Genomic DNA, 43,457 nt, shown 5'->3' with positions numbered 1-43,457 from the left:
GCTGCCACCCGAAATCCCTCAAAAGCAGGGGGGGGGGGTAACTTCTTAGTGCTTCTCTCTACCCACACCCTACGTTACGTGTCGGCAGGCCGCGTAACCATTTCCCTTACCTTCTATTATTGCACATTTGGCAAGTGGTAGAACTGAGAACTTGCTTTGCCGAATGGCCCTGCTTGTGCTTTACTGAAGGTAACAACTAAACAGGTACTAAAAATGCAGAAGAACTTGTCGAGCAGTAAAGGCTTCGCTCATATTGCGATATTGGTAATTGCAGTATTGGCAGTAATTGCCGGAAGTGGCGTATATGTTTACAAGCACAACCACGATAAGCAGCAATCGAGCAAGGCATCTTCGAGAGCTACCGATACCACCAAGGATACTGGCACTTCAGGCTCAAAGGCGACGCCAACTGACCCGTATGCAGGATGGAAGACTGCGACCCTAAGCTCGCCACAACTTAGCTTCCGGTACCCTGTTGACTGGACAATTACCACTTCGACAGATGGTGAAAATATCGAGGTGAAGACATCTGCAACCGGCGGTCATTACTTCGACCTGAGCCTGATTGCTGGCAAAGCCGCAGACGTGAACCTTAACTTTCTTGGGACAGCTCCAGGCACGACGCTTTCTGGCTTTACCGTGGACGGACGCGCGATGTATGCAGTTGCGCAAACCGCTGGGACCGACGGTGCTGTGACAGGGATTGGCTTGGCGACAACGACCGGCAGCGCAAGCACGAGCTTCGGTGTTATTGACTCCCAGAAAGCCCATAACGTCACAATGGTGGCAGCTCTTACGCCAACCAATCAGACCACCAGTGACAATGGTGCTGAATACAGTCTTGACGCCTATAAAGCGGAGCCTCTCTACTCCGATATCCTCAAAGTATTCGAGTCTCTGAATGGTACGCTCCCTCAGTAAAGAGCGAGCATTTAGTCGCCCCGCCAGCCTTGCACCGAACAAAATGCAAAAGTGTGCTTGCTATTACATGTACCTGCATGTAAGCTGATTTCATAAGTAAATTTAGGACGCTTGCATGAGAATGGGACGTACAGGCTTTGGGAAGACCAAGGCTTTAATTTCAGTAGGGTTTGTAATTGTAACTATCGCTAGCGGTGTCGCATACCACTTCCATGGAAGCGCAGAAGCCGAGGCGACTTCAGTCACGAGTCAGCACTTAGCTATACATGAGTGGGGAGTGAACCTCCCGATAGCAAGCAACATCAACGATGCATACTACGCGGTGAGCACGAGCACACGTGACCCATTAACCGGAGAACCGAACACGGTGTGGGTCGGTCTTTCGTCGCTGAGCAATAAAGGTTGCGATGCAACACGATTCAGTACCACGGGAGAAGGAAGCCCAGTGGGTGCAATTATTAGGGTTCTTCCAACGGATACCGACCCAGTAACAGGGACCGCGTATACCCAAAAATACCCCGGTGGGGCAACAGTTGGAGGGTATTACTATGTCTACATCCCCTGGAAGTCAGCAGTAAACTGCGCCTCGCAGAGCACGATTACTGGCATCAACACTTCTTTCGAGAACGCCTCAAAGGGCGTAGCCAAGCCTCAAAACTGAGTCTCAAACCGTAACTGCTAAGTATACATAAAGGTCAAGGTGATGCTGATTTCAAAAATTGCTTCAATCAAAGTCCGTCCGTTCGTGATGGCACTTCTAACAATAACTGTTTCGTTCGCGCCCACACTAGCCCTTACAGGTGCGGCGTATGCGAGCATATCCAACACTCGCGTCGACGCAGTGGGCACGGTAGAGCTCAATGGCATGGGCTGGCTCAATGGAGACGGTGTTGACATATATTCCAACGGGAGCAGCGCCGCTAACGAAAACGGAAACAACTACGTCAACGGGGTTCTCTCAGGCACTAAGTGGCAATGTGTAGAGATGGTAAACCGGCTCTACTTAACAAAGGGCTGGACGAGCGCAACATGGCATGGCAACGGCAACACGCTCATTAATAACGTCCCGTCCGGATTGAGCGCAGAAAACAATGGCTCGATTTCAAAGCTGGATGCGGGTGATGTGATTACGCTTAATGATGGCGGGTACGGCCATGCCGCTATCATCAACTCTGTCAGCAGCAGCATACAGATTGTCAACCAAAACACCGTTGCCGTCTACAGCTCGGCAAGCATATCAAGCGGTGCACTTGCCAGTAGTAATGCAACTCTGAGTATGACTGGCTGGCCCGGCTACGCAATACAGGGCGTCATCCATCACCCCGGTTCGACTGGTTCGGGGTCCGGGCCATCTCTCCCATCTGGCGCAAGCCCTATCGAGAATGGCGGCTTCAACGTAGACAGCTCGCACTGGTCACCTAATGGAACCCTGGGGTATCAGCAGACCGGTAGCGCCGCCCCCACACTGCCTTATGAGGGCACAGGTTTCGAGCTCATCCAAGCACTTAACTCTGGCGATGGCCTTTCAGAAACCAACTCGAAGACCATTAGCGCCGGCGATACCTATTGTGCGTCCGCTGAGGTAGTTACAGCCGGAGCGAACACAGGCGGCGGCGGAACTCTTGCCCTATGGATGACTGGCGGTTCCACCAACGAAGTCTCGACCAAGGACTTTAGTTCACTCCCGAACGCCAACGGTTGGCAAGAGGTCAAGACATGTGTCACGGCAACGACAGCACACTCATATATCAAGGTGCAATTCTATCCAACAGCAGGAGGGCCGACCATCGGCGTTGATGCTGTGGACGTGCACCAAACCCTGAGCGCCAATGGTGGGTTCAACGGCGGTACAGGATATTGGAACCTCGCTACTGGCACTAGCTTCACTACCTATGCGGCTGCGGACAACGTAGGCACGAACCCGTACGAAGGTGGTCGCTTCGGAGCCACTAACACCAATACTTCGGGCGGCAGCATCTACCAAGACTTACCACGAACCATTAACGCTGGCGACACTTTCTGTGCCGAAGTCGAAGTAAACACCGTCGGCAACACCAGCGGTGCCAGCGGCATGTTGGCGATTCACCTCACAGGCACGAACACAACTGAGACTTCGACAGATCAGTTTGCTGGGCTACCCGGTGGCAATTCGTGGACGCCCGTAAAAACTTGCGTGACCGCAACGGCAGTGCACAGCAATGTTCGTGTGCAGCTCTTCCCATCGGTTGGGAGTCCTACCGTTGGCGTTGATGCGCTCGACGTTCACAGCTCCATCATCGAGAATGGCGGCTTCAACGTAGACAGCTCGCACTGGTCGGTGAGCGGCAGTCCTGCATACATGCAATACAGCAACTATAGTTCCACCTTGCCAGCCGAAGGCTCAGGATTTGAGGTTGTACAAGCATCAGGCACCGGTGACAGCTTGTATGAGTCGCGTGGCTATGCGATTGGCGCTGGCGACACATACTGCGTGGATGCCAGCGTTATCACGCCCGGCTATGGAAGTGGCGCGTCGGGCACTCTAGCCATTTGGTTGTTGGGAGCAAACGGCACCGACAAGTCAACTTACTCGTTTAGCAATCTACCTGGCGGTAACTCTTGGCAGCACATCAAGGCTTGTGTGATGGCTAGTGTCGCTGAGTCAAACGGTACCATTCGTGCTCAGATATATCCGACTCCTGGTGGTGCGCCAGTCGGCGTTGACGCGATTGACGTTCATTAGACCCTTAACCGACGAACCAGAAAAGGCCCCGAAATGGGGTCTTTTCTGGTTCGTCGGGGAGATCAGGGCGTCTCTTTGTCGGGCTCGGCTTGGTCTTGCGGAGCGCTCAGCCCCCGCACCAGCTCGGCAGGATCGACCTGCAAGGCGTCGGCAATCTTGAGGATGTTGTGCAGCGAGACGTTGCGCTGTCCTCGCTCCACCTGGCCGATGAACGTCCAATGGATGCCACTGTCGTCGGCAAGTCCCTCTTGGCTCTTGCCGAGCTCGTTGCGCCGGCTACGGACCCGGGCACCGAAGGTTGCTGCTGCGTCTGAGATGGGCTGCTTTGGCATGTCGTGCCCTAGCTCATATGTCCCAAGCCTCAACATCCAGAGACGATATATCCCAACTATCTGTGTCCCATGACTATGCGTCCTATAGGCTGGCCGTGCAGCACCCCGGACAGCGGAGGAGGTGACAGGTATGTACGCACGTACGAGCGGCGGAAGCGGCGGCGCCAAGCGCTGACGTCGGCACCTGAGCAACGCGAGAGACCCCGAGCCCGGGCGGTGGGCCCGGGGTCTTTTGTTGTACAACCATTGCGCTGACCTGCAAGTTTGTTACAATTGATCTTGTATGTCGAGCCCGTTACAACGCCTCTACCGCACCCGACTTGTTCTCATCGCTGTGCTTGCCTCACTGGCCGGCATTGTTGTGGTTCTGCTCGGGCACTGGCTCCAGGCGCACCACGTTGGCAACTGGCTCTCTGACGACTTGGTGCCCAATGCTGGCTTAGCTCTCTTCACGACTGGCCTCATCGCCATCTTCTTCGAGTACGTCAACAACGTGGACGCCGAGGAGCGAGGGACGGAGCGCCTGCGGTCAGTAGTAGAGGAGTCTGCGCCCGTCATCCGTGACTCGGTGGTGGAGGGCTTTGCGTTCGCTCCGGACTCCCTGACTGCTGTGTCATCACCCGAGACCCTTGATCGGATTGTTGAAAACACCTTGGCCATACGGCTTGGGGACAAGGAGCTTGCCGCCGATGCTTCTCGCGATCTGAGGCAGCAGATCATTGGTGCTCGTCAACGGTGGTATGACGCACGTGCTTCGGTAGCTCTAGCGCCGTGGACTGAAGGACCGGATACGGGGCGTGAAGCGATGTTCGTCGCAACGATTCGTTGGGAGTACAGTTTCACGCCTTCAAACCCGGTGTTCCGATTCTCCTGTGTCTCTGATCTTGAGTCCTACCGGGATTTGCTAAGTGATCCAACATCGGCCGCGGAGTGGTACTTTCCGACCGTCGGAAAGCTGAACGCTGCGTCGCCCGAGGTATTTGAGTTAGTCGAACTGACCGTTGACGGAAAGCCCCAGAAGGTACGACGCGGCGTCCGCAAGGAAGGACAGTCTTATACCGTAAATCTAGGCGATGTGGTTGTTGAGCGCAGCCAACGGGTACGGATTGCCTATACATATCGCGTGCTGATGCAGCGACATGGACACCTCCTTCACCTTGACCTAGCACAGCCCACTAAGGATTTTAGCGCTGAAATTTCGTATGGCGACTGCGGAATTTGGCGAATGAACGTTGTGGACTATCTGTCCGGCCCTAGGCAGCCACGAGTGGCTGAACTGGCCGCCTCTGATCCCTCGCCAAGTGTTCAAATCTCGTATCCTGGCTGGACATTCCCGAAGGGTGGAGTTGTGTGCTCGTGGGTTCTTGAGGACGAGCTAGCACCAGCCGACCGCCCAAAGAAAAGCGGTTTACAGAAGCCGTAAGGCAGCGTATACCTGTGAGGCATGATCGCTCTCAGCCCTCAAGATGTCCTTGAACTCCCTGTCGACGAACTTGCGCTGCACGTTCTTGAAGACATGGTGCGGACCAACACGTGGAACTCGTACAACTACTGCCTGAGCTACACGACGGACGAGAAGTATCGGGCCATGGGCACCCACCCGGCGAGGGCTGTAGCCGAAGCAGCGCAATGGCTGTTGTCGCATGGGATGCTCGCAAGCAAACCCGGTGATAGTAATCCGCAATCTATTTTCGTAACCCGCCGCGGGCGCGAAGCTGTTGAGCAGGGTATTGCTACGGTGCGCAGTGTGAACAGGCTGCAAGACAACCTGCACCCGCTCATTGAAGCCAAAGCACGGCGACAGTTCCTCATCGGTGAGTACGAGAACGCCATCTTCGTCTCTATGAAGGCCGTCGAGGTTCGTGTGCGACAGCTGGCCGGCTTCGGCGACGATGTGTTCGGTACCGACCTCATGACGAAGGCTTTTCGGCAGGGTGGGCCGCTCGCCGACCCGGTGGCTCCTGCTGGCGAAGTCGTCGGGACCATGATGTTCTTCCAAGGCGCGTACGCCGTGCTGCGCAACCCTTCGGGACACCGAGAAGTTTCCTTCGATGACGTCACCGAGGCGTCTGAGGCCGTCATGACTGCCAGCCTGCTCATGCGGATGCTGGACAAGATTGAGCGTCGGCTGAACCCGTGAACGAAGTACGTTCAGCGGCGGCGGCATTTCGCCAAGCGATCCTTGCTTGCCCGGACACAGGGCTTATTTCGCTGCGTGACTTTCCGCATGGCTCCTGTGGTGATGCGTCGCCGCTGCTCGGTCAGTTCCTACGTGATCAAGGGTTCGGGGTGTGGGAGTACGTTGCGGGAGAGCGCGGCAGTGACCAGCACACCCACGCTTGGCTGGAGCAAGGCGGCTGGCTGCTGGACATCACTGCTGACCAGTTTCCGGGTGTCCGTGAGTCGGTCGTTTTGACACAAGACCGCTCGTGGCACGCGCAGTTCCGCCAGACTGAGCGGCGAGCGGCGAGCATCGACATGTGGGACGAGCACACGACCCGTGACCTCACCGAGGCGTACGAGATGATCGTGGCCGAGTACGAACGAAGGCGATAGAAGCACCTGTGTCTATATAGCCTTCGCTAGTAGGTCATCAAAGAATTTTCGCAGCATATCCTCTGCGCCTTCGGTGTTAAGTTCGTATCCGCCGAACCGATAGACCTCATACCCTCTGAGACGCAGTCGGCGGTCCTCTGCAACCATTTCGGAGTATAGACGAGGAGATGCCTCGTTGCCGTTGGCATAGTGTTGTTTGCCGTCAACTTCAAGCACGACTCTCACGCCATTCGGCAGGAGAAGCAAGAAGTCCATACGTTCACGGGCCAAGACACTTGGGGCACCGTCGCGCTGTCTTTTCGTTAGCGGGTCGTAGTGCAAGTAGACTTGTGGAATCAATGCGGGAAGTTCCCGTGCATTTCCCAGGGAGTACCGCTCACTATAGGTCCGGAACAGTAGACGCTCTACGGGATTGTCCTTGACCGAATCACTAAGCCTGCTCCATAGATCACGGGCAACATCTGAATCGCCCATGTCGGCGAAGTCATTTTTGGTGCGCCACCAGTCAGCGAGTGCTCCCCAACTGAGACCAGCTTGGCTCAGCGGCCGGTCGTAGAAGAGGCAGTACTCGGCGTATTTCGTGACCTCGATGATGTTGTTGATTGCGTCTCGAACGACGATTTGAGGTTTATATCCAGTTGAGGCGAAGATAAGGTTTTTGAGCTCCCCGTCAACACCGCGAACTGATCTGACACTCGCCCGCTCATCTTCTAGTTCCTCCAGCTTCCCTAGAATAGGAGTGAATAGTTCATTCACGTAGCCGCGGCGAGCGGCCCATCCGCCGCCGCCACTCATCCCTTGGCTGCTCCAGTAGCCGCGGAACCCCGTGAAGTTACGGAAAGGGGGAGAGAATTCGATATCCTGTCGCTTTAGTAGTACGCGAAGTGTTCGTAGGAGTAAGCTGCTTTGCTCGTCATCCAGTTTGTTACTGCTATCCGTGCCGTACGCTTCAAGCTCCTCTGATGCGAGCTGTGTGAGTGCATAGGCGGCTTCTAGGTCGTCTACTTGGTCGACAGGCCCTTGCCTGAGTTTATTGACGAGCTCGGCATTGAATACCTCGCTTATGCGAGCCTGTACGTTCCAGGGGTCGGCGCCATCCCAAAATGGGTTGTCTTCGGTTTCAAAGAAGTCGCTCGGTTGCATATCTTAATTCTACAGAGAGTGACGAAGGTTGAACAGACCGCCTATCTAGTCCGCTAGTGCAGTCAGCAGTTGACGTAGTGCCGCTTCCGCCTGCTGGGGCACGACCCCGTTGCCGAGCGCGTGGAGTTCACCACTTCGTGGCAGCCCCAACCCGGTGATGTAGTGGACCGGCAAACCCATGAGCCACTCGACGAACGGTGCGGCAAGGCGCTGCTGCCCGCGTGTTCCCAACTCGACAGGAGGAGGAGCCGCGCGACCGGTCACGGCCTCCCATCGTCTGACGGCTGGCTCGTACGGCCCCCACTCGAAAGCGCCAGGCGTACCACCAAATCGTTGAGCGCCAACCCTGTGTGCTTCGGCGTCAGTCGAGCCCCCGACGCATCCCGAGCTCGGGGTGTGGGCAACAGCGTCACTTTTCCCCATGTTCCCTCGGGGGGGGGGGGCAATTACTAGCAAATCCCCAAGCCTGACTTGGTGACGACTCGCCTTGCGTGCTGCTGCCGGTTGGCTGCTCTTCATGTCGCCCGTGTTGGGCGTTGGCAGTAGCGAGGAGACTTTGACCCGCTTCGTTGTACGCGAGGATGAACACGCGCTCTCGGCGGTGGGCCGCGCCAACGTCAGCGGCGCGAAGGCTCGTCCAGCGTGCGTCATACCCGATGCCGGCCAAGTCTCCGAGTACGCGGTTGAGCCCCCGTCGGCGGAGCGCGCTGACGTTCTCCAAGACGATGAGCTTGGGCTGTAGAACGCGAATGCCCTTGGCGATGGTGAGCCAGAGTCCACTACGCGACCCCTGCACAATGCACAATGCCGGCCCCACGACCGGCGAAACTGATGTCTTGGCACGGAAAACCCGCGCACACAAGGTCTACGGGCTCCACCTCGTGCCATCTAATGCGACTGATGTTTCCGAGGTTTGGCACCCCGGGATGGTGCGCCGCTAAGAGCCTTGTCATGTGGCGGTCGTTGTCGGCTACCCATTTGAGGGTGCCGCCAAAGACTTTCTGCACGGCCATGTCGAGCCCGCCGTATCCCGTGCAGAGCGAGCCGATACTTAGAGTCTGGTTACGCTGCTTGTTCATATTTCACCTCCTTTGAATTAGAGCCAGTTTTGACGGCAACGCTGACGGCAACGATGCCCACCAGCCACCGTCTTCTGTGGCTATCAATGGCTTTGTTTACTTCGGTCGTGCGTCGCCGAATGCCGCAATGGATGGGCCTGAAGAGCCTTGTGTCCCCAGTTCGAGTCTGGGAGGAGCCACCAGAGAGAACTTCACCAAATCGGTGGAGTTTTTTCTTGTTTGACGGCAGTTTTTGACGGCAACGCGCTTCGTCGCCCGTTGCGTAGGAGCGGAAGAATAGTGCTTGCTCGACTTTCGCTAGCGCGTTGCGCTTGCTGTCCATGTCTATGTGTTCATAGATGCCTGTGGTTCGCACGTCGCCATGTCCGAGTATGGCTTGGATATCTCGATCGTGTACCTGTAGGTTCTTCTGCGTTGTCGCGTTGCTGTGTCGTAATCCGTGTATGGTGATACGTCGTAGGCCATTTTGCTCACAGATTCGCAGGAATGATCGGTAGAGATTGCGTGATTCGATCGGGCGTCCCGTCTTTGTAGTGAAGACGAGTTCCTCATCTGAGTCTGATCCTTGCCAGGAGGGGTGAGCGGCTAAACGAGCTGCGTCTTGCTCTTTTCGGCGTCTTTCTAATACCTCTCGGGCCACCGGTTGTAACGGTGCATCTCTGCGGCTTGAGTCAGTTTTGAGTTCTGCTAATTGAAGTTTGCCGTTGATGCGCTGCACCTGTTGTCTGATGCGCAGTACGCCTTGCGCAAAGTCCACGTCGCGCCACCTAATTCCTAGAACCTCACCCCGGCGCAGCCCATAGAGAGTCAGCAAAACGAATGCTGGGTAGAGAGGATCTGTGCGTGCGGCTTCGAGGAACCTGACAGTTTCTGCGGGTGTCCAGTGCTGCGCTTCGCTTGGTTTGTACTGAGGCATCTCTACCAAGCGGGCAACGTTGCGGACTATGATTTCCTTTCGCATGGCGTGCGTTAAGGCGGCGCTGAGCACCTTGCGTACCTGATGGATAGTGGCATTCGTTTTTCCAGCAACTTGTAACTGGTCAAGAAAGTCTTGGACTATCTGAACTGAAATTTGATCGAGACGATAGTTGCCCATGCCTGGTTTAAGATGAAGGCGAACAATGCTCTCGTGTCGTCTGTAGGTGAGGGGGCGACGCTTAGCGCGTTCAAGCCAATAATCAAGATACTCGCCGAGTTTCCATGTCCTGTCCGGCAGGCGTATGCCTTTGTGCGCCCTGGCCTGTTCTTCAATGAGCTTTTGTCGCGCTTCGTCTTTCGTTGCCCCATAGAAGCGTCGCCGCTTCCGTTGTCCGCTTACGGTTTGGAAGTAGGCCGCAGCTTCCCAGCGCCCATCTTTGCGTTGGTAGTACGTGCCTTCGCCGTTCGAGCGGCCCATTACTGCGCTCCATCGGCCCGCAGGCTCTCGATGAGTTCGCGTACGGCCTCAAGTGGCACGAGCCGACGCCGGCCAATTTGTATGGTGGCGAGACGTCGCGTATGGATGAAGTGCGTATAGAGCGTGGTCTTGTTGACCCGTAACATCTCGGCTGCTTCCCGCATGTTCAGCAGGCGCGGCCCGTCGCTCTCGGTATCCCGAGGCGGAGCAAGAGCCCGGAAGTACATCCGGGGGTTGAATGTGCCGAAGGCGTTTGGCTGTAGTGCTTCTGCAAGCATGGTTACCCTCCTTTTAGTTGTTACTTGGAGGGGTGAGGCAATGCCTCACCCCTTGTCCGGTCACGGCTTACATGGCCAGACAAGGGGTGACGGGTGCTGTTACGCGGTTGTGGGTCGGTGCTTCCGCAGGATGCGTTTCACGCTGCTCTCAGAGATGTCGTAGCGCTCAGCAAGCACGCGCTTGGTGGTGCCGTCCTCTTGGAAGGAGCGCACCAGCTCGGCTACGGCTTCATCGTCCATGCGATCAGTCAGGCGCCGATCTGTCTTGGGTGGCGCGTCGGATCGGACGCTGACCCGCTCAGGGATGCCGACCGCCTCAAGCGCTCGTGCTTGACCCAGCAGCTCCGAGGCGTTGACCAGCCTCTTTAGAAGGTCCGAGCGATTGGAGTAAGAGCCAACAAGGTCCACACAGCAACAAGATCCCGTCCGATCGTCAGATCGGGCGGGATCTTTGTGTTCCCGGCCGACAGGTCGGCCCTCCCGGCAGGTATGGCTGCCCCTACCCCCGCCCCACCCCCTGGACCCCTGTCCCCCAACTGCCCCGCCTCCTACGGTGATCCGCATGCGTACTGTGTGGCAGGCCCTGGTGAGGCCCGGTTTTCTGTGGTCGGTGTGGCCCTGGCGGGCCGTGCTGTATCTCGGGAGCGGAGTCGCGGCCGGGGCCGTCGTGCTGGTGCTGTTGCTGGCCGGGGTGGTCGGTGGGGGTGTGCTGGCCGTTGTCCTGGTGGGGATACCGCTGCTCGTGCTGACCGCGCTCGCCGGGATACCCGTCGCCGTGGCCGAGCGGTACCGGCTGCGGCTCGTCGACCGGGAGCCGGTGCCGGGCCCGCACCGGGTGCCGGACCGGCCGGGGCTGCGCGGCTGGCTGGCGACGCGGCTGCGGGAGCAGGCGACCTGGCGGGAGTTGGCGTACACGCTGCTGTTCGCGCTGCTGCTGTGGCCGCTCGACGCGTTCGCGCTCGTGGTCGGGCTCGGCGGTCCGCTGGCCATGCTGGGCACGCCCGCGCTGATGGGGGACGGCGAGGTGAAGGTGCTCAAGCTGTGGACGGTCACCACCTGGCCGTCCGCCGCCGGGGTCGCCGTCCTCGGGCTCGTGCTGCTGGCGCCCGGGCTCTACGCCCTCGGGGCCGTCGCCGGGGCGCGCGCCGGGCTGACGCGACTACTGCTGGAGCCGGGCCACCAGGACTTGGGGCTTCGGGTCGTCGAACTCGCCCGCTCCCGGCTGCGGTTGGTGGACGCCTTCGAGGCCGAGCGCCGCCGCATCGAGCGCGACCTGCACGACGGCGCCCAACAACGGCTCGTCGCCCTCACCGTGACCCTCGGTCTCGCCCGCCTCGACGCCCCGCCCGGCCCCCTCGCCGACCAGCTCGCCAAGGCCCACGACGAGGCCGGACACGCCCTCGCCGAACTCCGCGAACTGATCCACGGCATCCACCCCCGCGTCCTCGTCGACTACGGCCTCGCAGCCGCCGTCGCCGACGCCGCCGACCGCGGTGCCGTACCCGTGGACCTCGAACTCGACCTGCCCGGACGGCTGTCGCCCGCCGTCGAGGCCACCGCCTACTTCGTCGTCTGCGAGGCCCTCGCCAACATCGACCGGCACAGCGGCGCCACCCGGGCCGGGGTGCGGGGCGGACACCGGGACGGGCGGCTGGTGCTGGAGGTGTACGACGACGGGTGCGGGGGCGCGGACGCCGGGCGGGGGAGCGGGCTGACCGGGCTCGGGGACCGGGTGTCAGTGCTGGATGGTTCACTTCAGGTGTCGAGTCCGGTGGGCGGTCCGACGGTCCTGCGGGTGGACATTCCGTGCGCGGACATCCCGTGCATGGGCATTCCAGGCGCCGACATTTCCTGCGGTGCGGACGGGGAGCGGGGGGAGTGATGGTCGAGGGGGAGCGGCCGGCGCTGCGCGTCGTGCTGGCCGAGGACAGTGTGCTGCTGCGGGACGGGATCGTCGCGCTGCTCGCCCGGTTCGGGCACAAGGTGGTGGCCGCGGTCGGGGACGCGGACGCCCTGCTGGCCGCCGTCGCCGAGCACCCGCCGGACATCGTGGTGACGGACGTGCGGATGCCACCGGGCTTCCAGGACGAGGGCCTGCACGCGGCGATACGGTTGCGCGCGGAGCGCCCGGGACTGCCGGTGCTGGTGCTCAGCCAGTACGTGCAGCGCGCCTACGCCGCCGAACTCCTCGACTCCGGGGACGGCACCGGCGTCGGCTATCTCCTCAAGGACCGCGTCGGCCAGGTCGAGGAGTTCGTGGACGCGCTGAACGAGGTCGCGGCCGGCGGCACGGTCGTCGACCCGGAGGTCGTACGGCAGTTGCTGCGCCGGCGCCGTGATCCGCTGGCCCGGCTGACCCCGCGGGAGCGGGAGGTGCTGGGGCTGGTCGCGCAGGGCCGGTCCAACGGCGCGATAGCCCGCGAGCTGGTGGTCACCGAGGCCGCCGTCGGCAAGCACATAGGCAGCATCCTCGCCAAGCTGGACCTGCCGCCGGCGGACGACGCGCACCGCAGGGTGCTGGCCGTGCTCACCTACCTGAGGAGCTGACCGGCGCGGCGCCCTCGGTCACGGTGCCTGCCTTCGCACGGTCACAGTGCCTTCGCGAAGCACCGGCTGTCGTCGAAGAGGCGGTAGTAGCCGAACTTCACGCACGGCTCGTAGCCGCTGGACGTGTAGAGGGCGATGGCCTCGGGCTGCTTGGTGCCGGTCTCCAGGACCATGCGGACGCGGCCGGCGGCGCGGGCGTTCTCCTCCAGGGCGGCCAGCATGCGGCGGGCCAGACCCCGGCCGCGCGCCTGCTCGATCACGAACATCCGCTTCAGCTCGGCGTCGCCGTCCTCGTTGCCCTCGCTGTCGGCGTCCTGGGCGCGCCAGCCGCCGGTGGCGACGGGTCTGTCGTCCTCGTCGTACGCGATCAGGTACACGCCGTTGGGTGGTTCGAAGTCCGGTGGGGCGAGCGGGGTGGAGTCGCCGCCGTCGCCGTAGCGGACGTGGTATTCCGCCTGGACCTCGTCGTTCAGCTTCACGGCGTCGGGGTGGTCGAAGGGAACCGTACGAATATTCATGCCGAAAATCGTATACCTACTCGTAAGGGGATCCGGGCGGATCCGGACTGCGTCCAGTGTGCCGGTATCGTGCCGGGGTGCTCACTGTGACCTCTGCAAATGTGAACGGACTGCGGGCCGCCGCGAAGAAGGGCTTCGTGGAGTGGCTCGCCGGGACCTCCGCCGATGTGCTCTGCCTGCAGGAGGTGCGAGCCGAGCCGCAGCAGCTGCCCGAGCACGTCCGCACCCCCGAGGGCTGGCACGTCGTGCACGCGCCGGCCGCCGCCAAGGGCCGCGCGGGCGTCTCCCTCTACACCCGTCGCGAGCCCGACCGCATCCAGGTCGGCTTCGGATCGGCCGAGTTCGACGACAGCGGCCGCTACGTCGAGGCCGACCTCCCCGGCGTCACGGTCGCGAGCCTCTACCTGCCCTCCGGCGAGGTCGGCACCGAGCGGCAGGACGAGAAGATCCGCTTCATGGACGAGTTCCTCGCCTACCTCAAGGACCTGCGCGAGCGGTCCGCCGCCGACGGTCGCGAGGTCGTCGTCTGCGGCGACTGGAACATCGCCCACCAGCAGGCCGACCTCAAGAACTGGCGCGCCAACCAGAAGAACTCCGGCTTCCTGCCTGAGGAACGCGAGTGGCTGAGCCGGGTCTTCGACGCGGCGGACGGGGCGTACGTCGACGTCGTACGGGCGCTGCATCCGGACGTGGAGGGGCCGTACTCGTGGTGGTCGTACCGGGGGCGGGCTTTCGACAACGACAGCGGATGGCGTATCGACTATCACGTGACGACGCCGGGGCTCGCCGCCAAGGCGGTCAAGGGGTATGTCGAGCGGGCGGCCACGCATGACGAGCGGTGGTCGGACCACGCGCCGGTGACGGTCGTCTACGACCTCTGAGGGCCAGGGCCAGGACCCTGGTCGCGACCGGCTTGCAGTCGCCGGTCCATGGCCATCGACAGTTCCGCCTCCACCACGCTCTTCGCCAGTGGCCGCAGTCGTTGCAGGTCCTCCGTCGTGCCGCCCTGGGCGAGGACCAGGTCGGCGAAGAGGGCGGCGAGGGACTCCGTGTGGGCGCGGACGCGGCGGCCCGCGTCGAGGACGTCGGCGAGGGGGATGCCCTCGCGGACCAGGGCGGCGGTGACGTCGAGGAGGCGGCGGCTGATGTGGACGATCTCGCTGCCGTCGGTGCCGAGGTAGCCGAGTTCGAGCGAGGCGGCGAAGTTCTCCGGGGTGGCCTGGTCGCCGAAGTAGTCGGCGAGGGCCTCCGGGGTGAGCCGGACCGGGGTCTCCTCGGTGGGGGCGCCGAGGCCCAGCAGTTCGCCGACGTTGCGCCCGTGGTCGAAGGCCTCGGCGAGTTCCGCGATGCCGTTGAGGGTGTGGCCGCGCTCCAGGAGCGCCGAGATCGTGCGCAGGCGGGCGAGGTGGGTCTCGTCGTACCAGGCGATACGGCCCTCCCGGCGGGGCGGGGGGATGAGTTTGCGTTCGCGGTAGAAGCGCAGGGTGCGCACCGTGATGCCGGCCCGCTCGGCCAGTTCCTCCATGCGGTACTCGCGCTTCTGGTCTGCCTTCTCCGCCACGCACGCACCCTACGTCGTACACCCAGGTACCCGCGGCGGCGGCCGCTGATGTAAACGTCCTCGTACCGCCCCCTACCCATGAGTACGGAGCTGCTCTACGCTCCGATTGCGCCAGTGTTCACTGGCGCGGTTGCACGGTCGTATGGGAGGGCACGGGATGACCGAACACGAGCATGTGCGGGTGGCGGTGATCGGGTCCGGGTTCGGCGGGCTGGGGGCCGCGGTGCGGCTGCGGCGGGAGGGCGTCACCGACTTCGTCGTCCTGGAGCGAGCCGACAGCGTCGGCGGGACCTGGCGGGACAACAGCTACCCCGGGTGCGCCTGCGACGTACCGTCCCATCTGTACTCGTTCTCCTTCGCGCCCAACCCCGACTGGCCCCGCACCTTCTCCGGGCAGGAGCACATCCGCGGCTACCTGGAGCACGTCACGGACGTCTTCCGGCTCCGCCCGCACATCCGCTTCAACTCCGAAGTGAAGATGATGACTTGGGACGCGGAGCGGCTGCGGTGGGACATCGAGACCAGTAGTGGTTCCTACTCGGCCGACCTCGTCGTCTCCGCGACCGGGCCCCTCTCCGACCCGAAGATCCCGGACATCCCGGGGCTCGACTCCTTCCCCGGCAAGGTCTTCCACTCCGCCCGCTGGGACCACGACTACGACCTGCGCGGCAAGCGCGTCGCCATGGTCGGCACGGGCGCCTCCGCGATCCAGATCGTGCCGTCGATCCAGCCCGAGGTGGAGCGTCTCACCGTCTTCCAGCGGACCCCGCCCTGGGTGATGCCCCGCGTCGACCGTGCCATCAGCGGTGCCGAACGCGCCCTGCACCGCGCGCTGCCCTTCACCACCCAGGCCCGCCGCGGACTCCTGTGGGGATTGCGGGAGTTGCAGGTCCAGGCGTTCACCAAGCGGCCCAACGAGCTGGGAATGATCGAGCAGTTGGCCAAGCGCAACATGGCCCGCTCCATCAAGGACCCGGCCCTGCGCGCCAAGCTCACCCCCGACTACCGCATCGGCTGCAAACGCATCCTGCTCTCCAGCGCCTACTATCCGGCCCTCGCCCAGCCCGATGTCGATGTCGTGACGAGCGGGTTGAGCGAGGTGCGCGGCTCGACCGTGGTCGGTGCCGACGGCAGTACGGCCGAGGTCGACGCGATCGTCTTCGGCACCGGCTTCCACGTCACGGACATGCCGATCGCCGACCGGGTCGTCGGCGTGGGCGGGCGGACGCTGGCCGAGGCCTGGCAGGACGGAATGCGGGCGCTGCGCGGCGCCTCGGCGGCCGGGTTCCCCAACTGGATGACCATCATCGGGCCCAACACCGGCCTCGGGAACTCCTCCATGATCCTGATGATCGAGTCCCAGCTGAACTACATGGCCGACTACGTACGGCAGTTGGACGTCCTCGGCGGACGTGTCGCCCTCGACGCCCGGCCCGCCGCCGTGGACGTCTGGAACCGGCGTGTGCAGGAACGCATGAAGCGGACCGTGTGGAACACCGGCGGCTGCACCAGTTGGTACCTCGACGCGAACGGCCGCAACACCACCGTCTGGCCCGGCACGACGACGGAGTTCCGCACGGCCACGCGGCGCGTGGACCTCGCGGAGTACGAGGTCGTGCGGGCGCCCGCGGAGAAGAAGGCGGAGAAGTCGGAGGTGGTGGACGCATGAGCCGTCTCCTGCACGTCACGTCCGGGCCGTACGCCCCGCCCGTCCCCGTCCGTGAGCCGACCGTCACCTCGGCCGACGGCTCCCGGCTGCATGTCGAGGTGCACGGCCCCGAGGGCGCGCCGGCCGTCGTCCTCGTCCACGGGTGGTCCTGCTCCACGGCCTTCTGGGCCGCGCAGACAAGGGACTTGGCGGTCGACCACCGGGTCGTCGTCTACGACCAGCGGGGCCACGGGCGCAGCCCGGCCGCCCTCGCCTACGGCACCGACGCGCTCGCCGACGACCTGGAAGCCGTACTCGAAGCGACCCTCACCCCCGGTGAGAAGGCCGTGATCGTGGGGCACTCCATGGGCGGGATGACCGTGCTGGCGGCGGCCGGGCGGGCCCGGCTCCGGGAGCACGCGGTGGCCGTGCTGCTGTGCAGTACGGGCAGTTCGCGGCTGGTCGACGAGTCGCGCGTGGTGCCGATGCGGGCCGGGCGGACCCGGTCCTGGCTGACCAGGAAGGTCCTCGGCAGTCGGGCACCGCTCGGGCCGGTCACGCCCGTCGCGCGCCGGATCCTGAAGTACGCGACGATGGGACCCGGTTCCGCGCCGCACATGGTCGAGGCGTGCGCGCGGATCGTGCACGCGTGTCCGAGGACGGTGCGGTACGCGTGGTCGCAGGTCCTCGACTCCCTCGATCTCGACCACGGGGTACGGGAGTTGGCGGTGCCCACGGCGGTCGTCGTCGGTACGGCGGACCGGTTGACGCCGCCGGTGCACACGCGGGCGCTGGTCGCCGCGCTGCCGCAGTGCGTCGGGAGCACCGAGCTGACGGGGCTCGGGCACATGACACCCATCGAGGCGCCGGAGCTGGTCAGCGGGAAGATCCGCGAACTGGCCGCCACCTACATCGAGTTGGACCCGAGCGATCAGATCAAGGAGGGCGCATGAGCAACAAGGTGAGCCTGGAGGGTCAGGTCGCGGTCGTGACCGGGGCCGCGCGCGGCGTCGGCGAACTGCTCGCCCGCAAGCTGTCCGCGCGTGGCGCGAAGGTGGCGCTGGTCGGGCTGGAGCCGGACGCGCTGAAGCAGGTCGCCGAGCGGCTGCACACCGAGAGCGGCCACTGGTACGCGGACGTGACGGATCACGAGGCCATGGCGCGGGTCGCCGCCGAGGTCAAGGAGCGGTTCGGGAAGGTCGACATCGTCGTCGCCAACGCCGGTGTCGCCAGCGGCGGGCCCTTCGTCGACTCCGATCCGGTCGCGTGGCGGCGGGTGATCGAGGTCAATCTGATCGGGTCCGCGGTGACCGCGCGGGCGTTCCTTCCGGTGCTGATGGAGAGCCGCGGGTATCTGCTGCAGATCGCCTCGCTGGCCGCGATCACGCCCGCGCCGATGATGACCGCGTACTGCGCGTCCAAGGCGGGCGTCGAGGCGTACGCGCACAGTCTGCGTGCCGAGGTCGGCTACAAGGGCGTACGGGTCGGGGTCGGGTATCTGTCGTGGACCGACACGGACATGGTGCGCGGGGCCGATCAGGACGACGTCATGCGGGAGTTGAGGCAGCGGCTGCCGTGGCCGGCCAACAAGACGTATCCGCTGGGGCCGGCCGTGGACCGGATCGTCGCCGGGATCGAACGGCGGGCGAGTCATGTGTACGGGCAGGGGTGGCTGCGGGGGACGCAGGGCGTGCGGGGGTACCTGCCGGGGATCATCGGGGCGGTGGGGCAGCGGGAGATGCGGCGGTTCGGATCTCGGTTGGAAGGGATGCGTTCCGGGCTTGTCGGGGCGGGTGGAGCCGCTGATGAGGAGGCTCGCGCTACGGAACGTAGCTGACCGAAATGCGAAGTGTGTCCGCCCGTGTGAATCTGGTCGAGGCCCGGTCAAGGGCCGTTTCCCCCCACTACGGGAGTGAACCCACATGGGTATGAAGGACCAGTTCCAGGACAAGGCGAAGGACCTCGCGGACAAGGCCAAGGACAAGATGGGCCAGGGTCAGGGCGAGGGCGAGGAGCGCGAGCGCGGGCAGCGGGGCGCTCAGCGGGACGAGGTCTCTGAGCGCATGCAGCGTGAAGAGGACCGTATGGACCAGGACTACGACGTTTAGTCGTTGTCCGATTGCGTGGGGCGCCCTGGGTTTTTGGGGCGTCCCACGTTTCGTTGTCGGGTGCGGGTTCGGTGGGGGCTGGGCGCGCAGTTCCCCGCGCCCCTAGGCGGGTGCAGTCAGCGCTTCTCAAGAACGTGGGGGCAACTTCGGTCTGCTTCTGTCCGGTACGGCCGAGTGGTCGGGCGGTGTTGCCGCGGGATGGATCGCCAGCAGATCCAGTGCCAGCCTGATCGCGTCGTCCAACTGGGCGTGGCGGCCCTCTGCCCAGTCCAACGGCGTGCGGAGGATCTCCAAGTCCGGGGTCACGCCCCGGTTTTCCACCGACCAGCCATACGCGTCGAACCAGGCCGCGTTCATGGGGACCGTGATCACCGTGCCGTCGCCGAGTTGGTGGCGGCCGGTCATGCCGACCACTCCGCCCCAGGTGCGTTGGCCTACGACCGGGCCGAGTTTGAGGAGTTTGAAGGCCGCTGTGATCATGTCGCCGTCCGACGACGTTGCCTCGTCCGCCAGGGCAACCACCGGGCCCCTGGGGGCATTTGACGCGTACGACACCGGTTGGGCGTTGCGGGTGAGGTCCCAGCCGAGGATGGTGCGGGTGAGTTTCTCGACGACCAGTTCGCTGATGTGGCCGCCCGCGTTGCCGCGTACGTCGACGATGAGGGCGGGGCGGGAGACTTCGAGGCGCAGGTCGCGGTTGAACTGGGCCCAGCCGGAGCCGCCCATGTCGGGGATGTGGAGGTAGCCGCAGTGGCCGCCGCTCAACTCCCGTACCACCGCCCGGCGTTTGGCCACCCAGTCCTGGTAGCGGAGGGGGCGTTCGTCGATCAGGGGGACGACCGCTGCACGGCGGGCCCTGCCCTCGCCTTCCGCCGGGGTGAACGTCAGCTCCACCGTCGTGCCGCCCGCGCCCGCCAACAGGGGGTAGGGGCCGGTGAGTTGGTCGACCGGGCGGCCGTCCACGTGGGTCAGGACCGCGCCCTCGCGGATGCCGGTGCCGGCCAGCGGGGAGCGGGCCTTGGAGTCGGAGGACTCGCCGGGGAGGATGCGGGCCACCGTCCAACCGTCCTCCCTGCGGACCAGGTTGGCGCCCAGCAGGCCCTGGCGGCGCTGGTAGTGGGGCGGGCCCTCGTTGCGGCGGGACGCGGTGACGTAGGCGTGCGAGGTGCCCAACTCGCCCAGGACTTCGCGGAGCAGGTCGGCGAAGTCGTCGGGGGTCGCGACGCGTTCCACCAACGGGCGGTACTGGGCCAGGACGCCGTTCCAGTCGATGCCGCACATCTGCGGGTCCCAGTAGTAGGCGCGGATCAGGCGGCCGGCCTCCTCGTAGGACTGGCGCCATTCGGCGGGCGGGTCGACCTCGTGCAGGATGCGGCGCAGGTCGATCCAGACGGTCGAGTCGCCGTCGCCCGACTCCGTCGAGGGGACCGCTCGTAGTTCGTCCTCGTCGACCACCACCAGCCGTGAGCCGTCGCCGCTCACCGCGAACCAGTCGAGGTGGTCGACGAGTTCGGACTTCTTCGCCTTGCTGATGTTGAAGTGTTCGAGGGTCGGCCGGCCGCTGGTGTCGTCCGGATTGGCGAAGGTCTCGCCCAGCGCGCCCGAGATCGGCCAGCGCAGCCAGACCAGTCCGCCGCCGGAAACCGGGTACAGCGCCGAGTACTTGGAGGCCGAGACGGGGAACGGCGTGACCCTGCTCTCCAGGCCCTCCACCTCCACCGTCACCGCGCCGTCCGCGCCCTCGTCGTCCTCAGCCGCGTCGAGTCCGCCGGCGGCCGGGCGGCCCTCCGGGGTCAGCGCGAAGGGGGAGGGGGTGGCCGAGGAGAGGGGGACGAGGTAGGGGCGGCAGCCGAGCGGGAAGGACAGGTCGCCGGTGTGGACGTCGTAGACCGGGTCGAAGCCGCGCCAGGAGAGGAAGGCGAGGTAGCGGCCGTCCCGGGTGAAGACCGGATTCTCGTCCTCGAAGCGGCCGTTGGTGACGTCGACGATCAGGCGGTCCTTTATGCGGGCCATCTTGATCTGGCGCAGCGAGCGGCCGATGCCCGGGTGGGACCAGGTCAGCCAGCTGCCGTCGGGGGAGAAGGCGAGGTCCCGTACCGGACCGTTGATCGAGCAGATCAGCTCCGTCACCTCGCCGTTGGAGTCCTCGGTCGCGTCCAGGAGCAACAACCGACCGTCATGCGCCGCGATCGCGAGGCGTTCGCCCGCCGTGTCCGACACCAACTCCAGTACGCGGCCCACCTCGCCGGAGGCCAGGCGGCGGGGGGCGCGGTCGCCGGTGGCGCGGGGGAGGTAGGCGATCTCGATCGCGTCCTCGCCGTCCGCGTCGGTGACGTAGGCGACCTGTCCGCCGCTGCCGAGCATCTCGGGGAGGCGGACCCGTACGCCGGGCGTATCGGTGATGGTGCGGGCGGGCCCGTCGCGGTGGGTCAGCCAGTACAGACTTCCCCGTACGACCACGGCGCTCGCCCGGCCCGTCTCGTCGACCGAGATGCCGTCGACGTGCTGGGCGGCCGGGACCTGGTACCTACGGCGGCCCGCGCGCGGGCCGCCGAGGCGGACGTCGAGCTTGCGCGGGAGCGAGGCCGGAGACAGGTCGTCGACGATCCACAGGTCGCCGGCGCACTGGTACACGACGCGGGTGCCGTCGCTGGCCGCGTGCCGGGCGTAGAAGGCGTCGTGGTCGGTGTGGCGGCGCAGGTCGGAGCCGTCGTAGGCGCAGGAGTAGAGGTTGCCGATGCCCTCGTGGTCGGAGAGGAAGGCGATGCGGCCGTCGACGAACATCGGGGAGTGGAGGTGGCCTTCGAGGTCGGCGAGGAGGCGGCGGCCGTGCAGCCAGAGGCGGCCCATGGCGCCGCCGCGGTAGCGCTTCCAGGCGGCGGGTTCGTGGGGTGGGGTGCCGGTGAGGAGGAGGGTCCGGCGTTCGCCGTCGATGTCGGCGAGCTGGATGTCGGAGACCGGGCCCCAGGGGAGCCGGCCGCCGGGGTCGCCGTCGGTGGGGACCTTGTGGGCCCAGGTGAAGTAGGAGAACGGCTCGCCGTGCGAGGCCACCGCGAGGATGTCGCCCTCGGGAGTCCAGCCGCAGACCTGGGTGTCGGCGCTGCCCCAGTAGGTGAGTCTGCGGCCGGGTCCGCCGTCGACCGGGACGAGGTGGATCTCCGGGACCAGGCTCCGCCAGGTCGTGTACGCGAGGTGGCGGCCGTCGGGGGAGAAGCGGGGGTGGCCGACCTTGGTGCGGTCGACGGTGAGGCGCCAGGCGCGGCCCCCGCCGTCGAGCGGGGCCAGCCAGAGGTCGTCCTCGGCGACAAAGCTCAGCAGGTCTCCGTTGAGGTGCGGCAGGCGCAGATAGCTCACGTCCCTATGCTTTTCCGCGGGACGGACCGGAGCAACTTGTGAAAAATCACCGAGGTGACTCCGTGGGTGACCCAGCACACGTACGAAACGGTTTCGTTTCGTAGAGGGGTGCGCTACATTCGTCATGTACGAAACCGTGTCGTTCGGAGCTGGAAGGTGAGTCGCATGACTGAAGTCGCAACGGCGCGTCGCAGTCGCATCACACCCGAGCGCGAGGCCGAGCTGTATGCGGCCGTGCTCGACCTGCTCCGTGAAGTCGGCTACGACGCCCTCACCATGGACGCCGTCGCCGCCCGCACCCGCTCCAGCAAGGCGACCCTCTACCGCCAGTGGGGCGGCAAGGCCGAGCTGGTGGCCAAAGCGGTGCGGCACAACAAGCCGGGCCGGCCCACCGACGTCGACACCGGAACGCTCCGGGGCGACATGCACGCCATGGTGGCCCGCGAGGACGACTGCCGGATCGAGCAGAACTCCGCGCTGATGCGGGGTCTGGCCATGGCGACGCACAACAACCCGGACCTGCTGCAGGCCTTCCGGGAACTGCTCGTCGAACCGGAGATGGAAGAGTTCCGCATCGTCATGCAGCGCGCCGTCGACCGGGGTGAGATCCGTGCGGACTGCCCCGCGCTGAAGTTCGTGGTGCACATGATGATCGGCGCCTTCGCCACCCGCACGGTGATCGAGGACCTGCCGCCGACCAAGGCCTATCTGACCTCGTACATCGACGCCGTCGTGCTCCCCGCGCTCGGCGCACCCACCGCCTGAAAGACCCACAGCACGCCCACCTGACGTAACCGCTCACGTCGTCGGGCCGATCAGCCGTGTCCCCAACCGGCCGGTCACCCCTGCCCCGAAGAACCCCACGACCTGACCGGGAGTACGCCCTCGTGGCCACGTTCCTCTACAAAGTCGGCCGTCTCGCCTTCAGGCGACGGCACTACGTCGCCCTCCTCTGGATAGCGCTGCTGACCCTCGCCGGAGTCGGCGCGGCCAGCGCGCCCGCAGCCGGATCCACCTCCTTCTCCGTGCCGGGCACCGAGGCCCAGAAGGCCTTCGACCTGCTGGAACAGCGCTTCCCCGGGATGAGCGCCGACGGCGCCACCGCCCGGGTCGTCTTCAAGGCCCCGGCCGGCGAGAAGCTGGACTCCGGTGCCAACAAGGCCACGATCGAGAAGACCGTCAAGGACCTCGGCGACGGTTCCGAGGTCGTCTCGGTCGCCGACCCCTTCAAGGGCAAGGCCGTCAGCAAGGACGGCACGATCGCCTACGCGTCCGTGAAGTACAAGGTCTCCGGCATGGAGCTGAAGGACGCCTCCAAGGACGCCCTGAAGGAGACCGCGCAACAGGCACGCGACGCGGGACTGACCGTGGAGGTCGGCGGTGACGCGCTCACCGCGACCCCCGAGACGGGCTCCACGGAGATCATCGGCATCGCGGTGGCGGCGGTGGTCCTGGTCATCACCTTCGGCTCGCTGCTCGCGGCCGGATTCCCGCTGCTCACCGCCCTGATCGGGGTAGGCATCGGCGTCTCGACGATCACGGCCCTGGCCGGCGCCCTCGACCTGGGCACCACCACCTCCACCCTGGCGATGATGATCGGCCTCGCGGTCGGCATCGACTACGCCCTGTTCATCGTCTCCCGCTACCGCGCCGAACTGGCCGAGGGCCGTGACCGCGAGGACGCGGCCGGACGGGCCGTCGGCACGGCGGGCTCGGCGGTCGTCTTCGCGGGCCTGACGGTCGTGATCGCACTCGTCGGCCTCTCCGTGGTCAACATCCCCATGCTGACGAAGATGGGCGTGGCGGCGGCCGGCACGGTCGCGATCGCGGTCCTCATCGCACTCACCATGATCCCGGCCCTGCTCGGCTACGCGGGCCGGAAGATCAAGCCGACCGGCCAGAAGAGCAAGCTCCTGGGCGGCGGACGCGCCACCTCCGCACAGAAGGCGTCCCGCCCGAACATGGGCACCCGCTGGGCGAGCTTCGTCGTACGACGCCCCCTGGCCGTGCTGCTCCTGGGCGTGATCGGACTCGGGGCGGCGGCGATCCCCGCTGCCTCCCTCGAACTGGGCCTCGGCGACGACGGTTCGCAGCCCACCTCCACCACCCAGCGCCGGGCCTACGACCTGCTGTCCGACGGCTTCGGCCCCGGCTTCAACGGCCCGCTGATGGTCGTGGTCGACGCGAAGGACAGCAAGACCCCCAAGGCCGACGTCACCACGGTCACCGACAAGATCAAGTCCCTGAAGGACGTCGCCACCGTCACCCCGGCGGCCTTCAACAAGGACGGCGACACCGCGACGATCACCGTCGTTCCGGACTCCAAGCCGTCGTCCGTCACGACCGAGGACCTCGTCCACGGCATCCGGGACGCGGGCACGCAGATCAGGACGGACACCGACTCCACGGTCCTGGTCACCGGCACCACAGCGATGAACATCGACGTCTCGCAGAAGCTGAACGACGCCCTGATCCCGTACCTGATCCTGGTGGTGGGCCTGGCGTTCTTGTTGCTCATCGTGGTCTTCCGCTCGATCCTGGTCCCGCTGAAGGCGGCGCTCGGCTTCCTGCTCTCCGTCATGGCGGCGCTCGGCGCGGTCGTCGCGGTCTTCCAGTGGGGCTGGCTGTCCGGCCTGCTGGGCGTCGAGGAGACCGGCCCCGTGATGTCGATGATGCCGATCTTCATGGTCGGCGTGGTCTTCGGACTGGCCATGGACTACGAGGTGTTCCTCGTGACCCGGATACGCGAGGCCCACGTCCACGGCGAGAAGCCGAGCCAGGCGATCGTCACCGGCTTCCGGCACAGCGCCCGGGTCGTGACGGCGGCGGCCGTCATCATGATCGCCGTGTTCTCCGGCTTCATCAGCTCCAGCGAATCCATGATCAAGATGATCGGCTTCGGCCTCGCGATCGCCGTCTTCTTCGACGCGTTCGTCGTCCGCATGGCGATCGTCCCCGCCGTCCTCGCCCTGCTGGGCAACAAGGCCTGGTGGCTGCCGAAGTGGCTGAACCGGGCACTGCCCAACGTCGACGTCGAGGGCGAAGGCCTGCGCGACCTCGACTCCAAGGACTCGGATCCCGACGAGGACCGGGAGTTGGTCCGGGCCTGAGGCGGCTGCCGCGAGGCACTGAGGCCCCGGACAACTGATCTGCCGCGCCACCGAGTTCGGGTGGCGCGGCAGATCGCGTCGGTGACAGCACGGTCCGGACCGGCCCGATGTCAGTGGGCCGGGCTAGCGTGTTGAGCATGACCACACTCGCGGAACGTCCCCGCACCGCACTTCTGCTGATCGACGTCCAGGTCGCCGTCGTGGCCGACGCGTACGACCGTGACGCGGTCGTCGCCAACATCGCCGCCCTCACCGACCGGGCACGCGAGGAAGACATCCCCGTCATCTGGGTCCAGCACTCCGACGAGAACGTGCCGAAGGGCAGCGAGGGCTGGCAGTTCGTCCCCGAACTGAGCCCCGGCGACCAGGAACCCCAGCTCCACAAGCTCTACCCGGACTCCTTCGACGACACCACCCTGGAGGAGGTACTGGCCGCCGCCCGGGTCGGACGCCTGGTCGTGGCGGGCGCGTCCACTGACGCGTGCATCCGCTCCACGCTCCACAGCGCGTTCACGCGCGGCTACGACGTGACACTCGTCGGCGACGCCCACACCACGAGCGACCTCAGCCAGTGGGGCGCACCGCCGCCGGAGCAGGTCATCGCCCACACGAACCTCTACTGGAAGTACCACACAGGCCCCGGCCGCACGGCCGGAGTCGAGACGACGAAGGACGTCACCCTCACCACCTGACCCCGGCCCAGGGCGAGTTCGTCACATACGTTTCCCGGCGGACAGCCGGGACCTCCGCGCCGCCAGGAACACCAGCGTGCCGCCCGTCACCAGCAGGGCGGCGATGCCCGCGCGCAGCAGGACTCCGTCCGCGCCCGTGGCCGCGAGCCCGCCGCCGGTCGTCGTCCCGCCGCTGGTTCCCGCCCCGGAGCCGGACGGGCTCGCGGTGGCGGTGGCCGTGGCCGACGAGGACGCGGAGGCGGTGGGCGACGGGCTGGACGTCGCCGAGCCGGTCGCCTTCACCGTGATCGCCGCGGTGTCGTTCGACGCGTCGTCGTCACGATTGGGGTACTCGGCGTTCTCCACCGCCCGCACGCTGCCCCGCGCGCCGGGGACGACCCGGTCGATCCGCACCGTGAACTCCTGGGTCACGGAGTCGCCCGGCTTGAAGTCCGTGCTGCTGATGTCGCAGGTGTAGCTCTTCGCGCCGGCCTTGCGCGGTGTGCAGTTCCACAGCGGTCCGGGGTCGCCCTGTTCGCCGGGGGCGGGGATGCCGGTGATGGTGGTGCCGGCGGGCGGGGTCACCACGAACGTGCCGGAATTCTCGGCGTCCATCCACCGGAAGTTCATCCAGCCCGGCCCGTTGTTCCGCACGCCGAGGGTGATGCTCACCGTCTTGCCGACCTTGCCCTCGACCGTGTCACCGAGCGCCTGGTAGTCGGCGTGCTGGGTGGTGGCGAAGGTGCCGTACCCGGAGCCGGTGAATCCGGAGCCGGAGGCGACGGACTTCAGGCCGAGCGGCGCGCCGGTGCCGGTCGCGGGGAAGTCGGACGGGTCGAAGGAGTCGGGCGCGGTGCCGCCGGCCGGCCACGCGATGTAGGTGTTGTAGCCGTACATCGTGTCCTTGGAGGCGGTGTAGCGCAGCGGTACGTCCGTCTCGTAGGCCGCGCCGGCCGCGACCGGGGTGTCGAACCGGCACCAGGCGCCGACGTCGGGCCGTTCCGAGTAGTGGCAGTTGGAGTGGTCACGGGCGAGAGAGACGCCTTCCGAGTCCTGCACCATCAGCATGACGCCCTTGTCGGCAGGGGCTGTGCCGGTGTTGGCGAAGGCCGGGGTGCGCTCGAAGACACCGCCGGGCGCGATGCCCTTCAGCGCCGGGTAGGACCGCGAGACGAGCTTCGGCCCGCCGACCAGGACGTCCGTCTTCCCCGTCACGGTGGTCGCGTCGGAGGCGGTGGCGGTGTAGGTGATGGCACCGGTGTCGCCCGCCTTGGCGGCCGAGGTGGGCTTCAGGAAGAACGGGTCGATCGACTCCTTCCCCGACAACGGACCCACGTCGCACCGCACCTTCAGGGTGCCGGTGCTCACGCAGTCCCCCGTGACCACCATCGTCGCCTTCCCGGCGAGCGACGACGCGTCGACCACGACCGAGACGTCATGGGCGTCCCCGCCCGAGGCGGTGATGCCGAGGCCCAGGTTCGGACCCTCTCCCGTGGTGGGGAGGTAGTAGTTCTCCTGGGCGTCCAGGACGAGCGTCGTTCCGGCGGCATGCGCGGCCGGGATCGCGACCGCGAAAGCGGCGGTCGCGAAAGCGGCAGCAGCCGCTGTCCGCCATGTTCTACGTATCGTCAGCACACAACGTGGACACGCCAAATCACCAGAAGGTTGCCCCCGAGCATCCGTCAGCCGACGAACGGGTTGCGCGTCGAGACGGGAAGACGCTGCGGGGAGCGCGTAGTGGTCCCCAAAAAGTGTGTCACTTTGGGTGGAAACTGACACACTTTTTTGGGACCCCTACCCCACCCCCCTCGCCCTCGGGTCCGCCCACTCAGGGTTGGCCGCTGAGCCGACGCGGAGCGCCCTTTACTCGGTCCGCTCCAGCCCGACACTGGCAAAGAAGCGAGTGGCCCCACGGCAAGAACTCAGTCGCAGGCCCAGTGCACCCCCCGCTAGCGTGCAGTACATGACCACGAACGGCAGCGAAAACACCCAGGACTCCGGCGCCAACCCCCGTTTCGCCGAAGCCTTGCGGGAGTTGGGTCTAGGCAACCTCCTCACCAGCATCCGCCGCTTCCCGGACGCGACCCGCACCGCCGCAGAGGCCGCGGCGGCGATCGGCTGCGAGCTGAGTGAGATCTGCAAGTCCCTGATCTTCGCGGCGGACGGCGTACCGGTACTGGTGCTGATGGACGGAGCATCACGAGTGGACCTGGACCGGGTCCGTGAGGAACTCGGCGCCGACAAGGTCACCCGGGCCAAGGCAGACGTCGTACGCGAGACGACCGGCTACGCCATCGGAGGCGTGCCGCCCTTCGGACACCGTACGAAAACTCGCGTACTCGCCGACCGTTCACTGCTCGCGCACGACGTCGTGTGGGCCGCCGCAGGCAATCCGCACGCCGTGTTTCCCATGGAACCGAAGGAACTTGTCGCGTACGCCGGCGCCATCTTGGTGGACGTGCGCGAGCAGACCCCGTGACCCCACTGGTCGCAGCTGCCGTCCTGCTCGCCGCCGTCACCCACGCCTGCTGGAACGCCCTCGCGCACCAGATCACCGACAAGCTTCTCGGCTTCACACTCATCACGGGCGGCGGAACGGTCATCGGACTGGCCCTCGTGCCGTTCACGGCCTTCCCGAAGGCCGCCGCGTGGCCATACCTCGCGACCTCCGCCCTCATTCATCTCGCCTACACACTCCTCCTGATGAAGTCGTTCCGGCTCGGGGACTTCGGTCAGGCCTATCCGATCGCGCGAGGCACCGCACCCCTCGTCGTCACGGTCTTCGCCGCCGTCTTCGCGCACGAGGTGCCCGACGGCTGGGCGGCGGCCGGCATCGCGCTCTCGTGCACAGGACTGACCGGTGTCGCCCTGTGGGGGATGCGCGGACGGCGCCCCAACTGGGCAGCGATCGGTGCCGCGTTGGCGACGGGGCTGTCGATCGCCGCGTACACCGTCGTGGACGGACTCGGTGTACGCGCCTCGGGATCGTCACTCGGCTACATCGCCTGGCTGATGGCGGCGGAGGGTTGGATGATCCCGGCCTACGCCTTCTCCCTCCGACGCGGTCAACTCCTCTCCGAGCTACGCCCGTTCGCCGCCGTGGGCTTCCTCGGCGCCGCCCTGTCCGTGCTGGCGTACGGACTCGTGCTCTGGGCCCAGACCCGCGCGGAACTCGCCCCCATCGCCGCCCTGCGCGAGTCGTCGGTCAAGTCCTACTCGTGCGGTAATAACTTCGCTGTCCAGGTGGCTTGATGAGGCGATTCCCTCTGCCCCGGCCTCGTCCTGCGCCGTGAGAGCCCAATGGACACCCACCGTTTCTCCGGCGTCAGTTGGCGACGACCTCACCCCAGCGTGAGCCATTGGATGCCCAGGCGGTTGACGTCCAGTGCTTCGTCCTTGGTGATCGGCTCGCGTCCTGTCGCCTTGCGCAGGAAGCGCAGCTGACCCCAACCCAGATGCTCCAGCGCCGCCGTTCCGTCCGGGCCGAGCAGAAGCCCCTGCACCAGATCTGCGGCCTCGGGAGTCAGCCACGGCTCGCGTCCCAGGGCGTCGGCCAGGTCCAGGCCGTGCACGGCGACCTCGACCACGCGCGTCAGCAGGAACTCCGACAGGAGCATGGGGTCGCCGTGCCGGGTGCGCACCACACGCCCCTCGGGTTCGGCCCGGCACAGCCGGTCCACCTGTTGCCAAGTGGCGTTGAAGTCGTCAACGAGCGCGGCACCACTGAGCTGTCCGGCCGCATGATCTTGGGCCAGAGCGATCCGAGCCGCGTTGGTGTCCGGGGTGAAACGGTCGTCGGGCCGGTAGTACTCCGTTGCGGAGACCTCGGCACGGGTCGGCGCCGGCGCGGCCAGCATGCCCGGCAGCCAGGCAATCACCACCCGGACATGAGCCAGCAAGTCGCCCACTTTCCACGGTGCACACCGCGTCGGTAGACGCCACTCGGCCGCCGAGACCCCGGTCATCGCCTGTGCGAGCTGCGTCGCCTCCAGACGAAACGCTTCAACTACTCGCTCCTGATCCATTGGTTGAGACCTGCTCAGTGACGCCGAAGAGAGAACAGGCGCGTCACCACCGCCAGCACCAGCCCGGCCGCGATGAGATACAGACCAAGGCGTTCTTCGTGCACTGCCGGTGACCACACCCGCCAGTCCGACGACGTGTAGGCATCGGCTGCCAGGAAGGATCCGTAGGAAGAGGAGTGCAGAGTGGGGAGCGTGCCGGTCTGGCTGCGTACCCACAGCAGCGTGCCGGTCTGGCTGCGTACCCACAGCAACGCGCCTATGGCTGCACAGGTCGCGGATATTGCGTACAGGGCTGTGGCGTGACGCTGGGTCGGTCTGGTCACGGGTTCTCCCTCGACTTTGTCGTTGTGATGCGTGGATTCTCGCTGCTGGTAGCGGTCACGCCTGAACCGGGCCACCGTGCCGAGCACCCGTGCATACAGACCGACGTCTTGGTGATCTCCATACTTTCGGAACCTGGTCAACCCCTCGGTGACCAGACAGGATTGCCAGGAACATCATGTGAAAACTGGGGGAACAGTGCTGCCACGTTCGATCGGGGCCTTCACGGTCGTAGTCGGCCTCGTCGGCGCGGGCCTGGCGCTGATTCCGTCCGCCGCCCGCGCGGATGGCGGCACGCTGTACGTGAACAACACCTCGACGTCGAACTGCTCCGACAGCGCAGCCGACGCGGGCACGCAGGCCCAGCCCTACTGCTCGCTGCAGACCGCCGTCGACACCGCGCGCCCGGGTGACACGGTCATGGTGGTCAACGGGAACTACGGACCGCTCGATGTGAAGACCTCGGGTACCGCGAGTGCTCCCGTCACCATCACCACCAGCACGAGCAAGGTACTCAGCCAGATCGTCGCGCCCCAGTCGGGCCCCGGCTCGGCGCTCACCTTCGACCACGTGCACGACGTGGCCGTGCACGGCTTCGTCATCGTGGCGAGATCTCAGGCCTCGGGCGTGGCGGTCGAGGGGTCCGACGACGTCACGCTGGACGGGGACCATCTCATGGGCGCCGATTCCCCTCCGCTGGTGGGCATCGACGGGCAGAGCAGCGCGGTCACGCTGAGCCGGGACCAGTTGGACACAGGAGTGAGCGAGGACGCCGTGGACGTCACGGCGGGGGGCTCCGGGATCGTCATCACCGGCAACAAGTTCGCCTACATGAAGAACACGCCCCTGAACGTGGCAGGTGTGCCCGGCACGGTCGTGGTCGGCAACACCTTCACCGACAACGGTGGTTGCAACACCGCGGTATCGCTCACCGGTGCCTCCTCCGGGTCGACGGTCGAGAACAACGCCTTCTTCCTCGGAGCCCCGGGCGGCTGCGCGACCTACGGCACCAGTACGCCGGTGGTGGTGTCCTCCGGATCGACCGGCGCGACCACCTATGACTACAACGTCTTCGAGTCCGAATCCGGCGGCGCGCTCTACAGCTGGGGCGGCCAGACCTATGCCACCGCCGCCGATCTGCAGGCTGCGACCGGCCAGGGCAAGCATGAGCTGTACGTCGCGGTGGCCTCCGGCGCGAACAGCCTGAACGTCACCCCGCTCATCGACTCCGCCGACGCCGCCGCACCGGACGAACTCAGCACCGACTTCAACGGCAAGCCCCGCGTGGACGACCCCCTCGTGGCCGATACCGGCACCGGCGCCGGCTACTACGACCGTGGCGCGGTCGAATACCAGGACCCCTACCAGGTGGCGGCGGCCGTCTCCGTCACCAAGGGTCCGGCCCCGCTGTCCGAGACGGTCACGGCGGACGAGACCAACACCTGGAAGACCGGGATCACCAGCTACACCTTCGACTTCGGGGACGGCAGCACCCCGGTGGTGTCCGCCACCCCCAGCGTCGCCCACGCCTACAGTGCGATCGGCTCCTACACCGTCACGGTCACCGCCACCACGGCCGCCGGGACCTCTGTCGCCGGCAGCAAGAAGGCCTACGTCACCGTCGCCGCCGAAGCTCCGCTGGTGCCCGTCCTGTCGCTCGGACAGGCCCGTTCGTCCAGCAGTCTCACTGTCCGGGCGGACGCCTCCGGGACCACCGACGACTGGAGCATCGCCGACTACGGGGTCGACTACGGAGACGGCACCCCGGCCGCGGACCTCGGCACCAGCGGCTTCGGTGGTCACACCTACGCCAAGCCCGGCACCTACACCGCCACCCTGACCGTCAAGGACGACGGCGGGAACACCGCCACGACCACCCGGCAGGTCACTGTCGGCAGCGCACTCGTACCCTTCGGGCCGACCCGGATCCTGGACACCCGCAACGGCACCGGCGCCGCCAAGGCGAAGGTGGGCCCGGGCGCGGTGCTGCGACTCAAGGTCGCGGGCGTCAACGGCATCCCCGCCACCGGGGTCACCGCGGTCGCCCTCAACCTGACCGGCGTCAACGCCTCCGCCGGCACCGTGATCACCGCCTACCCCGACGGCACCACTCGGCCGACCGCCTCCAACCTGAACCTCGGCCCCGCCCAGGTCACGCCGAACCTGGTCACCGTGCCGGTCGCCCCCGACGGCTACCTCGACCTCTACAACAACGCGGGCAGCATCGACCTGGTGGGTGACGTCGAGGGCTACTACAGCACCACCGCGGCCACCTCGGGCGGGACGGGCTTTGTCCAGGCGAGCGGCCCGACCCGGGTGCTGGACACCCGCACGGGGACCGGCACCGCCAAGGGCAAAGCCGGACCGGGCGGACTGGTCACGCTCACCCTGCCGGCCAGCGGCGCCAGCAACGCCTCCGCCGTTCTGCTCAACGTCACCGAGACCAATGCCACCGCTTCCAGTTGGGTCGCCCTGGAGTCGAACTCCGGCGATGTCCCCACCACTTCCCTACTGGACTTCGCTGCCGGACAGACCAGCGCCAACCTGGTCGTCGCGCCGGTCAGCAACGGGCAGGTCCAGTTCTACAACCGCACGGGCAACGTCGATCTGATCGCCGACGTCGAAGGCTATGTCGTCTCCGATCCGACGACGTCCCCGGGCGCCCCGGGCTCGCCCTACTTCCCGATCTCGCCGACCCGGGTGCTGGACACCCGCAACGGCACCGGCGCGGCCCAGGGCACACTCGGCGCCAAGTCCAAGCTCAGCGTCAAGGTGGCGGGGCACGGCGGCGTCCCGACCGGAGTGAAGGCGGTGCTGGTGAACCTGACCGGCGTCAAGCCCACCACGAGCACCTGGCTCTCGGCCTACGCCGACGGATCAACCCTGCCGGGCAGCTCCACCGTGAACCTCGCCACCGGCGCCACCCGCGCCAACCTGGCCCTGGTCCCGGTCGGTTCCGACGGGTCGATCGACATCTACAACAGCAGCGGCACCGTGAACGTGGTCGCGGACATCGAGGGCTACTACATCGGCTGATCGCCCACTCCGCGACCCGCATGTCCGTCGCCGCGCCGGGTGACGCGTCGGTCGAGTCTTACTCATGCGGTAATAACTTCGCTGCTCAGGGCTGCTGAACCCGGCCCCAGGCCGCAGGTCCGAGTGCGCGTTTGTGAGCCCGTCATACCAGTCGGTCGCCGACCAGGCGGCGTCTGCCAGAGCAAGAGGTGGGGTGGTGGCAAGGGGCGCGACCTGCTGGACTTGGCCCATGGAGACTGCCGCTGCCGACCGTCCGTCGGCCACGTACGACCGCATCGGCATCGGGTACAGCGACATCCGACGGCCTGACCCCCGACTGCATGCTTTGATCGGCCAAGCGCTGGGAGGTGTCCACACCGTCGTCAATGTCGGCGCCGGCACCGGTTCTTATGAGCCGGAGGACACCGACGTGACAGCCGTTGATCCCTCTCAGGTCATGCTCGACCAACACCCTGGGACGAAGAAGGTGAAGGCCGGAGCCGAAGCCCTGCCGTTCGCGGACAGCTCCTTCGATGCGGCCATGGCCATCCTGACCATCCATCACTGGCCTGACCTGCACCGGGGACTTCGCGAACTGCGCCGCGTCGCCCGCAGGCAGGTTGTCTTCACCTGGGATCCGACGCACCAGCCGGAGTTGTGGCTGCTTGAGGAGTATCTGCCGGAGATCCGTGAGATGGACCATGCCCGGTTCACCTCTGTGACCGAGGTCGCCGACGCGCTCGACGCGCGCGCGGTGACGCCCTTTCCCATCCCGCACGACTTCACCGACGGCTTCCAGTGTGCCCACTGGCGCCGACCGGAGTGCTACCTCGACCCGGTCATCCGGCAGGCCAGCTCCACTTTCGCCCAGCTGCCGCCCTCCGTCGTAGAGCCGGCGGTCGCCCGTCTCCGCGCCGACCTCGCCTCCGGCACCTGGCACCGCCGCCACGCCGACCTGCTGGGTCAGCAGAGCATGGACTACGGATACCGCCTGGTCATCGCAGGTGGGTAGAGCAAGTTGCCCGGCAACGCCACGTCGGTCAAGTGCCACTCATGCAGCAATAAGGCCAGGAGACTGGGCGAGGTGGGGTCGTAAAGCTAAGGCCATTGTTACAAACTGTAACGATATGATAACCCTGCGGTGCGAGGGCGCGCTCCTGCTGTATCTAGTACCTAACGCTTTGGGGGGCGATGCATGAATTTTGATCCGGGTACCGCAATTATATCTCTTGTCGTAGCGCCGGTATTGTATTTTGCGCTTCGCCGACTCGGTAAGTTCCTGAAACAGAATACACAAATCGCATTGGAAGCGCTTTTCTTTCACCTGGGAAAGTCATTCCGTAGCTCCTTGGCAATGAGAGTCAGTCTGCGTAAGTATTGCAGAGCCGGGTTGAGTGATCCGCGATACCGATATCTGATCGTACCGGGGCGAGACCAAGTTTCCCTGGAGGCCGATAAAGCTTTCGTCTCGCTCAAGCTTCAGAACGCAGCCGAAGAGCATGTCTATTCTGACGATGTGCGTAAAATGCAAAATATCCCACGAGTCCGGGTCATTGGAGATCCTGGGTCTGGAAAATCATCTCTGGCAAAGAAGATGTTTCGCGATGCATGCCGAGACGCTGCAAAATTTAAGTCAGGACATCGTCTTCCTATCTTAGTCGAACTGAAGCGCTTCTCACCCCCAAAGAGCGCTTCCACTGAAAGATCCCGAGTAAATTGGGCCATTAAATACTTTGAGGAGCGGGTATCCGCTGTTCATGGGTTCGACATGCCGCAACTCTTTGACTCCTACTTGACTGGCAAGGGGATATTCCTTATTCTCGACGGCCTTGATGAGGTCGCAAGCAGCGACTATCTGCGCGTCGCCGAGATGCTCCGTGCCCTTAGTCGGGCCCTGGCAGTCAAAAGCCCCAACAATTCAATTATCCTTACAATGCGCTCGCAATTTCACACGCAAGTAAGTGATCACCTGGAGTCTGAGTTTCCTCTTGTTTTTCACGTCCAACCATTCACCCCGGAAGATATTTACACCTTCCTGTCGCGTTGGCCCCACTATGTCGGGGAAAAGCGTCTTGAAATCCTTAGGGTATACAACGACCTCACGGATCGGCCAACGCTCAGGGAGATGTGTAGTAATCCGCTCGTTCTTGGAATGTATGTAAGTCATGATCAACATGGCGGAAACGACGTTGCTATCGATACTAGAACTTCTTTCTACTCAAAAGTAGTGGAGGAGCTTCTGGTTGCACGGAGAAGCAGGCAGTTGGAGATTCCCGCAAGAAGTCTCCTGCGTGAGCAAAGGGAGTCCATCTTCGGGCCGCTCGCTTTTGAACATCTACTGGACTCAACCCAGGCGGCAAACTCTCTTGATTGGACGCGTGCCGTTGAACTGGTATCCGAAGTCTACGGATGTGATTCTGGCGAAGCCGAGAGGAGGTTCAGAGAACTAGCCAAGGAGACTGGCTTAATCTCGGAGGAACGCACAGGGGAGACCTATAGGTTCATTCATCTTACCTTCTGCGAGTTTTTCGCTGCCAAGGAGGCGGCTGAAGGCAGAGAGGAGGGTTGGCAGGAGCTTATCTCGGTTCATAACTCTTTCTCGCGAAATGCTGATTCCTATGCGATCGCTCGTTTAGGAGAGGTTATTCCATTTGCTCTCGCGCTGCTGACTCGTGCTCGGCGGCCCGACGCGATCAAAGAGATCGCTGCTATTAGCGAGAATCTCATAATTGGCAGATGCTTCCTTGAGACTCAGCTATATGACCAGGAAGTCTGGGATCGATACACTCGTGCTGAATCGGAATTCTTGCGCCGCACACCCTCGAACAAATGGGACGATGAATGGCTTAGGAGACTTCATCTCTTTAATGTTGTCCTGAAAGACGAGGAAGAATGGGCGACCAGTTATGGCAGACAGAAAGGGAACACGCTTGAAGTCCTCTTTAAAGACTTGGTCGGTGACGATCGCCAGCGTTTGATTCAGCTCTTCAGTAGTTATGCAGCCGTTGACGCATCCGCGGCCATGCGATTGGCCAGGTCAACAGGATTGGATCTTGTCACGGAACAGCCTCAAATTGTTCTCAATAACATGCCCTACCCGCCTTTCAGGGCCCACATCCTTGAGGAACTTAAAGCGGATTCCTCGCCATCCGATGAAATCTTTCTAATTTTGGCTGAGGCGAGTCTCCAGAACAAGTCCGTTGCTCTTGACTGCGACAGAGAAGAGTCCATTGATTTTCTGAAAGAAAGAGTTTCCCTCCTGGAGCGTCGGCTACGCTGGTTTCGTAGTGATTCTGTTTTCTGGCGTGCTTTTTATCCATCGTTGTATTTGCATTGCTTGAGCTATTCTGTGGCGCTGGTGAATCGGGGAGGTGATTTCTCGAAATTTCCTACCGTTGTAACGGTGTCTGAGGTTCCCGCGCCGGGGTCGGTAAGCCTGAGATTCCAGTATATTTGGTTTTCGATTCCCGTTATCCCGCCCCTGGCGGCCGCTTTGCTCATCGGGAACTGGAGGTTTAGCGATTTCCTGAATGGGTGGGCTAGCCAAATCCCTTTCCTGTTGCTCGGTCAGTTATTTGCCACCAGTCTGATGGGTATTGGACAGATCCCGATGACTAGGCGGGCGCTGTATGTGGACCTTGTAAATCTCACCCAGATCCCCTTTCGGGTAACTTCTGTGCAAAGAATCGTATTGCCGCGTGCTCTACTGAGGAGGCTTTTGCCCTCTAGGCTTCTTCGCGCCTGCCTGTCCCTTCGTCGCCCCCTGGTTGAGGATCTATTTCGTTCTGAGATGCCACAGAAGCAACCAGCCGCAAAAGTCGATAGGCGCTAGTTCGCCCCCGCCCCCCTCGTGCTGAGGGCATGTCAGTCTGTACCGTCGAAGTGTGTCTGGTGCGCGTTGGGTTGGTCACCCGTGAGCGTGCGCTGGTTGATCGCGTGCGACTAGGGGAGCTGGTACGGGCATGGCGGTTGACGCTGCTCGCACGGAAGAGGGGTTCACGTCGGCGAGGGCTACGCGGGTGATGGTCGCCGCGTGCCAGGCTGCGGGGCTCGACGACAGAGGCGCGGAGTTGATCCGTCTCGGGGAGAACGCGCTGTTTCGGCTGGCCTCTGTGCCGGTGATCGTGCGGGTTGCGCGGGGTGAAGAGTGGTTGCCCAAAGCTCGAACCGAGGTGGCCGTGTCGCAGTGGCTTGCGGGGGAAGGATTCCCGGCGGCGCGGATCGTTGAGGACTTGGAGCAGCCTCTCCTGATCGCTGGCCACCCGGTGACCTTCTGGTACTTGATCGTTGAAGGGGACCGCAAGGCGAAGTACGGGGAGCTGGGCGGGATCCTGCGGGAGTTGCACTCCTTGAATCTGCCTGATGGTCTCGTGCTGCCGTCGTATGATCCCTTCGACAAGCAGGCGTTGCGGCTTGATCGGGCGGTGATCCCGGCCGATGACAAGGTCTTCTTGCGGAAGCGCTGGCGCGAACTGCATGACAAGTACGCCGAGTTGCGGTTCGAGACGCCCAAGGGGCCGGTCCATGGGGATGCCCACGTGCAGAACCTCATGGTGGACGACCAGGGCCACGTGATTCTGATCGACTTTGAGATGTTCTGCTACGACCATCCTGAGTGGGATCTCATGGTTACAGCCGTGGAGCACTACAGCCTGGGGTGGCAGACCGACGAGCAGTACGCCGACTTCGTGGCTTCCTACGGGCGGGACCTGTACGACTGGCCGGGCTACGAGACGCTGCGGGGCATCCAAGAGTTCGGGATGACGACCTGGCTCATGCAGAACGTTCAGGAGGATGAGGAGACCGCGGCCGAGTACCGCCGGCGTATTGCTGGTCTGCGTGACGACGATGGGCCTCGGGACTGGCAGCCCTGGTAGCGGCTACTCGTCGTCCTCGTCTAGGCGATTGAGCGCGTCACGCACCCTCTCGTTGAAGGCGGCCACCGTGGGGTTCGCCGCGTGCACGCTGACTTCGTTCTGGAAGTCGGTCACGTAGCGCTGGAAGCGGTTGGACTGGAGGGAGTCGCCGCCGTCGACTGCGAGGCTCGCGGTGGTGACGGCGGCTTCCAACTCGCCGTTGAGCAGCTGGCTTTGGGCGAGCACCATGCGGCAGAAGCCCAGGGTTCGGGCGTACTTGGGGTCGGTGCTGTCCACGGCGCGCTGGGCCTGGGCGACGGCGTCTCGGCGCATTTTGAGGTCGCGGAAGCAGTGGCAGAGTTCGCCCATGAGTTCCGCTTCGTCGAAGTAGCCGAGCCATGCCGGGTCTTCGGCTGTGTGGGCGCGTTCGAAGTGGCGCTCGGCCTCCTTCATCGCGCGGGCTGCTGCGATCCCGTCGTTCGCGTTGGACAGGGCACGGGCTTCCATGGCCGAGTAGTTCGACATGGCGCGTGGGGTGGCCCGTCCCTTGGCGCTCTCGACTGCGGCGCGGGCCAGCTGAATGGCCTGGGTGTGGTTCCCCAGATAGTTGGCCTGGTGGCTGAGGTTGCCGAGGATGCGGGCGCCGAACATGCGGTCGTCGACGACCTGGGACAGGCGCAGTGTTGAGGTCAGGTAGCGGTGGGCGAGTCGGTGGTTGCCGACGTCGTACGCGGTCCACGCGAGCAACTGGGAGATCTCGGCTGCTGCGCCGAATAACGAGGTGCCGACCTTCTCGCTGTAACTCGCGTTCAGCAGAGGCAACACGTCTTCGCGGAAGTAGTGGCGCAATGCTTTGTGGCCGTGGCCTCCGCCGTACTTGAAGTCGAGTTGCATGAACAGGCCGGCTGCCTCTTTGATCGCGCGGACGTCGCGCATGCCGATGCGTCGGTGATCGGGTCTGTCGGTCTGGATGCCGTCGGGACGCGCGATCATCCATGACAGGACGGCGGAGTTGAGGTCGGCGTCCGCGACGGCCAGTGGGCTCGAAGCGGGAGCGTCGGCGTGCTCGTGGGTGAGTCCGTCGAGCACGGACAGGACGTCGGGAACGGTGCTCGGGTAGCCGACAGGCTCGGGGGCCGTCGACTTGGTGTGGTCGAAGAAGCCGAGATCGCCCGGGGTGATGCGTCGGCGGAGCTTGTTCGAGAGAACGTCTGCCATGAGTGCCGCTGTCTCGGGCCTGATGCCTGCGCCTTCTCGCCAGCGCTTCACGGCGACGTGCGTCGTTCCCAGGGTCATGCCACGTTGGGCGCCCTCGTCTGTCATGCGCTTCGCAAGGCCTTTGTTCGAGACCTTGGCCTCGTCCATGACCGCGATCAACTGCGCGTTTGGCTCTCGGCTCATGCTCCCCTGCCAACCCGAGAATGACGGCGAGTATTCATCGTGTCACAGCAGCCTCACCCTGGGGGTTCATTCCTGAACCCCCTTTGCATTTGCCGGTGTTCACATGAACCCCCAGGTGAACACTGCCGACAGAGTCTCCCGCGCCGTTCACTGGTCGACACAGATCAGCGGGCTACGGGCCCATCGGCGCGCGGGAGGGAACGCGGTGGAAGTGCGACACAGCAGACACCCGGTGAACGCTTCGGCGGAGGGTGCTCCACGCCGGTCCGTGCACGACCCGTCCAACGGTCTCTTCCGGGCGCTCACTCTCTACGCAGAGGACTCCGGCTGCGCCAAGGCTGCGCGCGACACGGTGGGCTCCTACCTCCGAACCTGGGGGTTGGAGCACGCGGTTGTCGACGCTCAGCTCATCGTGTCGGAGCTGGTCGGCAACGTAGTGCACCACGCGGTGCCGGATGACGCCCTGGCCACGCCCGGCGCTTCGCGGAGGATCGACGTATCGCTCATGACGGTGCCCGAGGTACTGGTCATCGGTGTCTCGGATGAGGACTCGGATCCACCTGAGCTGGCGGCTGGTGAGTGGATCTCACCGGAGCTGGCGGGGGACTTCTCAGAGGCCCTGTTGCCGGAGCGAGGGCGCGGGCTGTTGATCGTTCAGCGGCTGGCTGATGCGGTGTGGTGGTCGCCCGGCGTGAAGGGCGGCAAGACCGTGTGGTGTCGCCTCGACCTCGACCGGCTGTGGGCTGAGCACTCGGCCTGACAAGCGCCGGACCAACGCCCCTGTTTGCTCCCTCGCGATCGGGAGCGGGCGGCGATCCGGTTACCGGCCGGAGTTTGACCACTCCGGCCAACCAAAGGGGCGCGGTCTCTCGCACATTCGGGAGGCTCCCCTCCCGAATGAGGGGCCGCGCTTCACATCCCCCATATAGGCCGGGCCACCCACTGCCCTGGTAAGCGAACGGGTGGCCCGGCTGGGAACACGGCGGTTCCCGGTGCCTGATGGTACCGGGGCCGCCGTGCTGCGTTCTGGCCCTGGCCCAAAAGAAGTTGACGATCCGTTACCTAGATCAGGGCAGAGGTGGGCAAGGTGACTGGCTCCGGTGAGGACTGGCCGAACGGCGGTCTGGACGTGGCGGGCTCGGACTTCGGTTTCTGGGTGGCCGGCGTCGACTACATCGCGGGATGGCGCGAGGCGCGCGAGGCTGCCGACCGACTGAACCGGGCGCTCCTGGGCGCGGGCATCGAACTCTCCACCGTTCGGGCTGTGGCCTCAACGAACCAGGATGGTGGTGGTGTGGTCCGCCTGGCGGGGTGGCCCGGTGCCGTGAATCGGCTCGCCGATCTCCTGGAGGCGCTCGCGGACACCGACGGCGGTGCGCGATGAGGTGCCTTTTCGCTGGTGAGCGCGGTACGTGGGTACGTCGTCGGGTGTCGAGACTTTGGGCGGTAGCTGCCATGGGGCGAGTGAACAGGGGGCCTTACGCTCGCCGGCGGATCGGGCAGTCTCTTGGAGCCTGCCCGTGTTTAGCCCGATCGGCCCCCTGTTCTTCGAGGCTCGCCCCATGGGAGCTGCCTAAAGTCTCGGCACCCGGCGACCCCCGGCCCCCAACACCCCTGCCTACGGCGGCCGTTCGACGCGCCGCTTTCTCCGGTGTGCTGCGGTGCGGGGCGTCGGCCGTCCGGACGGGACCGGCGGCCACGCCGCACGCCCGGCCGGGGCGGCCGGGCGCCCCGGCGCGCCGCAGGCGCGCCCTTGAGGAAGTGAAGACTGTTTCGACCGATACCCGTCTGAGGTCAGGTACGGGTGCGTCGGGCGGGCTGCTTGTCGGCGGTGATCCGGTAGGCGAGTTCGGCACGGTCCGCACCGACGCGCAGTTCTTCGAGGACCAGGGGACGGTCATCGGTGCCGTGCGCGGTGCGGGCCACGTGCAGGACAGGGGTCGCGTCGGGGAGCTGGAGGGCGTTGCGCTCGTCGGGCAGCGGCATGTGGGCTCGTACCGTCTCGGTCCACGTCAGCTTGTGGCCGGCCTGGGTGAGGACCCAGTAGATCGCTGCCGGGGGCTTGCACGGCTCCTGTCCGGGCAGCGGGACGGCCTCGGCGACCTCGAACGGGATCAGCGTGCGGTGCATGGCGCGCGTCCCGGTGCCGGGGTCGATCAGCAGGCGGTCACAGCCGAACAGAGCTTCCTCCTCGTCGAGTTGGAGGAGCCGGCCGGTGGCTTTGGTGGTGTGGGTGCGATAGGTGCTGGGCTGTTCGGTCTCCTGCCAGACGTCACCGTTGGGCATCACGAACTTGCCCTCGGTGGTGCGGCTGATGCGGCGCTCGACCGTGAGGACGGGGTTTCCGCTGGAGCGTACGAAGCTGCCCTTGCCGTGCCGGACGTCGATCAGTCCTTCCGCGCGCAGTGCCGAGATGGCGTTGCGGACGGTGGGCCGCGAAACGCCGTAGCGGGCCATCAGCTGGGCTTCGGACGGCAAGAGGGAGTCCGGGGCGAACTCGCCGGACAGGATCGCTTCCCGCATCACGGCAGCGACCTGCTGGTAGAGGGCTCCGGGCCGCTGGATCTCCGACATCTCGGCATCTCCGGGTGAGTTGAGGACATAGGCACGTCGCACGCGCGACATCACTCGTCAGCATAAGCACTTGCACTCTCGCCGTACAGAGCTCCATAGTCGTAACTCGTAAGGACAAGTGACGTCAGCATCAGAGCTGGCGTTCCGACTGGCCAGGGAGGCCACAGAAATGCAGTCCGTTCCCGTGGACACGGTACGGCTGGGCGTACTGCGGTGCGCAGGCGTGCCCGAAGTGAAGTTCAGCAACTCCGAGACGCAGGAGGTGAAGAAGGACCGGGACGGCAACCCGGTCTACTCCGTCGCGGTCACCGTACGACCGGACGGGCGTCGGATCTCCGTCATCGAGATCGCCGTGAGCGGACAGCCCAAGGGCCTCGAAGCGGGCCAGATCGTCAAGGTCACCGGATTGACCGCGTTCATGTGGTCGATGGGCGACCGGCACGGCGTCAGCTTCCGCGCGGACGCGATCACGCCCGCTCACTCAACTGGTGGGCAGGGCAAGGGCGGTGACGCGTGATGGGGCCGACTCTGCTCGCTTTCGCGCTCGCCGTGCTGGCCTGGGTGCTGGTCGTCGGCGACCTGGTACGACGGCACCGTCCGGTCTGGCACTGGTACCTGACCGGCTACCCGGTGACCGTATGCCGGGTCCTGGCGACCTGGCGCAAGGTGGCCATGCTCAACGACCTCGCCGTCTCGCGCCGTCCGCCGCGCGGCCTGCTCGGGGACCTGGTGGTCAAGGGCGATCCGCTGCGCCCGATAACGCCCCGGATCTCCTTTCCCCGTGCCACCCGCATGGGCCTGACCGTGACGGTACGGCTGCACGCGGGCCAGACCCCGATGACGTACATGAAGGCGGCCGACGCACTCGTTCATGCGTGGAGAGTCCACGCGGTGCGGGTCACCTCGCCGGAACGTGGCCTGGTGCTGCTCACGGCGACAGCTGCCGATCCGCTTCAGCGGCCCGGCTTAGCCACCGCTCCGGCCGAACTCCTCTCGGCGCTCATCGGCGTGATGGAGTCCGGCGGGGCCTGGGTGATGAACCTGAGACTGGTGCCGCACTGGCTGATCGCCGGGGCCACCCGCTCGGGCAAGTCCACCCTGCTGGCCCGGCTGATCACACAGCTTGCGGTTCAGCCCGTCGCCCTGGTCGGCATCGACTGCAAGGGCGGCATGGAACTCGGCCTGTTCACCCGGCGGTTGAGCGCGCTGGCCACCTGCCGACGTGAAGCGGTCGCCGTGCTCTCCGCCCTGGTGGTCGACATGCAGGAGCGCATGAGCGTGTGCCGGTCGGCCGGCGTGCGCTCCACCTGGGAACTGCCCG

41 protein-coding genes (1 of these 41 running past the window's edge) are annotated in these 43,457 nt (G+C 65.0%); 26 read left to right on the top strand and 15 right to left on the bottom strand.

Annotated features, from left to right (window positions below; translation table 11 throughout):
* The first annotated feature begins 213 nt into the window (after nt 1-213).
* From ACIBJH_RS04430 to ACIBJH_RS04420, 3 genes are all read left to right on the top strand, one after another.
* Nucleotides 214-921, top strand: coding sequence for a hypothetical protein (locus ACIBJH_RS04430; protein ID WP_399115313.1), 708 nt, complete (start codon nt 214-216; stop codon nt 919-921).
* 115 nt (nt 922-1,036) lie between these two features.
* Nucleotides 1,037-1,582, top strand: coding sequence for a hypothetical protein (locus ACIBJH_RS04425; RefSeq protein WP_399115312.1), 546 nt, complete (start codon nt 1,037-1,039; stop codon nt 1,580-1,582).
* A 42-nt stretch (nt 1,583-1,624) separates the two neighbouring features.
* Nucleotides 1,625-3,643, top strand: coding sequence for a CHAP domain-containing protein (locus ACIBJH_RS04420; protein WP_399115605.1), 2,019 nt, complete (start codon nt 1,625-1,627; stop codon nt 3,641-3,643).
* 62 nt (nt 3,644-3,705) lie between these two features.
* Here ACIBJH_RS04420 and ACIBJH_RS04415 read toward each other — a convergent pair whose 3' ends face one another.
* Nucleotides 3,706-3,975, bottom strand: a complete 270-nt coding sequence (locus ACIBJH_RS04415; protein WP_399115311.1) for a helix-turn-helix domain-containing protein — start codon at nt 3,973-3,975, stop codon at nt 3,706-3,708.
* Between the two features lie 283 nt (nt 3,976-4,258).
* Between ACIBJH_RS04415 and ACIBJH_RS04410 the strand changes: the two genes are divergently transcribed.
* From ACIBJH_RS04410 to ACIBJH_RS04400, 3 genes are read left to right on the top strand one after another with little or no spacing between them, the layout of a single operon-like run.
* Nucleotides 4,259-5,398: a hypothetical protein gene (locus ACIBJH_RS04410; protein WP_399115310.1), complete on the top strand. Its 1,140-nt coding sequence runs from the start codon at nt 4,259-4,261 to the stop codon at nt 5,396-5,398.
* 21 nt (nt 5,399-5,419) lie between these two features.
* A complete protein-coding gene (locus ACIBJH_RS04405; RefSeq protein WP_399115309.1) occupies nt 5,420-6,115 on the top strand; it encodes a TIGR02391 family protein in 696 nt (231 codons plus the stop codon).
* The gene (locus ACIBJH_RS04400) at nt 6,112-6,531 is read left to right on the top strand and encodes a hypothetical protein (RefSeq protein ID WP_399115308.1); all 420 of its coding nucleotides are present in this window, start codon (nt 6,112-6,114) and stop codon (nt 6,529-6,531) included. Before ACIBJH_RS04405 ends, ACIBJH_RS04400 begins: the two co-directional genes overlap by 4 nt.
* A 12-nt stretch (nt 6,532-6,543) precedes the next feature.
* On the opposite strand, the gene ACIBJH_RS04395 is transcribed toward ACIBJH_RS04400, so the two are convergent.
* The 6 genes from ACIBJH_RS04395 to ACIBJH_RS04370 all read right to left on the bottom strand — a co-directional run bounded on the left by ACIBJH_RS04395 (nt 6,544) and on the right by ACIBJH_RS04370 (nt 10,667).
* Nucleotides 6,544-7,674 carry a hypothetical protein gene (locus tag ACIBJH_RS04395; RefSeq protein WP_399115307.1) on the bottom strand — a complete coding sequence of 377 codons (1,131 nt, stop codon included), beginning with the start codon at nt 7,672-7,674 and terminating at the stop codon, nt 6,544-6,546.
* A 409-nt stretch (nt 7,675-8,083) separates the two neighbouring features.
* Nucleotides 8,084-8,470 (bottom strand): DNA cytosine methyltransferase, encoded by a 387-nt coding sequence (locus ACIBJH_RS04390; RefSeq protein ID WP_399115604.1) that lies wholly within the window; start codon nt 8,468-8,470, stop codon nt 8,084-8,086.
* Entirely contained in the window at nt 8,454-8,687 is a 234-nt protein-coding gene (locus tag ACIBJH_RS04385) for a DNA cytosine methyltransferase (RefSeq protein WP_399115603.1), read from the bottom strand. The genes ACIBJH_RS04390 and ACIBJH_RS04385 overlap by 17 nt, the downstream gene beginning before the upstream one ends.
* 49 nt (nt 8,688-8,736) lie before the next feature.
* Entirely contained in the window at nt 8,737-10,149 is a 1,413-nt protein-coding gene (locus ACIBJH_RS04380) for a tyrosine-type recombinase/integrase (RefSeq protein ID WP_399115306.1), read from the bottom strand.
* Nucleotides 10,149-10,427, bottom strand: a complete 279-nt coding sequence (locus ACIBJH_RS04375) for a helix-turn-helix domain-containing protein (RefSeq protein WP_399115305.1) — start codon at nt 10,425-10,427, stop codon at nt 10,149-10,151. Before ACIBJH_RS04375 ends, ACIBJH_RS04380 begins: the two co-directional genes overlap by 1 nt.
* Before the next feature lie 99 nt (nt 10,428-10,526).
* The gene (locus ACIBJH_RS04370; RefSeq protein ID WP_399115304.1) at nt 10,527-10,667 is read right to left on the bottom strand and encodes a hypothetical protein; all 141 of its coding nucleotides are present in this window, start codon (nt 10,665-10,667) and stop codon (nt 10,527-10,529) included.
* A gap of 322 nt (nt 10,668-10,989) precedes the next feature.
* On the opposite strand from ACIBJH_RS04370, the gene ACIBJH_RS04365 reads away from it, so the two are divergent.
* Both ACIBJH_RS04365 and ACIBJH_RS04360 read left to right on the top strand, forming a co-directional pair.
* A complete protein-coding gene (locus tag ACIBJH_RS04365; RefSeq protein ID WP_399115303.1) occupies nt 10,990-12,309 on the top strand; it encodes a sensor histidine kinase in 1,320 nt (439 codons plus the stop codon).
* Entirely contained in the window at nt 12,309-12,974 is a 666-nt protein-coding gene (locus ACIBJH_RS04360; RefSeq protein ID WP_399115602.1) for a response regulator, read from the top strand. Before ACIBJH_RS04365 ends, ACIBJH_RS04360 begins: the two co-directional genes overlap by 1 nt.
* A gap of 41 nt (nt 12,975-13,015) precedes the next feature.
* On the opposite strand, the gene ACIBJH_RS04355 is transcribed toward ACIBJH_RS04360, so the two are convergent.
* Nucleotides 13,016-13,492 carry a GNAT family N-acetyltransferase gene (locus ACIBJH_RS04355; RefSeq protein ID WP_399115302.1) on the bottom strand — a complete coding sequence of 159 codons (477 nt, stop codon included), beginning with the start codon at nt 13,490-13,492 and terminating at the stop codon, nt 13,016-13,018.
* Nucleotides 13,493-13,569: 77 nt separating this feature from the next.
* On the opposite strand from ACIBJH_RS04355, the gene ACIBJH_RS04350 reads away from it, so the two are divergent.
* Entirely contained in the window at nt 13,570-14,373 is an 804-nt protein-coding gene (locus ACIBJH_RS04350) for an exodeoxyribonuclease III (RefSeq protein WP_399115301.1), read from the top strand.
* Here the strand turns inward: ACIBJH_RS04350 and ACIBJH_RS04345 are convergent.
* On the bottom strand, nt 14,361-15,017 hold the full coding sequence (locus ACIBJH_RS04345) for a MerR family transcriptional regulator (RefSeq protein ID WP_399115601.1): 657 nt from the start codon (nt 15,015-15,017) through the stop codon (nt 14,361-14,363). The genes ACIBJH_RS04350 and ACIBJH_RS04345 overlap by 13 nt on opposite strands.
* A 193-nt stretch (nt 15,018-15,210) precedes the next feature.
* Between ACIBJH_RS04345 and ACIBJH_RS04340 the strand changes: the two genes are divergently transcribed.
* The 4 genes from ACIBJH_RS04340 to ACIBJH_RS04325 all read left to right on the top strand — a co-directional run bounded on the left by ACIBJH_RS04340 (nt 15,211) and on the right by ACIBJH_RS04325 (nt 18,809).
* Nucleotides 15,211-16,722, top strand: coding sequence for a flavin-containing monooxygenase (locus tag ACIBJH_RS04340; protein WP_399115300.1), 1,512 nt, complete (start codon nt 15,211-15,213; stop codon nt 16,720-16,722).
* Nucleotides 16,719-17,654: an alpha/beta fold hydrolase gene (locus tag ACIBJH_RS04335; protein ID WP_399115299.1), complete on the top strand. Its 936-nt coding sequence runs from the start codon at nt 16,719-16,721 to the stop codon at nt 17,652-17,654. The genes ACIBJH_RS04340 and ACIBJH_RS04335 overlap by 4 nt, the downstream gene beginning before the upstream one ends.
* Entirely contained in the window at nt 17,651-18,538 is an 888-nt protein-coding gene (locus ACIBJH_RS04330; protein ID WP_399115298.1) for an SDR family oxidoreductase, read from the top strand. Before ACIBJH_RS04335 ends, ACIBJH_RS04330 begins: the two co-directional genes overlap by 4 nt.
* Nucleotides 18,539-18,623: 85 nt before the next feature.
* Complete coding sequence (locus ACIBJH_RS04325; protein WP_399115297.1) at nt 18,624-18,809, top strand: hypothetical protein; 186 nt, start codon at nt 18,624-18,626, stop codon at nt 18,807-18,809.
* Between the two features lie 126 nt (nt 18,810-18,935).
* Here ACIBJH_RS04325 and ACIBJH_RS04320 read toward each other — a convergent pair whose 3' ends face one another.
* Complete coding sequence (locus ACIBJH_RS04320) at nt 18,936-22,163, bottom strand: S41 family peptidase (protein WP_399115296.1); 3,228 nt, start codon at nt 22,161-22,163, stop codon at nt 18,936-18,938.
* A 165-nt stretch (nt 22,164-22,328) separates the two neighbouring features.
* Here ACIBJH_RS04320 and ACIBJH_RS04315 point away from each other — a divergent pair, with 165 nt between their 5' ends.
* From ACIBJH_RS04315 to ACIBJH_RS04305, 3 genes are all read left to right on the top strand, one after another.
* Nucleotides 22,329-22,928 (top strand): TetR/AcrR family transcriptional regulator, encoded by a 600-nt coding sequence (locus ACIBJH_RS04315; RefSeq protein WP_399115295.1) that lies wholly within the window; start codon nt 22,329-22,331, stop codon nt 22,926-22,928.
* Nucleotides 22,929-23,050: 122 nt separating this feature from the next.
* Nucleotides 23,051-25,273 carry an MMPL family transporter gene (locus ACIBJH_RS04310; RefSeq protein WP_399115294.1) on the top strand — a complete coding sequence of 741 codons (2,223 nt, stop codon included), beginning with the start codon at nt 23,051-23,053 and terminating at the stop codon, nt 25,271-25,273.
* Nucleotides 25,274-25,410: 137 nt separating this feature from the next.
* Nucleotides 25,411-25,965 carry an isochorismatase family protein gene (locus tag ACIBJH_RS04305; protein WP_399115293.1) on the top strand — a complete coding sequence of 185 codons (555 nt, stop codon included), beginning with the start codon at nt 25,411-25,413 and terminating at the stop codon, nt 25,963-25,965.
* A 21-nt stretch (nt 25,966-25,986) separates the two neighbouring features.
* Here the strand turns inward: ACIBJH_RS04305 and ACIBJH_RS04300 are convergent, their stop codons facing one another.
* Nucleotides 25,987-27,579: a hypothetical protein gene (locus tag ACIBJH_RS04300; RefSeq protein ID WP_399115292.1), complete on the bottom strand. Its 1,593-nt coding sequence runs from the start codon at nt 27,577-27,579 to the stop codon at nt 25,987-25,989.
* 328 nt (nt 27,580-27,907) lie between these two features.
* Between ACIBJH_RS04300 and ACIBJH_RS04295 the strand changes: the two genes are divergently transcribed.
* Both ACIBJH_RS04295 and ACIBJH_RS04290 read left to right on the top strand, forming a co-directional pair.
* On the top strand, nt 27,908-28,423 hold the full coding sequence (locus ACIBJH_RS04295; protein WP_399115291.1) for a YbaK/EbsC family protein: 516 nt from the start codon (nt 27,908-27,910) through the stop codon (nt 28,421-28,423).
* On the top strand, nt 28,420-29,196 hold the full coding sequence (locus tag ACIBJH_RS04290) for an EamA family transporter (protein ID WP_399115290.1): 777 nt from the start codon (nt 28,420-28,422) through the stop codon (nt 29,194-29,196). Before ACIBJH_RS04295 ends, ACIBJH_RS04290 begins: the two co-directional genes overlap by 4 nt.
* 89 nt (nt 29,197-29,285) lie before the next feature.
* Here ACIBJH_RS04290 and ACIBJH_RS04285 read toward each other — a convergent pair whose 3' ends face one another.
* A complete protein-coding gene (locus ACIBJH_RS04285; protein WP_399115289.1) occupies nt 29,286-29,969 on the bottom strand; it encodes a maleylpyruvate isomerase family mycothiol-dependent enzyme in 684 nt (227 codons plus the stop codon).
* A 14-nt stretch (nt 29,970-29,983) separates the two neighbouring features.
* On the bottom strand, nt 29,984-30,292 hold the full coding sequence (locus tag ACIBJH_RS04280; protein WP_399115288.1) for a hypothetical protein: 309 nt from the start codon (nt 30,290-30,292) through the stop codon (nt 29,984-29,986).
* A gap of 196 nt (nt 30,293-30,488) precedes the next feature.
* Here ACIBJH_RS04280 and ACIBJH_RS04275 point away from each other — a divergent pair, with 196 nt between their 5' ends.
* From ACIBJH_RS04275 to ACIBJH_RS04260, 4 genes are all read left to right on the top strand, one after another.
* Nucleotides 30,489-33,326 carry a beta strand repeat-containing protein gene (locus ACIBJH_RS04275; RefSeq protein ID WP_399115287.1) on the top strand — a complete coding sequence of 946 codons (2,838 nt, stop codon included), beginning with the start codon at nt 30,489-30,491 and terminating at the stop codon, nt 33,324-33,326.
* Between the two features lie 229 nt (nt 33,327-33,555).
* Nucleotides 33,556-34,317, top strand: a complete 762-nt coding sequence (locus ACIBJH_RS04270; protein ID WP_399115286.1) for a class I SAM-dependent methyltransferase — start codon at nt 33,556-33,558, stop codon at nt 34,315-34,317.
* Nucleotides 34,318-34,500: 183 nt separating this feature from the next.
* Nucleotides 34,501-37,137 carry an NACHT domain-containing protein gene (locus tag ACIBJH_RS04265; protein ID WP_399115285.1) on the top strand — a complete coding sequence of 879 codons (2,637 nt, stop codon included), beginning with the start codon at nt 34,501-34,503 and terminating at the stop codon, nt 37,135-37,137.
* A 130-nt stretch (nt 37,138-37,267) separates the two neighbouring features.
* On the top strand, nt 37,268-38,182 hold the full coding sequence (locus ACIBJH_RS04260) for an aminoglycoside phosphotransferase family protein (RefSeq protein ID WP_399115284.1): 915 nt from the start codon (nt 37,268-37,270) through the stop codon (nt 38,180-38,182).
* 3 nt (nt 38,183-38,185) lie between these two features.
* Here ACIBJH_RS04260 and ACIBJH_RS04255 read toward each other — a convergent pair whose 3' ends face one another.
* Nucleotides 38,186-39,562 (bottom strand): sporulation protein, encoded by a 1,377-nt coding sequence (locus ACIBJH_RS04255; RefSeq protein WP_399115283.1) that lies wholly within the window; start codon nt 39,560-39,562, stop codon nt 38,186-38,188.
* A gap of 268 nt (nt 39,563-39,830) precedes the next feature.
* Between ACIBJH_RS04255 and ACIBJH_RS04250 the strand changes: the two genes are divergently transcribed.
* Nucleotides 39,831-40,322, top strand: coding sequence for an ATP-binding protein (locus ACIBJH_RS04250; RefSeq protein ID WP_399115282.1), 492 nt, complete (start codon nt 39,831-39,833; stop codon nt 40,320-40,322).
* Nucleotides 40,323-40,649: 327 nt separating this feature from the next.
* Nucleotides 40,650-40,946 (top strand): hypothetical protein, encoded by a 297-nt coding sequence (locus tag ACIBJH_RS04245; RefSeq protein WP_399115281.1) that lies wholly within the window; start codon nt 40,650-40,652, stop codon nt 40,944-40,946.
* 410 nt (nt 40,947-41,356) lie between these two features.
* Here ACIBJH_RS04245 and ACIBJH_RS04240 read toward each other — a convergent pair whose 3' ends face one another.
* On the bottom strand, nt 41,357-42,136 hold the full coding sequence (locus ACIBJH_RS04240) for a GntR family transcriptional regulator (protein WP_399115600.1): 780 nt from the start codon (nt 42,134-42,136) through the stop codon (nt 41,357-41,359).
* Between the two features lie 169 nt (nt 42,137-42,305).
* Here ACIBJH_RS04240 and ACIBJH_RS04235 point away from each other — a divergent pair, with 169 nt between their 5' ends.
* Both ACIBJH_RS04235 and ACIBJH_RS04230 read left to right on the top strand, forming a co-directional pair.
* Nucleotides 42,306-42,653, top strand: coding sequence for a hypothetical protein (locus tag ACIBJH_RS04235; RefSeq protein ID WP_399115280.1), 348 nt, complete (start codon nt 42,306-42,308; stop codon nt 42,651-42,653).
* Nucleotides 42,653-43,457, top strand: the 5' portion of a protein-coding gene (locus ACIBJH_RS04230) for an FtsK/SpoIIIE domain-containing protein (protein WP_399115279.1). Its footprint extends 497 nt past the window's final position; only the first 805 of its 1,302 coding nucleotides appear in the window; it begins with the start codon at nt 42,653-42,655; its stop codon lies off the right edge, out of view. The genes ACIBJH_RS04235 and ACIBJH_RS04230 overlap by 1 nt, the downstream gene beginning before the upstream one ends.

The sequence above is a fragment of the Streptomyces sp. NPDC050548 genome (genome assembly GCF_044457385.1).
In the GTDB taxonomy this organism is placed as follows: Bacteria; Actinomycetota; Actinomycetes; order Streptomycetales; family Streptomycetaceae; genus Streptomyces.
This window is presented reverse-complemented; position numbering and strand designations above follow the sequence as displayed.

Coding starts and splice junctions, on each gene's coding strand:
- ACIBJH_RS04430 (WP_399115313.1), top strand. CDS start 214: ATGCAGAAGAACTTGTCGAGCAGTAAAGGCTTCGCTCATATTGCGATA.
- ACIBJH_RS04265 (WP_399115285.1), top strand. CDS start 34,501: ATGAATTTTGATCCGGGTACCGCAATTATATCTCTTGTCGTAGCGCCG.
- ACIBJH_RS04355 (WP_399115302.1), bottom strand. CDS start 13,492: ATGAATATTCGTACGGTTCCCTTCGACCACCCCGACGCCGTGAAGCTG.
- ACIBJH_RS04385 (WP_399115603.1), bottom strand. CDS start 8,687: ATGGCCGTGCAGAAAGTCTTTGGCGGCACCCTCAAATGGGTAGCCGAC.
- ACIBJH_RS04325 (WP_399115297.1), top strand. CDS start 18,624: ATGGGTATGAAGGACCAGTTCCAGGACAAGGCGAAGGACCTCGCGGAC.
- ACIBJH_RS04305 (WP_399115293.1), top strand. CDS start 25,411: ATGACCACACTCGCGGAACGTCCCCGCACCGCACTTCTGCTGATCGAC.
- ACIBJH_RS04285 (WP_399115289.1), bottom strand. CDS start 29,969: ATGGATCAGGAGCGAGTAGTTGAAGCGTTTCGTCTGGAGGCGACGCAG.
- ACIBJH_RS04375 (WP_399115305.1), bottom strand. CDS start 10,427: ATGCTTGCAGAAGCACTACAGCCAAACGCCTTCGGCACATTCAACCCC.
- ACIBJH_RS04270 (WP_399115286.1), top strand. CDS start 33,556: ATGGAGACTGCCGCTGCCGACCGTCCGTCGGCCACGTACGACCGCATC.
- ACIBJH_RS04260 (WP_399115284.1), top strand. CDS start 37,268: ATGGCGGTTGACGCTGCTCGCACGGAAGAGGGGTTCACGTCGGCGAGG.
- ACIBJH_RS04315 (WP_399115295.1), top strand. CDS start 22,329: ATGACTGAAGTCGCAACGGCGCGTCGCAGTCGCATCACACCCGAGCGC.
- ACIBJH_RS04395 (WP_399115307.1), bottom strand. CDS start 7,674: ATGCAACCGAGCGACTTCTTTGAAACCGAAGACAACCCATTTTGGGAT.
- ACIBJH_RS04330 (WP_399115298.1), top strand. CDS start 17,651: ATGAGCAACAAGGTGAGCCTGGAGGGTCAGGTCGCGGTCGTGACCGGG.
- ACIBJH_RS04360 (WP_399115602.1), top strand. CDS start 12,309: ATGGTCGAGGGGGAGCGGCCGGCGCTGCGCGTCGTGCTGGCCGAGGAC.
- ACIBJH_RS04405 (WP_399115309.1), top strand. CDS start 5,420: ATGATCGCTCTCAGCCCTCAAGATGTCCTTGAACTCCCTGTCGACGAA.
- ACIBJH_RS04340 (WP_399115300.1), top strand. CDS start 15,211: ATGACCGAACACGAGCATGTGCGGGTGGCGGTGATCGGGTCCGGGTTC.
- ACIBJH_RS04345 (WP_399115601.1), bottom strand. CDS start 15,017: ATGGAGGAACTGGCCGAGCGGGCCGGCATCACGGTGCGCACCCTGCGC.
- ACIBJH_RS04415 (WP_399115311.1), bottom strand. CDS start 3,975: ATGCCAAAGCAGCCCATCTCAGACGCAGCAGCAACCTTCGGTGCCCGG.
- ACIBJH_RS04335 (WP_399115299.1), top strand. CDS start 16,719: ATGAGCCGTCTCCTGCACGTCACGTCCGGGCCGTACGCCCCGCCCGTC.
- ACIBJH_RS04295 (WP_399115291.1), top strand. CDS start 27,908: ATGACCACGAACGGCAGCGAAAACACCCAGGACTCCGGCGCCAACCCC.
- ACIBJH_RS04255 (WP_399115283.1), bottom strand. CDS start 39,562: ATGAGCCGAGAGCCAAACGCGCAGTTGATCGCGGTCATGGACGAGGCC.
- ACIBJH_RS04365 (WP_399115303.1), top strand. CDS start 10,990: ATGCGTACTGTGTGGCAGGCCCTGGTGAGGCCCGGTTTTCTGTGGTCG.
- ACIBJH_RS04380 (WP_399115306.1), bottom strand. CDS start 10,149: ATGGGCCGCTCGAACGGCGAAGGCACGTACTACCAACGCAAAGATGGG.
- ACIBJH_RS04240 (WP_399115600.1), bottom strand. CDS start 42,136: ATGTCGGAGATCCAGCGGCCCGGAGCCCTCTACCAGCAGGTCGCTGCC.
- ACIBJH_RS04410 (WP_399115310.1), top strand. CDS start 4,259: ATGTCGAGCCCGTTACAACGCCTCTACCGCACCCGACTTGTTCTCATC.
- ACIBJH_RS04235 (WP_399115280.1), top strand. CDS start 42,306: ATGCAGTCCGTTCCCGTGGACACGGTACGGCTGGGCGTACTGCGGTGC.
- ACIBJH_RS04425 (WP_399115312.1), top strand. CDS start 1,037: ATGAGAATGGGACGTACAGGCTTTGGGAAGACCAAGGCTTTAATTTCA.
- ACIBJH_RS04420 (WP_399115605.1), top strand. CDS start 1,625: ATGCTGATTTCAAAAATTGCTTCAATCAAAGTCCGTCCGTTCGTGATG.
- ACIBJH_RS04370 (WP_399115304.1), bottom strand. CDS start 10,667: ATGGACGATGAAGCCGTAGCCGAGCTGGTGCGCTCCTTCCAAGAGGAC.